Below are 44,148 nucleotides of genomic sequence, written 5' to 3' on the forward strand. Positions count from 1 at the left end.
CGAAGCAAGCCAGGCATCGGCGATAGGGAGTCTATAGGAAATATTTGCCGCCTTGGCAGCATGACTGCGCTACTGCGGTCGACTTGTTTTACTTGACTCAGACGGCCCCGTTACCGAAGTCCTAACCCTAGACTAGCTCTCGTCAGCGCCGCGGTCCACGACTGGTACCGTCAAGGCCTGGATCTTTGAGATTACCAGATCGAAAGTCTTGGGCTCCTCTAGTAATGCCATGTCGATATCGCCATTCTCGAGGGAACTCAGCATACTGGACTTGAATTTTTCGGCCGATTCAGTTCCCTCATGCGCTGCGATATGGTAAATCGCGTAGCCAATGCAAAGGTACAGGGTGTTCAAGATGATCTTGATTTGCCCAAGTTCTTCCCCGGCCACGCCGTCTGTTTGGTATGCCATTTTGAGACCTCTTGCTTTTGAATGATCGCAAATGGGGATGGTTATTTTAACTCCCGAAGTCCCGTAACGGTTCCCGTTGCCCCGCCTGCAATGGCCCGAGTAGCTTAAACTGTCCGCCTTCCGCTTAGTGCTCAGAGAGCAGAAGTCTGGCCCATGCTCGCGACATTTTCTCCGTGCCGGTGCCAGCGATGTGGCAATCGTCATAAATCGATTTCGTCGAGAAGCGCGTTTGTATTCGCTTCCCCCCGAGGACTGCTGGGCTCCATTCGGCAGTCACGCGATAACCGACGTCGTGACGCTGCCTTGCCGACTCGACCAAAAGTCCACTTAAGTCGCCACCATCCGCCGATCGAGCGCTTTCCGAACCGGAAAACGCCAGGGCACGATGACCACGTTGTCGAATTCTCCCGATACGTCTTATCGTCTCGTGACGGTGCGTCGGTCGGGAGAAAGGGCACCGCTTATGCCCGTAACCTTGCCGAGACGGTCCTGCGCTCCATATCGCCCAAGGCATGACCAATTGCAGCAAACGAAAGATTTCCGGACATCTTCCCATCGCGGTGTCGCTCGTCCTTGCCGGCTGCACCGGAAGTCAGTCGACACTCGATCCTGCGGGACAGGAGGCGGCAGAGGTCCATCACCTGTTCGTGGTGATGGTTATCGGAGGAGGGTTCATCTGGCTCGCTGTCATCGGCCTGTTGCTGCATTCCTGTCGTGGCCAACGGCAAACCTGGTCGGAGGAGGGCGCGGGAAGGCTGATTGCCTGGGGCGGTGTCGCCTTTCCTGGCGTCGTACTCTTCGCGCTCCTCGTCTACGCGGTGTGGCTGATGCCATCGGTCCGGCCGTGGCTCGCCCGCACCGTCCCCGAACCCACACAGATCGAAGTGACCGGCGAGCAGTTCTGGTGGCGGATACGCTATCCGGCCGAAGACGGAGTGGCGGGGTTCGAGACGTCAAACGAGTTGCGGCTGCCTGTGGGCGAACGCGTCGCATTCTCACTCCGTGCGGCGGATGTGATCCACTCCTTCTGGATTCCGTCTCTGGGAGGGAAAATGGACATGATCCCCGGCCGGACGAACGTGCTCTCGCTCTTGCCGACAAGGACCGGGGTGTTCAAAGCGCCATGCGCGGAATTCTGTGGGACCTCGCACACCTACATGGCCTTCTCGGTCGTGGTGATGGAACGCGAGGCCTATGACGACTGGCGGCGGAAGCAGGCGTCGGGACATCAGCCTGAAGGCAGCGAGGGCGAGCGACTGTTCATTCATCATGGCTGCGCGGCCTGTCATTCAGTCAGGGGGACCACGCCGGTCGCAGCGCTCGGGCCGGATCTGACCCATTTTGCTGAACGCGAAACCGTCGGCGCAGGAACGCTGGCAAACACGCGCGAAAATGTTGGGCGGTTCATCCGCGATCCGTCCGCGATCAAGCCTGGAGCCCAAATGCCCGCCTTCGACATGGTGCCGCAAGGCGAGATCGCTGCGATATCCGAGTTCCTGGCGGGGCTGCGATGACCGACGTCAGTGTCACGGAGCTGAGCCGGGAAGAGCGCGAGGCGCAGGAGCGGGAGCTGCGCGAAGTCTGGCGGACACCGTCGGGCTGGCGCTACTGGACATCCGTCAACAACACCGAGATCGGTCTCTGGTACGGTGCCGCCGCCTTCATCTTCATGCTATTCGCAGGCGTTCTGGCCCTGCTTGTCCGCGTCCAGCTCGCAGTGCCTGAGAACAGGTTCCTTTCGGCCGACGTCTTCAACCAGGCCTTCACACTGCACGGCACGGTGATGATGTTCCTGTTCGCCGTGCCGATCTTCGAGGCCGTCGCGATCTTTCTCCTGCCATCGATGCTGGGAGCACGCGAGCTGCCGTTCCCGCGCCTGTCCGCCTTCGGCTTCTGGAGCTTCGCGCTCGGCGGCGTCTTCGTGTGCGGCTCGATCTTCTTCGGCGCGGCCCCCAATACGGGCTGGTTCATGTATCCTCCGCTTGCGACCGACAAGGAGTATTCCGGGATCGGTGCCGATATCTGGCTGCTCGGGCTGTCCTTCATCGAAGTCGCCTCCATCGCCGCGGCGGTCGAACTGATCGTCGGCATCATGAAGTGCCGGGCACCCGGCATGCGCATCAACATGATGCCGCTCTTTGCCTGGTATCTCCTGATCGTGGCCGGGATGATCCTCTTCGCCTTCCCGCCGCTGATCGCCGGCGACATCCTGTTCGAGATGGAGCGGATGTTCGACTGGCCGTTCTTCGATGCCGAGCGCGGCGGCGATCCGCTGCTGTGGCAACATCTCTTCTGGATCTTCGGACATCCGGAGGTCTACATCATCTTCCTGCCGGCAATCGCGATCATGGCGATGATCGTGCCCACTTTCGCCCAGCGCCCGATCGTCGGTTACTCCTGGATCGTGCTCGCGGCCGTTGGCACCGGCTTCCTCAGCTTCGGCCTCTGGGTGCACCACATGTTCACCACCGGGTTGCCGCAGATCTCGCTCGCCTTCTTCTCTGCTGCGTCAGAGGCGGTCGCGATCCCCACGGGGGTGCAGATCTTCGTCTTCATCGCGACGCTGCTCGCCGGGCGCGTGATCTTTTCCGTTCCGATGCTGTTTGGGGCCGGCGGCCTTGCCATCTTCGTGATCGGTGGGTTGACGGGCGTCATGGTCGCGCTTGTGCCCTTCGACTGGCAGGCCCACGACACCTATTTCGTCGTCGCCCACCTGCACTACGTCCTGATCGGCGGCATGCTGTTTCCTGTTGTCGCCGGCATCTACTACTATTACCCGCTCATCAACGCCCGGAGGCTCTCGGATCGGCTCGGAAAGATCGCCTTCTGGCTGATGTTCGTAGGCTTCAACGTCGCATTCTTCCCGATGCATCTGTCAGGCCTGCGGGGCATGCCGCGCCGGGTCTTCACCTATCCCGCCGACATCGGATGGGACTGGTTCAACCTTATCTCCACCATCGGAGCCTTCATTTTCGCCGCGGGTGTCGCCGTGGTCGTGATCGACGTCGTCCGGCCGAAGCATCGACAACCCAAGCAGGAGATGAACCCCTGGAACGCCGGTACGCTGGAATGGATCAGCGAACCTGAGGAAAGCTGGGGGGTGCGTTCGATCCCCATCATCAAGAGCCGCTATCCGATCTGGGATCAGCCGGGCCTGCTCGACGACATCAAGGCGGGACGCTACTACCTTCCGGACGCGCAGGACGGGGCCCGCGAGACCCTGGTGACATCGGTGCTGGACGCGCGCCCCCTGCAGTGCCTTCGCGTCGGTGGCACGTCGATTCTGACGATGGTCGCCGCATTCTCGCTCGGTGGTGTCTTCATTGCCCTGACGTTCCACTGGTGGATTCTGACGCTCGTCTGCGCGGTCCTCACGATCGCCGCGATCATCGCCTGGCTCTGGACCGGGACGGCGGAAATCCCCCGTTTGGAAGAACGCGACATCGGTCTTGGCAAGACGTTGCCCCTCTACAGCTCCGGACCGCAATCCGTCGGCTGGTGGGGGATGTTCATCACCATGGCGGGCGACAGCACGGCCTATGCCAGCCTGATGTTCGGCTACTTCTTCTACTGGACGATCCATGACGACTTTACCGCCGGGCATGCCGGCCCGGGTATCGGCTGGCCGATCCTCGCAGCGGCCCTGTTTGTGTTCGCTTGGTTTGCGATGTTGCTGGCGCGCCGCGTCAACGCCGCTGACCGTCCGGGAATGACACGTGCGGCGCTGATATCATCGGCATTGCTGACTGTGGCCGGATGTATTGCCGGGCTGGCCGGGCCGCATTTTTACGCGATGGATCCGACAGCGCATGTCTATCCCGCAATCGTCTGGGTCGTAGCCATCTGGACGGTCGTACATGCTGCCGTGGCGATCGTCATGCAGGCCTACTGTCTTGCCCGCAGCCTTGCCGGGCGAATGAGCGCGCGGCACGACATGGATCTGCAGAATGTCGTGCTCTACTGGCATTTCCTCGTCATCACGGCCATCACGTCGTTCGGCGTGCTCGGCCTGTTTCCGGCGGTGAGGTGACGCGATGCGGCTGTTTCCCAAGGAAGTCGAGAGCCTCTGGACGCTTTTCACAGGACCGAGCATCTGGGCGGCGCATTTCCTGGGGTGCTCTATCGCCGTGGCGGTCTACTGCGAGAAGGCCGGAGAGGCCCCAATCACGTTCGCGCAGATGCGTCTTTTTCTCGTTCTGATCACGCTTCTTGCGCTTGCTGGCATCGTGCTTTCGGCCTGGCTCGCCTGGCGCCAATGGGGCTTCGGCAGCGGCGATCCACCGCACGACGCGCCGACCCGCGAGGATCGGCTGCTGTTCCAGGGCTTTGCGACACTTCTTTTGTCGGGGCTTAGCTTCGTCGCCGTGCTGTTTGTCGCCGTTCCCCTGGTCCTCATCGAGGCGTGCCAGCCATGAGGACCGTTGCGCTCCTCACCGGATGTCTGTTGCTCGCGATCCTGCCGATTGCGCTCTACGCCTCTTTCGGCGGCGGCTCGTTCACCGTGCACATGATCCTGCATATGGGCATCGTCGCCGTGGCAGCACCGCTTCTCGCCTACGGCCTGCTCGGCACGGGGATCGACATCCCGCGGAAAACCGTGTGTATGACACCCGTGCTCGCATCCGTGATCGAACTGATCGTGGTGTGGCTTTGGCACGTTCCGGCACTTCGGGCGATGGCGGATGCCAGCGCTCACGTCTCGATGCTGGAACTCTTCAGTTTCCTCGTCGCCGGCTTGCTGCTCTGGTTTGCCTGCCTTCGGCCGGAGCGGGACGGCGAGGGGCGGCTGGCCGGCACTATGGGGCTTCTCTTTACTTCGATGCACATGACGCTGCTTGGCGTTCTGCTCGCCCTTGCGCCGCGATCCCCTTACGGCGGGGGAGAGGTCAGTTGCTTCGGCATTCCGCTCGATGCGGCGTCCGACCAGCAGATCGGTGGCGTGGTGATGCTCGTCGTGGGAGCCGCGTCCTACCTTATCGGCGGGGTCGCTCTGCTTTCCGGCGTGCTCCGGATCGAAGGCGACGTCGCGCGCGAGGATCCGCGATGGTGATCGGACGAAAGCATCTTGCCGCTCTGGTTCTCGGAGCCGCGCTGGCTGGGTTGGTGCTTGTTTGGTCCGGCGTGATCGGCATCGGCGCGAGCACCGGCCACTGGAAGGTCACCGACTGGTTCCTGCACTGGGCGATGCGGTCCTCCGTCCGGACCGCTGCGATCGGCACCGACGTTCCACCTCTTTACGAGGGCATGCTGCCAATGGCGGCGGGGCACTTTGAGAGCGGCTGCGCCCTTTGCCACGGCTCGCCCGCGACGCCGCCGCCCAGAAGTGTGCGTGGCATGCTGCCGGTGCCGCCCGATCTGAAGGAGAAAATATCGACCTGGACCGACGCCGAGCTCTTCCAGATCGTGCAGCATGGGGTGCGCTTCACGGGCATGCCATCATGGCCCGTCGCGGAGCGCGAGGACGAGGTCTGGGCCATGGTGGCCTTTCTCCGGCGCTATCCGGAACTCGATACCGCATCCTATCGACGCCTTGCGGGCCACGCAGCCCACCAGTCCCGCGATCAGGAGCGGGTGCTGGAGACCTGCAACGGCTGCCATGCGCCGGACCGGCTCGATCGCGACAGCCTCATCCCACGTCTCGACGGCCAATCACAGACCTATCTGAGGGATAGTCTGGCGGCTTATGCGGAGGGAACGCGGCCGAGCGGCGTCATGGCCGTCGCCATCCAGTCGCTGAACGAGCAGGAGCGCGAGGCGCTGGCGGCGCATTTTGCGGAGCGGAGCCCGATCGGCGTGAATAATGGTGCGCCGTCGGTGGAGTTCGACCGGGGCGAGCAGATCGCAAGATCTGGCGATCCGCAACGACGCATCCCCGCTTGCTTGTCCTGCCACGACCGGGAAAACGCCAACCCGGCCTATCCGAGGCTCGCGGGACAGCCCACGGCCTATCTCGCCGCCCAGCTTCGCCTATTTGTCGAGGAAAAACGGGGAGGCGGACTCTATCGCGCGCTGATGACAAAGGTCGCGGCCAATCTGGACGAACGAGACATCGACGCCGTGGCCACATACTTCTGGGCGAGCGATCCGGGCGCAAATGCTGGTAGCGGATCGGTGGACGGCAGTGCAGGCCAGTGACCACGCCACGCGGAATTGGCGCGCTTCGAAACACAATCTCGCTGCAACGCGTAAATCTAGTCGAGATCGATGAGGGCCAGACCGAGGTCGCGCCTGTGCTTGCGGCGCAAGCGGGCGGGCGTCTCCCGGATCACAACCTCCAAAGTGGGGCGAACCTGTCCTTGAACGAAATGCCCACCCCTGGTGCTGCCGTCCGACAGACCCAACACCGCATGCAGATGTAGGCTCGCGCTTCCGTCGTCTGCAATCGCGACGTCTCCCATGAGGCTTAGGGCCTCCGATTGCTCGTCAACATGAATGTTGCGGTATTCCTTTGTCTCGACCTCAAAGAACGCAATCGTGGCGGACTGGAATGCGCCAATTGCCGTGACTGAGGCGGCCGCGATCCCTTGTTCGTTCGCGAACGTACTGATGCTCGAGAAGGCTTCTTCTCCGGTGTCCATGACAAGGATGAAAGCGCGCTCGCCCGCGTCTTCGGCCAAAAGTTTGTGTCTCATGCGATCGGTCCTTCCCAGTTTCTCTGTCCAGAAGGTCCGAACCCCTCCTCGGGTTCCCAACGGCTCCCTCCAATCTGCATGTGGAACTTCGCCTTCACCTGCCTCGTTGCGCTTTAATCAACGATCGGAAGGAGGCGCTGAGATGGGCTATTCCCTGAAAGACCTGGACGAAGAGGAAATCCTCTGGCTGAGGCGTATCGCAGATGGTCGCGTTCACGTCGTCCCAACTGACATGGCCGAACGGTTGCATTCACTCGGCCTCGCGGTGCAGGACTCACCAGACGTGGCGGGCGACCAGGGGCTTGGCACCAGGATCAATGAGGATGGGTTGTCGCTGCTGGCGGAGGAGCAGCCTGAGAGCGCGCAGGATGAACCGTAGCAGGTCGTGATCGCGCTGCGCAACAACGCGCCAGCGCGACGAATCTCTGGAAGATTCTTCCGGGAGGCAACAATTGTCGTGCCAGGCCGTTTTGCGTCTTATCGAATGGGAAGGGAGCAGGTGATGTCATCGACAGCGACAGCCAGAAAGCAGCGTACTATTCAGAAGCAGATCGACAAAGCTGACCGGAAGGGTCCGCGGAAAAAGGAGGAGGCCATGCAAGCCGGCGCGCGGCCTTATCCTGTGCCGCCATTGCCGAAGGTCCACCAGAAAAAGCCCGGATTCGAGAAGGCGCTGCCGCTGCAGCCCCTGTACGACGCTCCGTTTTACCGCGGCTCCGAAAAACTGAAGGACAAGGTGGCCCTCATCACTGGCGGCGATTCGGGGATAGGCAGGTCGGTTGCAATCCTGTTCGCGCGGGAAGGGGCTGACGTTGCCATCATACATCTCGACGAGCGTGAGGACGCGGAGACTACCCGCGCGGCGGTCGAGAAGGAAGGCGCGAGATGCGTCGTGATCAAGGGCGACGTCAAGGACTCCGAGTTTTGCAGGCGGGCGGTTGAGCAGACGGTGCAGCAACTCGGCGGACTGGACGTATTAGTCAATAACGCCGCCTTCCAGCTGCATACCGGAGATATCGAGGACCTGTCGGATGAGCATTTCGACGAGACGCTCAAGACCAACCTGTACGGTTACTTCTACCTGGCAAAGGCCGCGGTACCGCACATGAGCAACGGGGCTGCGATAATCAACACAGGCTCGGTCACGGGCCTTAAGGGGTCTAAGGAACTGCTCGACTACTCTATGACCAAGGGTGGAATACACGCTTTCACCCGCGCCCTCGGCGCGCAGCTTGTCGACAAGGGAATTCGCGTCAACGCAGTGGCACCGGGGCCGGTCTGGACCCCGCTCAATCCCTCGGACAAGTGCGCAGAAGACGTTGCAAGATTTGGCGCCAACACGCCGATGAGACGACCGGCGCAGCCCGAGGAGATCGCGCCGGCCTACGTATTTCTGGCGTCCCCGCAGACGTCGAGCTACATCACGGGCGAGATTCTGCCAATCGTCGGCGGCTACTAATCGTTTGTCTATGGCGAGTGGCGCAGCCCGCGCCACTCGGCACAATGATGGAACCATTCCGACCCCAGACAATTCCATCCTGCATGAAACAGACTACGAGAACTGCCCGCCGGGGAATGACCCGCTTTGTGATCACCATCTTCATCGTTGCGGCAATGGTCGCAGCGATTTACCTGCTTTTCTGGACGCCGGGCGAGGCTTTCCCGGTCCTCCCGGAATGGTAGATGATGTCACCAGTTCCCTGCTTGGCACATCAAGTTCGACGATGACGGGCGCATGGTCGCTTGTGTGCGGCCACGCTCGCGGCTGTCGCTGAACTGTGGCCATTCGCAGCCAGGGCGTGGCCGGCGGGCTCAGCAGGATATGATCGATGCGCAATCCCGCATCGCGCTCGAATGACTTACGCCAGTACTTCCAGAAGGTATAGACGCGCTCTTCGGGATGGAGATACCTGATCGCATCGGTCCAGCCTTGAGCCAGGAGTTCTGCAAATGCCTCTCTGACCTCAGGTCGGAACAACGCGTCGTCCCGCCATCGCTCGGGCGCGTATACATCGAGGTCCGTGGGCATGACGTTGAAGTCGCCTATCAAGAGCGCAGGAATCTCAAGCTCCAAGATTTCTGCCGCGTAGTCGAGCAGGCGACGAACCCACCGGAGCTTGTAGTCGAATTTGGGCCCGGGCGCCGGGTTGCCATTGGGGAGATAGAGGCATCCGAACAGCATGCCTCCCACGGCCGCCTCGATATATCGGCAGGCGGCGTCTTGCTGATCCCCGGGCAGGCCACGGCGTGTCAGATGAGGCTGGACATCCCTCGCCAGGATCGCCACCCCGTTCCAGCTCTTCTCGCCATGCCAGACGGCTCGGTAGCCGGCGCGCTCTATCGCTCTGGAAGGAAACCTGTCGTCTGGGGCCTTCAGTTCCTGCAGGCAAACGACATCAGGACTATCCTCCTCCAGCCATCGCAGAAGCACCGCAAGTCGTCCATTCACGCCGTTGACGTTGTAAGTGGCGATCTTCATCGCTCGTCTGCTGGCGGCAGAGCGCCGCTGGCAATGCTATCTCCGCGGATCTCACGCTCGGCCCGCAGCCAATGTTCCTCATGTCGACCTTCTGGCATGCCATCCTGTTCCCAAATCTCGAACGCACGCAGTCTGATACGTTCGGTCAGATCGGCCACATCATCCGGGCCGCGCGTTTCAGGATCGAATGCAGGGTCCAAGGGCTTGGAAAGCGGGTCTTGCATATTCTTGGTGATGGGCATCGATCTGATCCTCCTTGCTCGTCCTAAGAACTGGCTTGTGGACCGGATGTTCCGTCGGGAGACGCCCGTGGCCCTAGCCGCAAGAACGGCGTTCACCGAGCAACGCTCCTGATCGCCGTCTGCCATTCTCAGAGTGGGAGCGAATTGGCTTAGCATCGGCATCCCGGTCGGTGATGATCTCGAGACCGGCAAGCATTTCCCGTCACAAACCGGCGATTTGGGAACAGATTGTGTAGTCCCCGCTTTGGCATGCCCCGGTTCTCGTTCGCGACCTGCGATTGCGATGTCGCCTTCGGTCCTGACACGGTGTACAGGCCCGCGTTGACGAAGCGCGCGGCAAAGTCTCGCCAGCAAATATTAATGCGGTCCGTGAAGCCGGCTTCAACGAGGGCCAAATCGTTGAGATCGTCGCAGTGGTGGCGGAAAACGTTTTCATCAACCAGATTAATAACGTCGCTGCACCGACGTTGACGTCCCAGAGACTGAGCCGGTGCCATTCCCCGCTTGCCGAGCGGCACATCGTGCCGCGCGGTACCGTTGAGTTCAATGATTCCGGTCTACGAACGTTGGCTAGTCCTCCCCCTTTCCCACATGGTCTGCAACATACGCTCCCCTAGCACCGAGCGGCAGGGGTTTCCCGGTCGTCGAATCGCAGATGGTCTGATGCTCGAGTTCTGCGTTCAATTCCGCGCCGACGAGGACGATAACAACAGAAAGCCACGTCCAAATCAGGAAGCCGATGAGCCCGCCAAGGGCACCGTAGGTGGCATTGTAGTCTGCGACGTTGTTGAGGTACCAGGAGAACCCCAGCGTCATCAGCATCCAAGCGCACGTGGACCCAGCCGCGCCCCAGGTGAGCCACCGTAGTTTGGCTGGCTCCCGGCTCGGGCCGAATCGATAGATTGCTGTCAGTGCCATGAAAACCAGCAATAAGAGCAACGGCCATCGCGCCAGAAGCGCGAGGTCTTCCTTCAGGGGATCAAGCCAGATGTGCGCCATCACGACCGGCATAACGGCAACTGCTGCGATGACGGCAACCGCGGCCAACATTGCGCCAAGTGTGAACGACAGTGCAATGAGGTTAAGCCAGAGCAGACTGCGCTTCTCGACTTCGCCGTAAGCGACATTCATCGCATCGAACATGGCCAGGGTGCCATTGTGCGCGCTCCACAACGCAACAAACAGTCCGATGATGAATGCTGCGCCCAACGTACTCTCGCGGCTTTCAACGAGCGACCGAAGCTGATCGGAGAAGACCGCGAATGCATCCGCAGGCAAGACGCTGGCCATATCCCGGACATGTCCGGTCATCGCTATCGGATCTGCCAGTAAACCATAAAGCGAAACGATTGCCGCGAGCGCAGGAAAGAGCGCGAGCAGGAGGTGGAAGGTCACGCCCGCTGCCACCATTGTAACCCGGTCATTCGACACCGATTCAACCACTCTCCAGAAGACGTCGCGTAGGCCTCGAGGGGGAATATCTGTAGGGGTCTGCGCCAGCCGGCCGCGACCGTCTGCCACCTGAGCATGCTCCTCCTCCCTGTCCATGGTGGACAGCTGCTCCCTTTCCTGTCGGCTCAATACGACTGCGCCAGCCAGAAAGACCAAGCCGAACAATGTGAAAATTGCTTTGCCACTCGGACCACCATGTCTTCGTGCCATTCTTGCCTCCGTTGACCACTGAAAGCTGAACGCATGGGGACAAGAATCGATGCAATGTCGTGGATGGAAGAGGGCCAGGCGGCATATCTCCCTGCCGCTGGCCTCAGCCATCAGCAGGGATTTCGCGGAAGCGGATCTTCGCCTCCCGACAAGCCGCAATAAATTTGTAACGGGCACTCTCAGAGCTTCCAGTTCCGCACATTGCGGCAATGCAAGCGCGCTTGGCCGAGAAGTATTTCTCTCCTCGGGCCTCAGGCATCCACGCATGCGTCATAATCCTTAGGGCATCCTTTGGCGACTTTACGACTGTGAGCAAACGGGCCGGGGTGTCTATGCAGACAGGCACGGACCAATGCGCCCCGAGGTCGACGGATAGTATCTCTCCCATAGCATCCTCCTTGCTTGGGCGGGAAGGTCAACGCGGTTTCTGTGACTTAGTTCCTCTAGTGGTCGTTGCTATAGTTTGGGAGGTTGTTGTTGCGACACGACACCTCTTCCTCCAGGAGGCCCGGATGGACTTGCAGGAGAATGCCGAAACCTCCCATCACAGTCGAATGCTGATGATCGAACGTCTTCGGGCCGGCTGAAGGCTCTCGACCCGGTTGCGCCGGTCATCCGCTACGAGCGGGAAAACTCCGGCGAACTGATCCACATCGACAGCAAGAAGCTCGGTAGGCTGGACGGCGTCGGCCATCGCATCATCGGCGACCGGCGCGGCGAGAGCAATCGCAGGGCTTGCGGCAGGGGCCTCGGCCGGGAAGCCCTCCATGTCGCGATCGATGATGCCTCGCGGCTGGCCTATGCCGAAATCCTGCCCGACGAGAAGAAGGCAGGCGCGATTGCCTTCCTCGAACGTGCAGTGGTCTTCGTCGAGCGACACGGCGTCAGCGCCTTCTGCCTGAAAGACGCGATTGCAATGCTCCTCTGTTCGCTCCATTTTGCACACCGATACAGAATGGGCAGAGGCGTCATGGCCAGTAAAAAATTGCTTGCGAGGAAGGCATCGGACAACCAGGCCGATGTGGCCGATACCCCTTCTCCGATGCCGTTGCGGTTTGGCGACGACCCCTATGTCTGGGCGTGCTGGCTCTACTATGAAGACGGCCGCACGCAGGGCGAGGTCGCCGATATCATGGGAATCTCGCGCGCGACGGTGAACACCTATCTGGCCGACGCACGCAGCCGTGGCATCGTCAATATATCGCTGGAGCCAGCGCGGCTGAGTTCGCTGCATCTGGCGCAGGAATTGAAGCGGCATTTCGGTCTTGGCGACTGCCTCGTGGTTCCGAGCGACGATGGTGCCCGCTCGCTGATCGACCGGCTCGGCGCTGCAGGCGGACAGGCGCTCTCCAGGATTGTGAAGTCCGGCGACACGATTGCCGTTGCATGGGGACGCACCGTACTGGCGATCGCGGAACAGACGGTTTCCAATGTGCAGGATGTGACCGTTGTTCAGGCGACGGGCGGGACGAGGGCAAACTTTGCATATACGCCGGAGCTTTGCGCAGCAGCGATGGCGACCGCGATCAACGGACGTCTCGTCAACATCACCGCGCCGGCTCTGGTCAAGAGCCGGGAAACCCGCAGCATCATAATGCAGGAGCCGCTGATCGCGGATCAGTTTCAGGTTCTGCAGGCGGCGAACAAAATCATCTTTGGCATTTCCTCGCTGCGGCCGAACTCCACGATCCATACAAGTGGATTCTTCGAATCGGTTTCGATCCAGGAATACCTTTCCAAGAGCGCGGTCGGTGTTGTGGCGGGACGCTTTCTCGACGGGCAGGGTATGCCAGTCAACGGGCCGCTCGATGAGCGGACGATCGGGATCGATCTCGATACGCTCAAAACCATCGACGTTCGCATTGCCGTGGCGGGCGGATATGACAAGGTCCCTGCAATACTGGCCGCGTTGCGGGGCGGTTACGTCACCGTATTGATCACCGACGCAGCGACGGGTGCGGCAATCCTGAGTGCGGAAGGTGTGCGGCCGGTCACCGCGAGGCAAGTGCGGACGCGGTCGCAGGATGATACCTCGCAAGCAATGGGAATGCGAAGCCATGTCAAGAAATTCCTGAACGATGCGGACGAGGTTGTCGAGGAAATGCTCGAGGGTCTCGTCGCGGCGCACGCCTCTCACGTCATGCCGATCGGTGGTTCCCAGCGCTCTCTGATCGCCAGAAACGGCCCGCGTCGCGGGAAGGTCGGACTGGTGATCGGCGGCGGCTGCGGTCACGAGCCCTGCTTTTTCGGCTATGTCGGCCAGGGTCTCGCCGACGCCGTCGCCATAGGCAACGTTTTCTCGTCTCCTCCGCCTGGACCTATCCTCGACTGCGCACGCGCCGCCGATGGTGGTGAAGGCGTACTGTTCGTCTACGGCAACTATGCCGGTGACGTGATGAACTTCGAGATGGCCGCCGAGATGGCGCAAGGCGAAGGCATCGAGGTGCGAACGGTTCTGACGACCGACGATATTGCATCGTCCTCGATCGAGGATCGCGAAGGCAGGCGCGGCGTTGCGGGAAACTTTTTCATCTTCAAGGTCGCCGGTGCTGCCTGTGACCGCGGTCTCAGTCTCTCTGAATGCGAGATGGTCACGCGCCACGCTAATGCCCGAACGTTTACGATGGGTGTGGCGCTCGAGCCGTGTTCCATGCCGCAGACACACCGTCACAATTTCGAGATCGGTCCTGACGACATGGAAATCGGCATGGGGATACACGGGGAGCGTGGTGTTACCCGGCAGAGTATGGCGCCAGCGGATGCGATTGTCGACGGGATCATGGATCAGATGTTCGCGGAAATGAATCCTGCGAAGGGCGACAGTGTGGCAGTGCTCGTCAATTCCTTTGGCGGCACGCCCCTTATGGAACTTTACATCCTGTTTCGCCGTGTCAGGCAGCGCCTGTCCGCGCGCGGGGTCAGGATAGAGGCGAACTGGATCGGGCACTATTGCACCTCGCTCGATATGGTTGGCGCCTCGATCTCGGTCATGCATCTGGATGGCCAACTCACCGAACTTCTTCGTCATCCTTGCGACACTGCAGCGTTAAGAATTGTGTAGCTGCGTCTGCGAGGATCGAGAGTTCAGGAACGGATCTGGAGGAAGCGAGATGAACGGGAACGGCACGCAGCAGATCAAGGCCATGTTTCAGCGTATTTCCGCAGCAATCAGCGCGGAAAAGGGCAGGCTGTCGGAACTGGACGGCGCGATCGGTGATGCAGATCACGGTATCACGATGGCGCGCGGGTTCTCCGCCGTAACCCGTCGCCTCTCGGGCACTGATTGCGAAACCCTGCCTCCTTCGGAAATTTTCCAAATCGCCGCATCAACCTTCCTCGATTCCGTCGGAGCATCCACCGGTCCCCTTTATGCGACGGCATTTACAGATGCCGCACAGGTGCTTTCCGGAAAGGCGGCTTTGGGTGCCAGCGAGCAGGCCGGTATTGTCGAGGCGTTCAAGTCGGGTATCAAGCGAAGGGGAAAGGGCGACCGCGGCGACAAGACCATGCTGGATGCGTGGATTCCCGCCGCGGCGGCTGCGCAGGACGCACGAGAGCGCAATGCGGCTCCTGCTGAAATGTGGGAGAAAATCCTTCGGGCGGCCGAGATCGGATGTGAATCCACCAAATCGATGGTGGCCGCCCGAGGGCGAGCCCTCAGGTTGGGCGAACGATCGCTTGGTCATATCGACCCCGGAGCCGCTTCGGCCGTGATTATCATCGCGGCAATGAGGGACACGTTTGGCGAGCCTTGAGCGCCGCGTGTTCATTCGAACGCGCAAGGATCTCTCTAATCTATTGAATCTACAGCATCTGTCCGGCTCTAGTGATTCCGCTTAAACGCGGGATGTAGCGGAGCGCCATGGAGGCGTGCAAGCCGCCGGTAAAGATAGGCGCCCATTCCAGCCGAATGATTCCGACCGCTTGTCATGTGCGGCAACGGGTGCCTCGTGCTGCCGGCAGCGCGCTCTTTTCCAATATCCACGGTCGCGTCTTTTCCGCAATGGTCCGTCAGTTATGCGTTGCTGCATAAATTTCTACAAATTTCGATTGTCTATCGACATATGTCAAAAGCTCTAATACGGTGCCTCTCGTTGATGGACGGAAGGAGCGTCGCGCAGGAAGCGTGGACACGTCCATCAGGGCGGAGAGCAGGCTTACGGACGCGTTCGTTCCAATGGCTTGCGGCTGCGCGGGAGGGAATGCGTTGTTCGTCAGGTGGTCAGATCGCCAGCTCAATTTTCTGGTTTTTGCAAACGCCCTGGTTATTGCGGTTGCGGTGATCTTTGCCGGCGACACGTTTCTCAGCCTCTACAATTTCCAGTCTATGTCGGCACAGGTTCCCGAGCTTGCGCTTCTGGCTCTCGGTGTCATGCTAGCGATGATTGCAGGCAATGGCGGTATCGATCTTTCCGGTATCGCGCTCGCCAACCTCTCCGGAATCGCCTCCTATCTCTTGATGCGGGACTGGGTTTCGGTCGATGACCAGCCGCTGACGTTCGTGTGGATTTTCGCCGGAATCGCCCTGTTGATCGGCCTGGCCGGCGGCATGATAAACGGTGCGCTCGTCGCATTTGTCGGTCTGACCCCGATCATCGCCACGCTTGGGACGCAATTGTTCTTCACCGGCATCGCCGTCGTCATCACCAATGGTTCCGCCGTCAGCCTCGGCTATATCGAGCCGCTCGACAATTTCGGCAATACGCCCGTTTTCGGCGTGCCGATGTGCTTTGCGCTGTTCATTGCAATCGCCGTCCTCCTCGGTATTGTGCTGCGCTATACGCCGTTCGGGCTCAAGCTCTACCTCATGGGGAGCAATGCAAAGGCGGCGCGCTATGCCGGCATTCCGCAGCGTCACATGCTGTTTCTCACCTACACGGTCTGCGGCATCCTCGCCTCGATCGCCGGCATCATCATTGCGGCGCGTACGTCGAGTGTGAAATGGGACTACGGCACGTCCTACGTCCTGATCGCCATCCTGATCGTCGTGATGGCCGGCGTTCGCCCTGAAGGCGGCTATGGGCGTGTCATCTGCGTGGTGCTGTCGGCCACGGCGCTGCAAATGCTGTCGAGCCTCTTCAACTTCCTGGACATTTCCAACTTCTTCCGTGATTGCGCCTGGGGCCTTCTGCTCCTGATCTTCCTTGCGACTTCTCGGTTCGATCTGCGGGCATTGCTTCCCTCGCGGAGGTGAACCCGTGGCATTGCTGGCGGTGCTACGCCCTCGCAGCCAGTACGTTTTCTGGGGCAACAACGATAATGAGGAAACGCTTATGTCTTTTGTTCGGAAAGTAGCAGCCTGCACGGTTGCCATCGGCGCTCTTTTGGCAGCCCAGACCGCAGTCGCGCAGGATGCGCCGTCGATCGTCACCGTCGTCAAGGTGACCGGCGAGAACTGGTTCACACGCATGGAACAGGGTGTCGTTGCCTATGGCGCAGACAATGCCGACGTCGCGACGAGTCAGGTCGGTCCGGCCAAGGCCGATTCCGCCCAGCAACTCCGCCTGATCGAGGATCTCGTAGCCAAGAACGTCAGCGCAATCGCCGTCGTTCCCATGGATCCGTCGGCGCTGGAAGGTGTCTTCAAGCGCGCCATGAACCGTGGCATCAAGATCATCACCCATGAAGGCGACAGCCTGAAGAACACGCAGGTCGACATCGAGGCCTTCGACAACGCCGTATTCGGCGCGCGCTTCAACGAGCGCCTGGCCCAGTGCATGGGGAACAAGGGCAAGTGGACGTCCTTCGTCGGTTCGCTCGGCAGCCTGACGCACGTCCAGTGGGCAGACGGCGGCGCTGAGAACGCCAAGAAGCATCCGGAAATGGAACTGGTTTCGGCAAAGAACGAATCCTTCAACGACGCCAACAAGGCCTATGAGAAAGCGCGCGAAATCCTGCGCAAGTATCCGGACATCAAAGGCTTCCAGGGCGGTTCGGCCATTGATGTCATCGGTATCGGCCGCGCGGTCGAAGAGGCCGGTCTCGTCGGCAAGGTCTGCGTTGTCGGCCTCGGCCTGCCGAAGGACACTGCAAAGTATCTCGAATCCGGCGCTGTCCAGAGCATCTCCTTCTGGGATCCGAAGGATGCGGGTTACGTCATGAACAAGGTTGCCGACCTCGTGCTGCAGGGCAAGGAGATCACTGACGGTATGGACCTCGGCGTTCCCGGCTACAACAAGGTCAGTGTGAAGAAGGGCCCGGGCGATGGCATCATCGTCGTCGGTGAAGCCTGGGTCGACGTCGACAAGTCGAACGTCAGCCAGTACCCCTTCTGATCCCCTCCGGATCGCTTAACGAAAGCAGACGCGCCGGCGGAAAAGACGCCGGCGCGCAGCATCAACGGAACGGGATCAATGGCAGACAGCGTCACACTCGAAAGTCGAGCCGGCACCACCGCGGCGGCAAGCGCGATACCCTTTCTGGAAGTCAGGGACCTGCAGAAGCGTTTCGGCGGTGTGCAGGCGCTGAAAGGGGTCAGCTTTACGATCGAGCGCGGCAAGACCTATCATCTGATGGGCGAGAACGGCTGCGGCAAGAGCACGCTTATCAAGATCATCTCCGGCGCGCAGCCGGCTGATGGCGGTGAACTCGTCATCAATGGCAAGAGCGTCGACGGTCTTGATCCCATCGGCGCCCTCGCTGCCGGCATCGAAACGGTCTACCAGGATCTGTCGCTCCTGCCCAATCTCAGCGTCGAGGAAAACGTGGCACTCACGCGCCAGCTTGTGGCCGCAAACGGCAGTCTGGCGCGCCCGCTCGACCGCAAGGCTTTGCGCCAGACCGCGGCCAAGGCGTTAAGCGCTGTCGGCCTGCCCACCGATCCCTACTTTCTTTCCACGCCGGTCGAGCAATTGCCGATCGCGACGCGCCAGCTGATCGCGATCGCCCGGGCAATTGCGTCGGACGCCGGTCTTGTCATCATGGACGAACCGACGACGGCGCTGACGCGCCGCGAGGTCGACAATCTCATCCGCGTCGTGCGTGGCATGCAGCAAAACGGCGTCTCGGTCCTTTTCGTCACCCACAAGCTCGACGAGTGCAAGGCGATCGGCGGTACCGCCATCATCATGCGTGACGGCCAGAAGATCACCGAATGCGATGTCGCCGAACAATCCAAGACGCAGCTCGGTTTCTGGATGACGGGCAGGGAACTGGACGACAAGCGTTATCGCTCGGCCCCGCACAGTGGCGAACGACTTCTGTCGGTCCAGAGCCTCGGCGCCCGCAGCTTCGACGACGTGTCCTTCGATGTCGCCAGAGGCGAAGTCTTCGGCGTCACCGGCCTGCTCGATTCCGGCCGCAACGAGCTTGCGCTCGCGCTTGCCGGCATCAGCCCCGCACGGCGCGGCAACGTTTCGTTGTCCGGTTCCGTCGCTGACCTGTCCTCTCCGGCAAAAGCGATCGATGCCGGCATCGGTTATGTACCGGAGGATCGTCTTTCCGAAGGTCTCTTTCTTGAAAAGTCGATCCGCGAGAACGTCATCATGGCCGTTCTCGACAGGCTGCGCGGTGCCTTCGGCCTTCTCGACGGCCGTCGCGCCCGCGCGCTTGCGCAAAAGACGATCGACGACCTGCAGGTGGCGACACCCGATATCGACAATCCCGTTACCTCCCTCTCAGGCGGCAATGCGCAACGTGTTCTCATCGGCCGCTGGCTGACGATCGAGCCGAAGCTCCTCATCCTGCACGGACCGACGGTCGGCGTCGATGTCGGCTCCAAGGATACGATCTTCCGCATCATCCAGCGGCTCGCTGGCGAGGGCATGAGCGTCATCATCATCAGCGACGACCTGCCGGAACTCTTGCAGAACTGCGATCGCATCATGGTCATGCGCAAGGGGCGCATTGCCGATACGTTCGATGCCGCTGGCCTCGAGGAAGACGCACTCTACCGGTCCATGACCGCCGAAGACAACAGCGGGGAACGCTGACATGACCGATATTACCTCCGACATCGCCGCAAGCCGTGCCCATGCCGAAAGCGCATTCAACCGCGTGACGCGATGGTTCGTCCGTCATCCGCCGGCCGTCACCGCCATCCTGATCGCGCTTGTCTGCGTCGTTGTAGGGTCGATCAATCCGGACTTCTGGCAGATATCGAACCTTTTCGACATGGCGCGCTCGACCGTTGTTCGTGGCCTCTTCGCTCTCGGCGTTCTCGTCGTCCTCGCCGCTGGCGGCCTCGATGTCTCGTTCACGGCGATCGCTGCCTTCGTCATGTATGTCATTACCATGCTGGTGACGAACTGTTTTCCCGAGATGCCTATCCTCCCGATCCTCCTCGTCGCGGCCATCGGCGGTGCCTTTCTCGGCGCTGCGAACGGGGTGTTGGTCAGCACGCTGAAGGCGCCGTCCTTGATCGTCACCATCGGCACGCAATATGTGATCCGCGGTTTCCTCCTTACGTTCATTGGCACCGCTCTCTTCATGAACATCCCGATGTCGATGGATGCGTTCGGTAAACTGGCGCTGTTCCATCATCAGAGCGCCAATGGTGCGACATCGACCATGCCGGTCTATGTCCTCGTGCTCGTCGTTGCCGTTATCGTAACCTGGCTTCTTCTCAACCGCACGTTGATGGGTCGCGCCATCTACGCCGTCGGCGGAAATGCCGGCATTGCCGAGCGTCTCGGCTACAGCCTGCGCAAGGTTCATATCTTCGTCTTTGCCTATGCGGGTCTTCTGGCGGGCATTGCCGGCATCATGCATGTCGCCAGCAATCGCCTTGCCAACCCGTTCGATCTTGCCGGCTCCGAACTTGAGATCATCGCGGCTGTGGTGCTGGGCGGCGCACGCATTACCGGCGGCTCCGGTTCCGTCCTCGGGACGATGCTCGGTGTCGTGTTGATCACGCTGGTCAACAACGTGCTGATCCTTGTCGGTATTCCCAGCACCTCGCAGCTTGCGATCCTCGGCCTTTTCATCGTCGGCGCCGGTGCGCTGTTTTCCATCAAGCCGCGCGCATGAGCGGTCGGATCGCCTGAACCCGATACGGCGACGCTCCCGTCGCACCATAGCATTCCAGCTTTCCCTGAAGGAGTTATCATGCAGCGTTTTATCAATGACCCGGATCTTGTGGTCGAAGACACGGTCAAGGGTTTTGTAAAGGCGCATTCCGACATCGTGCGTCTCGCCGAAAATCCCCGAGTCGTCGTCTCCAAGGACGCTCCGGTTGCCGGGAAGGTTGGAGTCGTCACCGGTGGCGGCTCTGGTCACGAGCCGGCATTCATCGGCTATACCGGCAGAAACATGCTGGATGCCGTCGCCGTCGGCGAGCTCTTCTCCTCACCGACGGCAAAAAGCTTCTACGATGCAATCAAGGAAGCCCATGGCGGCAAGGGCGTCGTGGTGCTCTATGGCAACTATGCCGGCGATAACATGAACGTGAAGATGGCGACGAAGCTCGCCGCCAAGGAGGGTATCGAGGTCGCGACCGTCGTCGCCAATGACGACGTTTGCTCGGCGCCGCCCGAAGAGCGGGAAAAGCGCCGTGGTGTTGCCGGCGAAATCCTGATGTGGAAGGTCGGTGGTGCCAAAGCAGCGCAAGGTGCAAGCCTGGGCGAGGTGCGGGCGACCGCACAGAAGGCAATCGATAATTGCCGTTCGATCGGTGTCGGCCTCGGTCCCTGCACGCTGCCGGCGGTCGGTCATCCGAACTTCCAGATCGAGCCCGGCAAGATGGAGGTCGGTATCGGCCACCACGGCGAACCCGGCGTTCGCGTCGAGTCGCTGAAGACCGCCGATGCCGTCGCCAAGGACATGGTCAAGATCGTGCTCGACGACCACGACCTGCCCGCAGGCACCGAAGTCGCCGTGCTCGTTTCCGGTCTCGGCGCCACGCCGCTCAACGAGCTCTACATCCTGCACGATACGATCGAGAGCGAGATTGCGTTGCGCGGCCTCAAGATCGCCAAGGTCTGGATCGGCAACTATTTCACCTCGCTGGAAATGGTCGGCGCGACGCTGACCGTGATGGCGCTCGATGACGAACTGAAAACGCTGCTCGATGTCGAGGCGCGTTGCACGATCATTCTTTGAGGGAGAAGACAATGCAGACTTTCGACAACGCCTCTGCCGGCTCGATCGTGCGGTCGATGGCCGAACGGATCGTCGAGAACCGCGCCTACTTGAGTGAGATCGACGGTAAGATCGGCGATGGTGATCACGGCGTCAACATGGCCAAGGGGTTCGGGATGGCGGCTGAGCGCCTGAAAGGCAAGGACGCATCATTGGCGCAGTCACTCGATACGCTCGGCACTGTACTGATGACCGAGATCGGCGGTTCGATGGGTCCGCTCTATGGCGTGATGTTCACCGAGTTTGCCGAGACGATCGAAGGTGCGGACAAGATCGATGCGGCCGCCTACAGCAAGATGCTGCATGCCGGGCTTGCGGGTATCCAGTCGATCGGCTCGGCCAAGGTCGGCGACAAGACGTTGCTCGACACGCTCGTTCCAGCCGTCGAAGCGTTCGACAAGGCGACGGCAGACGGAAGGCCGTTCGACAAGGCACTGGAAGCTCTCGTTGCGGCTGCTGAAACGGGCCGTGACTCGACAATCAACCTGGTGGCAAAGATCGGCCGTGCCAGCCGGCTCGGTGAACGTTCGCTCGGTGTTCTCGATGCCGGCGCAACGTCCTGTGCAATCATCTTGAAGGAATTGGCAGTGGGTGCCCAGACGCGCCTTGTCGACGCCGTTGGTTGATACTGACATGGAAGAGGGGCAAGCAACGGCATGGAGCAACTGGCGAAAAATTCGCTTCGCCCCCAAGTTTACCGGTGAAGAATCCTCAGCCGAGCAAACATGGTGCCCGAAATGGCGCTGGTTCATCGATCGGTGAAAGATCGGATTTCCATCTTTGATGCTATGGCTGTACGGTGACGGTCTTGCAGCGGACGGATCTCGGGCGTACGCAGGCCGGCATTCGATTGAGGACGGCGCAGCCGAGGGCAACGTCTTTCTGCTGTGCCGCAACGTACGCGCCCGCAGCCGCCGTCCGATGATCGATTTGTAACGCCCGATAGCCATCTCCGCGAGTGATCGCTTTCCGTAGCCAGTCGCGGACTTTCCACTTGATCCGACCATCGGCGTTGATCGTCGCGATATGTTGGTTTCGTTGATTTGTGGGATCGTCGAGCTGACGTTCCACCGCATTGGCACGCGGCGGGACAACCACTTGGTGACGACGTCGTAGGTCGGGTTGCCGTCACAGGCTCCATCGGCTGTGAATTGCCCGATTGGCATGTCGATCCGGTCGAGTTGCGGCTCCACCTGCGAGGCGTCGCCGGCATCCTGGTCCGTCATGAGGCCCGTTCTGATTCAGCTATCCGATGACTTCGGTGCGCGCGGCCCGACAGTCTCTGCCGAGAGTTTGACGGTAGCGCCATTGCGTGTGAACTCATAGAGCGTGCCGGGGTGTCCGGGCAGCCCAAAACGCACACGGTCACCGTCGGCAAGCCGCATGACCGTGCGACGCGGCTGGTTTGCCTCGGCATCGCCCACATAGGTCACGACAACCTCCAGCGCCCCAGCGTCCGCAGGAAGGTAGTAAACAGACAATGCCACGTCGTTCGCATGGCTCGTCGCACCTAAGAAAGGTGCGGCAAGCGTGACATCTTGCGCGTGGACGTCGGTTGTCGCGACCATCCCTGCGACAAGGAACGCGGACAGGGAAGCGAGCAAAGCCTTCATAGTGGTCTCCTAATAATGTTGACGCTGACAACTTTTGTGCGTTGACATAGGCGCAGAAGTAGGCAATGTCAACATATGTTTTCACTGGAAACTTCCGCTGCCCATGACTCATGTGAAAGACAAGCGCCCGTACCACCACGGAGACCTGCGTCAGGCGGTCATCGAAACTGCCATGACGATGCTTCGCGAAGGCTCGGGTTCGGGATTTAAACTGCGCGAGGTCGCCCGGCGCGCCGGCGTCAGTCATGCCGCCCCTTACAAGCACTTCGCCGATAAGGCCGCGCTGCTAGCAGAAATAGCCCTGATTGGCTTCGATAGCCTGCGCGAAAGGATCATCGCGGCGCAAGAACGCTTCTCGAACGACATTCCGAGCGCCCTGCTTGCAACGTCGAAGGCCTATATTGCATTCGGCCAGGAGAACCCGGACCTTTATCGGCTGATGTTCGGGGCGAAGATCGGCGCGGCAGAGGATGTGCACTTGGACCAGCGGGCGCTAGGTGTATTCGAGATTGTAATTGATCTGTTGGAGCGCGGACAAGCCGCCGGGTCCATCCGGACGCGTCCAGCTCGCGGCCAAGCAGCCGCGTGCTGGGCTCAGTTGCACGGAATTACCATGCTGATGCTTGACGGTTTGCTCATCCCGGAGAAGGTCGGCGACGACGCGATTGAAGCAGCTCTCGAAACTCTGCAAGAAGGACTGAGCGCCTAAGCCCGCTGCAAGTGGGCGCGCCCTTTTTATGCGTGGTTGCGGCACCCCCTCACACATGAGGGCTCCGACCGATCGTCGCATCGACGAATGCCATCTTGTTCATAGAGGGCGACGAGGGCGAAGCCGTTCGGGTTATCGACGAGATCTTCACACCTGCTCCGCAGCTCCCGGATGAATGAAAGGCCGCGCCGCGGATTGTGCTCGGCAAAGTAGCCGGCGATCTGCTCTAGATCGTTTTCAGCCTCGCTGGAAACTCAAGGATCATGCCGATTTTCGGCCTTGTAGCCATCACACGGTATTTGGCGTCGAGACGGTCGAAGACATCGCTCGCCGGCTTAGTCCGGCCAGCGTCTGCATCGGCAATGCCGCGCATGATGGAGGCATCCAGCGCGGCGAGCCGGGTCTCGCGGTCCAGGACCAGTCGCGCGCACCTTCACGAAGGACTTCGCTTTTCGAGCCGTAGCGACCTTTTCCCAAGCATGCGGTGAAGAACGACCCTCCTTGGCGTTTTTCTATTATTCCTGGCGTTTTGATGGTGATTTGTCGATCGCGCTGGCAGGGCCGGACGGGGATGATGCACCGACGGCATCCTGCGCCAGTGCTGCCATGTAGCCGGCCTCAAACGCCTCCCTTGTGCGGGCCATGTCTCGATTACAACGAGCGACATGGCCCAACTCATCCCACCATTGTTTCCATGCTCTATCCGAGTGTAACGCATCGATTTTCATCATTGTTTTCAGATCATTCATTTTTAAATTACAGGGAGCCGGCCTGATTCTTAAGTGTATATAGAAATAGCAGAAAAGCGCCCTGGCGGAAAGCTGCGAAGCCGAGCCGAGGTGGGAGCGGTTCTTCCGAATCATATCTTAAAAATCGACCTAAGAATGCTAGTGCGTATGCAGTCTCTCCTGTCTGCAGGCGAGGGAGAACGTTATTTCCCTCGCTGGGTGCTGTGAACGGCAGCCAAAATTATTCTCCTGCATTTTCTGTGGTTCTATGTGGTGTGATTGAAACGAAAGCGGGGGGCGCCTCTCCTTTCCTGTCTGCACCGAAATAGATCGTCTGGTGCGGGAAAGGAATCTCGATGCCGCGGGCGTCGAAGACGCGCTTGACGGCGCCGTTGAGGGCGCGGCCGACGCCCCATTGCTTGCCGGGCAGCGTCTTGATCCGGACACGGACGATCACGGCGCTGTCGGCCAGTTCCTGGACGCCGAACCATTCCATGTCGCCGACAATGACGGCGGCGTGTTCCGGATCGGCGCGCAGTTCCTTGAAGGCCACGAACAGCGCGTCTTTCGCGTCCTCCACATCCTCGCGATAGGCGATGCCGATATCGCCGACATGGTAGGAGAAGTCGCGCATCTGGTTCGTCACCACGTCGACAGAGGAAAAGGAGATGATGTGGTATGCGCCCGTCACGTCTCGCAGGCTGACGGAGCGGATCGTCAAGCGCTCAACGACGCCGCTCGTGCCGCCCACCGTGATGACGTCGCCGACATTGATGGCGTTCTCCAGCTGGATGAAGACGCCGTTGATGACGTCCTGCACCAGCTTCTGCGCGCCGAAGCCGATGGCAAGGCCCAGCACGCCGGCCGAGGCGAGCAATGGCGCGATGTCCAGCCCCATCTGCGACAGGGAGAACATCAGGGCTATCACCACGATGGCGATGGTGGCGGCATTGCGCAAAAGGGAGAGAAGGGTGGTCTCGCGCGAGGTGGCGATGGTGCCGAATGCGGGATTGAGCCGGTAGTCCACCCAGGAGCTCAGCGCCAGCCAGGCAACATAGGCGACCAGCAGGATGACGCAGACCGACGCCATTGCGCCGGTGAAGGCGAGGCCCATGCGCGAGCCAAGCAGAGCCGCCATGTCGAAGACACCGATGGCCGAGACTACGAAGGCGATAACGGTGGCGAGGATGACGAAGCGCAACAGCGTCAGGAAACGGGGGACGAGGCCGTTGACGCGTTGCTCCAGCAACGGGAGCCGCTGGTTGACGTTCTCCGGCAGGCTGACGCCCCGCGTCACCGTTCGCGCCAGCCAGTCGGCCACGACGAATCCGACGATGATGGCGGCGGAAACCCGGGCGCTCGCGCCCAGCACGGAGAACAGCCGGTCGTCCGGCCCGATCAGCACGACGAGGAACAAGAAGGTGAGATAGACCAGCACCGGCCAGTGCCACCGTGCCGCGACGAAGCGGACGCGGCGGCTTCGGGGGCTGTGGTCGAGGGTCGCCAGAAGCCACTCGGTCACGGCGCGCCGGTTAATCAGCGTCGCCGTCACGGCGATGACGAGCGCGACAAGCGCGATAAGCGCGGAAACCGCCCGCCCGGAGGCGACGGAGACGGCCTGCGCGAGGATAGGCTGGAGAAGAAGCTGGCCGTAGCCGAGAATGCTGATGATCCAGGCGAGAATGCGGCTTATGCGCCGAGCGGCCTCGTCAGAGACCCGCACGAGCCGAAGCTCGCTTGCAAAGGGCGACAGCATAGTCCTGACCGTCACTTTTGCCAGCTGCACCACAGTGAAGGCGTTGAGATAGAGGGTTTGCTGGATATCCATGTGCCCGAGTTCGCCGAAGACTGTCAGCGCGGCCAGATATCCCGCTCCCCAGGCGACGATGACGATGGCGACGTCGAGCACCATCGAGGCCGCGACCAGAAAGATTTTTTCGAAGAACCCCGCCGCCCCGGCGCGCCGGCCGAAAGAACGATCGATGCGGCGCGTGACCAGCCGTAGCACGACAAAGACGCCGTAGGTGACGACGATCACCAGCGCAAGGTCGCGCGCCGCGCGAAACAGAACCTCGCCTTCTGCGCCGTTGAGATTGGAGAAGGTTGCGGGTGCGGCGGCGAGCTGGCGGGAGAACACGATTGCCGAGGAGACCGCCCGCTCGGCGAACTGCCGGGTCACATCCGCGATCTGCTTGCCGAGGGACTCGGCCGGCCGCGCTTGGGGCTCCGCGCCCGTGGGAGTGCCATTGGCGACCTTCTGCAACTCGTCCAGAAAGGTTTGCCGCGTCTTGTCGTCGCGCAGGACGTCGATGAGGTCCTGGAGTTTCGTGGCGTCGGCCGACTGTTCCTGAGCCGTGCCCGGGAGCAATGGCTGTTGTGCGGCCACGGGCGCGAGACCCGCCATCAGTAAGAGAACGAGGAGGCAGGCGGTGCGGAGGGGAAAAAGGAGCATGAGCTATACCATTGCGCGGGTGCCGGGGAACAACAGATCGACGAAGCGGGCGGCCGTCGGTTGCGGTTCGTGGTTGGCAAGGCCGGGTCGTTCGTTCGCCTCGATGAAGACGTAGTCCGGCTCCGAGGGGTCTCTGATCATGAAGTCAATGCCGACGACAGGTATATCGATCGCCCGCGCAGCGCGGCAGGCGGCCGCGGCGAGGTCGGGATGCACGGTGTCAGTGACGTCGTGGATCGTGCCGCCGGTATGGAGGTTGGCGGCCTTGCGCACGGTGATCTCACGCCCCTCTGCTAGGACTGTGTCGAGATCGAACTCCTGTTCGGCGAGGCAGCGATCCGTTTCCGCGTCGAGAGGGATTCGGCTCTCGCCGCCTGTCGCCGCCTCGCGGCGGCGTGATTGCATCTCGATGAGCGCGGCGATGGTGCTGCGTCCGTCACCGATAACGCGGGGCGGACGACGTATGGCTGCAGCGACCAGCTTGAAATCGATGATAACGAGACGGAGGTCCTCACCCTCGAAATAGGCTTCGAGCAGCACCCGGTCGCAGACCGTGCGCGCCTCGGCAATCGCCGCATCGAGCGCGTCGAGCGTGGCGATGCCGACGGAGATGCCCCGGCCCTGTTCGCCGCGCGCCGGCTTGACCACAAGCTTGCCGTGCTTTTCGAGGAACGCCGCGATCCGCGCGCGGTTCTCGCCCGCTTCGATCTGCTCTGGCACGGAAAGGCCGGCCGTGGCGACGACACGGCGAGCGACGGCCTTGTCGTCGGCGATCGACATGGCCACGCCTGAGGTCAGGTCGCAAAGGCTCTCGCGGCAACGGATCGAGCGGCCGCCATGGGAGAGCCGGAAGAAGCCGCCCTCGGCATCGGTGATCTCCACATGGACGCCGCGCCGTGTCGCCTCGTCGACGATCAGCCGGGCATAGGGATTGAGAGCGTCGTAGGACTGGTGCGGCATGGCGAAGAACTTCTCGTTGATCGCGTTCTTGCGCTTGATGGCGAAGAGCGACATGCGGCGGAAGTTCAGCTTCTCGTAGAGTTTGATCGCCAATTCGTTGTCATGCATCACCGACAGATCGAGATGGGAAAGGCCGCGCGCCTGGAAACGCTCGGCCAGCTTGCCGACGAGCCGTTCGCCGATGCCCGGCTGGCGCGCATGCGGATGCACGGCTAGGCACCAGAGCGAAGCGCCCCGGTCGGGATCGTTGAACAGCCGTTGGTGATCGATGCCGGTGACCGTGCCGACGATCTCGCCAGTCGTGTCGTCCTGCGCGACGAAATAGGTCAGCGAGCGGTTGTCCCTGTCGGACGAGAAGAAGTCCTTGCGGATCTGCACCATGCCGCAGGCGGCATAGACCCGGTTGATGCCGTCCGCATCGGCCTCGGTGGAAAGCCGGCGGATCGTGACGGCGCGCATGCGGCGTATCTTCGCCCGGTAGGTGGACAGGTTGAGCCGGAACGTGTGCGAGGGATCGAGGAAGACCTCCTGCGGCGCGCGCGACAGCAGCACATGAGGATCACGCACGTAAAAGGCGATGTCCCGGCTCGACGGTGCCTCCTCGCGCAGTTTCGACAGAAGCATCTCGTCGTCCGTGAACGTCTGGGCGAAAAGCAGCCGGCCCCAGCCGCAATCCAGCACCACGTCCTCTTTCTGCTTTTCCGACGCGTCCGGCCGGCCGATATGGCGGCCTGGTTGTGCGCGCGTGCGCAACTGCTTCAGGCGATGGCCCACCGCCTTGGTTCCCTTGGCCCGCTGGCGCGGCGCGGTCTTTTCCCCTGCCTTCTTCACCTCACACCCCCTGCGCCTGAAGCCACATCTCCAGTAGGCCGACCTGCCAGAGTTCCGAGCCGCGCAGCGGCGTGATGTGCTCCGATGGCCTGTCGAGCAAGCGGTCGAGATAGACGTCGCGGAAGAAGCCGCGTTCGCGGGCCTTCTGCGAATGAAGCGTGTCGCGGATCATGTCGAGATAGGGACCGGCGATGTATTTGAGCTGCGGAACCGGGAAATAGCCCTTCTTGCGGTCGATGACCTCGCCCGGCACAACCTTGCGGGCGACGTCCTTTAGAATGCCCTTGCCGCCGTCGCGCAGCTTTTCCTCCGGCGGGATACGCGCGGCAAGCTCCACCAGTTCGTGGTCGAGGAAGGGAACCCGCCCTTCCAAGCCCCAGGCCATGGTCATGTTATCGACGCGCTTGACCGGATCGTCCACCAGCATGACGTTGCTGTCGAGGCGCAGCGCCTGGTCGACGGGCGTATCGGCGCCCGCGCGCAGGAGTTGCGCTTCAAGGAACGCCCCGCTGACGTCGTGGCCGGCGATCCACTCGTCCGCAAGCTGCGTTCGCAGCATCTCGTGCGAGCGGTCGCGGAACACCCTGCCGTAATCAGACACGACATCGTTGGAATCGACGAGCGGCGGATACCAGTGATAGCCGCCGAACACCTCGTCCGCGCCCTGGCCGGACTGCACCACCTTGACGTGGCGGGAGACTTCCCTGGAGAGTAGGTAGAAGCCGACATTGTCGTAGGAGACCATCGGCTCGGACATGGCGGCGATGGTGCCTGGCAGCGCCTCCATCAGGTTTGCCGAGGGCACGAAAATCTTGCGGTGATCCGTGCCGAATTCGCGGGCGATGAGGTCGGAATAGACGAATTCGTCGCCCTTCTCGCCATTGGCCTCCTCGAAGCCGATGGAAAAGCTCATCAGGCCGCGCTGGCCCGCTTCGGCGAGCAGGCCCACGATGAGGCTCGAATCGACGCCGCCGGACAGCAGCACGCCGACCGGCACGTCGGCGATCATGCGGCGCTTGACGGCTGTGCGCAGCGCATCGAGAAGATGCTCCCGCCAGTCCTGCCGCGTCATCGCTCCGTCGCCAGCGTGGCGGCTGTAGGGCGGATCCCAGTAGCGCCGGTCTTCGAAACTGCCGTCCCGCTGGTAGACGCGGACGGTGGCCGGCGGCAGCTTGCGTACGCCGGAAAGGATGGTGCGCGGCGGCGGCACGACGGCGTGGAAGGTCATGTAGCTGTGCAGCGCCTCGACATCGATGGACGTATCGACGCCACCTGCCTTGACGATGGCCGGCAGGCTGGAGGCGAAGCGCAGCGCACCGCCGGCCTTGGCGAGATAGAGCGGCTTGATGCCGAAGCGGTCGCGCGCCATGACGAGGCGGCCGCTGTCGCGCTCGTGCAGCACGAAGGCGAACATACCGTGGAAGCGCGAGACGCAGTCCTCTCCCCAGGCATGCCAGGCCTTCACGATGACCTCGGTGTCGCCGTCGGAGAAGAACCGGTAGCCTTTTTCCTCAAGCTCGGTCCGCAATTCGCGGAAATTGTAGATGCAGCCGTTGAAGACCAGCGACAGGCCGAGATCGGCGTCGACCATCGGCTGCTGCGATTTGTCGGAGAGATCGAGGATCCGCAATCTCCGGTGTCCGAACCCCACATTGCCCCGCACCACGACGCCTGACGCATCCGGCCCCCGGGGGGCGAGAACGTCTGCCATCCTCGCGATTGCCGACACCGACGGGGACCCGCCGTCGAACCTGACTTCTCCGCAAATTCCACACATGAACCGGGCTGCAACCTCCTTTGTGAGTACAAAACGAAACGTCAGGGCCGTGAAGATGTCCACGGCCCTGACGTCATGCGAAAACAATGCGCGACGTGGCCGGATGTTCCACCGGCAGCCTCAATCGTCCGGCTCGGCGCGGGCCAGCATGTAGGCTTCGGCGAACGCCATGTGCTCGGCGGCGATGCGTCGCGCGTCCTCGGCGCGCCCGTCCTTCAGGGCGGCCATCAGGCGGTACTGGAACGAAAGCCCTTCTTCGCGGGAACTGGGCGCTGGATCGGCGTAGATCTTCCTGGCCAGCGGAAGCTCGCGCAGCAGGTTGTGCATCAGGCCGCACAGGAAGCCGAGCAGCGGGTTGGGGCAGAGCTGCGCCAATTGTGAATGAAAATCGAGTTCAGCCACGCGCTGGCGATACTGTTCCTCCGCATCGCCCGGCGGATGGTCGTAGATGCGGATCGTGCCTTCGAGCTGGGCGAGCTGGCCGTCGGTGACGCGCCCGGCGAGCAGCGCGGCCACTTCCGGTTCCAGCGCCTTGCGGATGGCGTAGATGTCGGAAAGGCTCGGCTGGTCGAAGAAGAAGTGGGTCGAGAGCAGTTCCATGGCGTGCCGGGCGGAGGGCTGGGCGACGAACGCACCGCCGCCCGGCCCGCTGCGGGTGAAGATGAGCCCCTGCGTCTCCAGCGCCCTCATCGCCTCGCGCACCGTGCCCTTGGCCGCCTTGAACCGGTCGATCAGTTCGCGTTCCTGCGGCAGGCGCGCGCCGGGGGCGAGGCCCTCCGCGCGGATATAGTCCTTCATCAGGTCGGCGATGGCCTCCGGCCGGCGCTTCGTCTTGCCGGCCGGGGTGAAGAGCCGCTTGCCGTCCTCGCCCGTGAGGGGGTGCTTTTCGTCCATTCCGGTCACTTTCCACCGATGCGGGGCGCGCTGGCGACGAGCCGCCGTGTATAGGCGTGTCTGGGATCGGCGAACAGGCGCGCCGGCGGCGCCGTCTCGACGATCTCGCCGAAATACATCACGGCGACACGATCCGAGATCGCCTCGACCACGGCAAGGTCATGGCTGATGAAGAGATAGGAGAGGCCGAAGTGCGCCTTCAGGTCGCGCAGGAGGAGAAGCACCTGCGCCTGCACCGAGACATCGAGCGCGCTCACCGGCTCGTCGAGCACGAGAATCCGCGCCTCGGCGGCCAGCGCCCGGGCGATGGCGATGCGCTGAGCCTGGCCGCCGGAAAACTCGTGCGGATAGCGCGAAAGCGCGTCGGCCGGCATCCGCACGGCGTCAAGCAGTTCCTGCATGCGGGCGCGCCGCCGGGAGGGGGCGTGGCCGGCGAGGAGGGCGAGCGGGGTTTCGAGGATGTCGCGCACCGTCTTGCGCGGGTTGAGCGAGGCAACTGGGTCCTGGAAGACATACTGGATCATCCTGCCGAAGGCCTTCGGTCCCTCGCGGCGCAGGCTGCCGGCATCCCTGCCGCCGATGGCGAGGCTGCCGGACGTCGGCGTCTCGAGGCCGACCAGCATGCGGGCCAGCGTGCTCTTGCCCGAGCCGCTTTCCCCGACGAGGGCCAGCGTTTCGCCGTGCCGGAGGGTCAGCGAGACGGATTTCACGGCGTCTACGGCGTGGCGCGCCCTGCCGAACAGGCTTTTCCCGCCGCCGAACGTCTTGGAAAGGTCCCGGATTTCGATGGCATCGGCCGTCATGACACCTGCGCCTCCCGGCGGAAGAGGCCGGCCACGCGCTCCAGGAAACGATCCCCCGTGCCCAGTTCTGGCACGCAGGCGATCAGCCGTTTCGTATAGGCATGCTGCGGATCGGCCAGCACCTGCCGCGTCTCGCCCGTCTCGACGATCTCGCCATCCTTCATGACGGCCACGCGGTCGCAGATTTCCGAGACCACGCCGAAATCGTGCGTGATGAAGAGGAGCGCCATGCCGCGTTCGCGTTGCAGGTCGCGTAGAAGTTCGAGGATGCGCGCCTGCACCGTCACGTCGAGGGCGGTGGTCGGTTCGTCGGCGACGATGACCTCCGGATCGTTGGCGAGCGCCATGGCGATGCCGACGCGCTGGCGCTGGCCGCCTGAAAGCTGGTGCGGATAGTGCCTCGCCCGCTCGCGGGCGTCTGGAATACCCACCTTGTCGAGCAGCGTGACCGCCTTTTCGCGCCGTTCCGCCGCACCGAGCAGCTGATGCGCGGCAATCGCCTCCTCCACCTGCTGTCCGACCGGCATCATCGGGTGCAGCGTCGTCAGCGGGTCCTGGAAGACATAGGCGACGCGGCTGCCCCGACTGGCGATGAGCCGCGTCTCGGGCATGGTGAGCACGTCCTCGTCCTTCAGGTAGATCGCGCCGTTGCGGATGAGGCCCGGTGGCGAGGCGACGAGCCCCATGACGGACAGCGCCGTCACGCTCTTGCCAGAGCCGCTTTCGCCGATGAGGCCGAGGCACTCGCCCGGCCGGACGTTGAGCGAGACGCCGCGCACCGCCGGCAGGACGTCGCGGCCGCGCCGGAAGCCGGTTTCCAGTCCTTCGATGGAAAGGGCGGCGTCCTTCGCCGTGTTTCGCGGCGCGGCGCGGCCGGGCGCGACATGGGTGACGGGGCCGGGCCTTGCGAGTGCGCCGGAGCGCAGGCGCGGATCGAGCACGTCGCGGATGCCATCCCCCAGGAGGTTGAGGCTGATGACGATGAGGAAGATCATGATGCCGGGGACGATGGAGACATGCGGCGCGGTGAAGAGCTGGGCGCGTCCCTCGCCGAGCATCGAGCCGAGATCGGCCTGCGGCGGCTGCGCGCCGAGGCCGAGGAAGCTCAGCCCCGCCGTTTCCAGGATCATCCAGCCGGCCGTCGTAGACATGGTGATGACGATAACGGGCAGGACGTTGGGCAGGACCTCCGTGACGACGATGGAGAGTGGCCGCTTGCCGGAAAGCCGCGCCGCGTCGACGAATTCGCGATGCGCGTAGCCGAGCGTCACGCCGCGCACGTTGCGCGCGAAGAAGGGGATGTTGACCACGGCGATGGCGTAGAGCGCGTTCATCAGGCCGGGCCCGAGGGCGGCGACGATGGCCAGCGCCAGCAGGATATAGGGAAATGCCATCAGCATGTCGATGCCGCGCATCATGAGGTTGTCCGCGCGCCCGCCGGCATAGCCGGCCACGATGCCGACCGCCGAGCCGAGGACCGCGGCGATGAGCGTGGCGGTGAGGCCGACCGCCAGCGAAATGCGCGCCCCCCAGAGCAGGCGGCTGAGGATATCGCGGCCGAGCTGGTCGGTGCCGAGCAGGTGGCCTTCCGTCAGCACCGGCTTCAGGCGCTCGGCCGGGGCGGTCGCGTCGGGATCGGGCAGCGGCAGGAGCGGGACGAGCAGGGCGAGAAGCGCGATGAGGAGGATGAGGCAGAGCCCCGCCGCCGCCAGCCGGTTGTTGGCCAGCAGGCGCCAGGCGGTCAGGCGCGGGGATGCGGGGGGCGCCGTGGCGGCGCGCGCGCTCATGCGCGGATCCTCGGGTCGAGCATGGACTGGAACAGGTCGGCAGCGAGGTTGAACAGCACGTAGCTCGCCGCCACCACGAGCACGCCGCCCTGCACGAGCAGGATGTCCCGCGTCGAGATGGCCTTGACCAGCATCGCGCCGATGCCGGGCCACTGGAAGACCGTCTCGATATAGACCGCGCCTCCCAGGACGAAACCGGCCTGGATGCCGATGACGGGAATGATGCCGACCAGCGCGGCGCGGAAGGCGTGGCGGTAGATCACGCGCCGCTCCGGCAGGCCCTTGGCGCGGGCCGTGCGCACATAGTCCTGCCGCAACACCTCTAGCATGGCGCCTCGCGTCAGCCGGGCGATGACGCCGGCCGCGACGACCGAAAGGGTCGCGGCCGGCAGGATGAGATGAAGGATGAGATCCTTAAGATCGCCGCCGCCATAGACGGCATACATGCCAGAAGCCGGCAGGACGCGCCAGTGCACGGCGAAGAGGTAGATGAGAAGCAGGCCGAGCCAGAAGGAGGGCATCGAAATGCCGGCAAGCACGACGAAGGTGATCGCCCGGTCCGCCCAGCCGAACTGGCGCACCGCCGAGACGACGCCCGCCAGAAGCCCGATCGTCGAGCACAGCACGAGCGAGACGCCCGCCAGCACGAGCGTTGCCTGGAATCGCTCCAGCACCTCGTCGAGAACCGGCCGGTTGAGCGCGAAGGAGCGGCCGAAATCGCCGTGCAGCACGTTGCCTATCCAGATGAGGTATTGCTGCGCCAGCGGCTTGTCGAGGCCGAGGTCCCGGTTGATGCGCGCGACGTTTTCCGGCGTGGCATAGGCGCCGAGGATGGCCGTCGCCGTATCGCCCGGGATCAGCGCCATCACAAGGAAGACGATGACCGACAGGCCGAACAGCACGGGAACGACGGCGAGCAGCCGCTTCGCGATATAGGCCGGCATGGGACCTCCCGATCTAAGCGGCGGTCGCCGCTATTGCTTCGCCACGCCGCGCAGGTCGAGAAGGAAGGAGGGTTGCAGTTTGAAGCCCTGGACGGCAGCCGTGGTCACGGCGTTCTGCTTCCAGTTGGCGACGAAAAGCCAGGGCGCATCCTCATGCACCGCCGCCTGCACCTTCGCGTAGATCTTGCCGCGTTCGGCCTGGTCCGTCGATGCGCGCGCCTGTTCGAGCAGCGAATCGACCTCGGGATTGGAATAGTAGCCGGAGTTAAAGCCACCCTTGTCGGGCATGGCGTCGGTGCGCAGCGTCAGATAGGGCACGGTATCCGGGTCGTTGGTCATCCACGCCATCTCGGCCATGTCCGCCTTGCCTTCAAGGCCCGGATTGACGCGGCCGAGGAAGGTGTTCCACTCGTAGGTTTCGATCTTCACCGTGAAGCCCGCCGCCTGGAGGTCCGCCTGGATGGCCGCGCCCATAGTAACCGGATCGAGCATGCCGGAGCCGCCCTCCGTGACGTAGAAGGTCAGTTGCGGGTTTTCCACGCCCGCCTCGGCGAGGAGGGCCTTGGCCTTCTCCGGGTCGTAAGGATACGGCTCGACCGTGCTGTCCACCCAGTTGAAGGCCGGCGGAATCGGCCCGGCGGCGACCGTCGCGGTGTCTTGCAGGACGTCCTTGACGAGCGTTTCCTTGTTGACCGCGTAGTTCGCCGCCTGGCGCACGCGCTTGTCGGCGAAGGGGCCTTCCTTCGTGTTGAGGATCGCGAACCAGACATGGGGGCCGGCCTGTTCGGCGACGGCGAAATTGGCGTCCTGCCTGAAGGTCGCGAGATTGTCCGGCGGCACCTCCACCATCACGTCGAGGCCGCCCGCCATCATTTCCGCCACGCGCGTGTTGGCATCGGTGACCGGCCGGAACACGACGGCCGCAAGCTTCGCGGCGCCGCCCCAGTAGTCCGGGTTGCGCTCGATCACCACGCGCTGGTTCGACTGCCATTCGGCGAATTTGAACGGTCCGGTGCCGGAGGGGCTGCGGCCGTAGTCCTTGCCGTGCTGTTCTACCGCGGCCGGCGAGACGATCAGGCCGGTCGGATAGGCGAGGTTGGACAGGAAGGGCGCGAAGGCCTCTTTCAGCCTGAACTCGACAGTATGCGGGTCGATGACCTCGACCGAGGCGATCGAGGAGAAGTTGAAGGAAAGCGGGAAGGGGCCGGTGTTGTAGAACGGATGGTCCTTGTTCAGCATGCGCTCGAAGTTGAACTTGACCGCCTCGGCGTCGAAATCCGAACCGTCGTGGAATTTCACGCCCTCGCGCAGCTTGAACCGGTAGGTCTTGCCGTCGTCTGAAACCTCCCAGCTCTGCGCGAGCGCCGGCTCCACTTCCAGCGTGCCGTCCTTGAAGCGCACGAGGCCGTCATAGAGGTTGACGAGGATGCGGAAGTCGTTGGTCGCCGTCACAGTGTGCGGGTCGAGGGATTGGGGCTCGGCGATCTGGCCGACGACGAGCACATCGGGCGGGGTCTGCGCTGCGGCCGGCAGGGCGGCCAGCCCCGGGACAAGCGCGGCGCATGCCAGGGCCGCCGCCGCAAAGGCGCTCCGAAACAGCCTCTTCATGGGGAAGATCCTTTCGATTTGGCGTCGTTCGTGCGGCCTATCTATAATGATAAATTTCTTCCATGCAATAATTTATCATGATTGAATGGCCGTTGACCCCTTCAGGGCGCGTCCGGCTCGTCCGCGCTCAGGTCCTGTTCGGCTTGCTTGACCTTCTGGTGCGTGAAGCCGCGCAGGCCGGAGATCTCCTCGGCGTCGCGTTCGATCTGCACCTCGCTGGCCGCATGGAACACCGCCAGCCGCGCCACGGAGATCAGCGCGTGGATATGGATGCGCTCGTAGCCGTGGGAAGCATCGACGCCGAAGGTTAGAAGGGCCGTGCGCACGTCGTGCCCCGCCTCGACGGCCGAGGCCGCGTCCGAGCGATAGTAGCGGAAGACGTCCTTCTGGACGCGGATGCCGTGCTCGCCGCAAAGCTCGAAGAGCTTCTTCGACAGGTGGTAGTCGAAAGGACCGGTCTGGTCCGCCATGGCGAGCGTCACGCCGAACTCGTCGGAATTCTGGCCGGGTGCGGTCGTGCCGTTGTCGATGGCGACCAGCGAGGCGATGTCGGGCACCAGCGCGGCCGAGGCGCCGACCCCCACTTCCTCGCCGATGGTGAAGAGCCAGTAGGTATCGACGGGCGTCTCGACCGCTTCGCGCTGCATGGCCTCCAGCGCGGCGAGCATGATCGCGACCCCGGCCTTGTCGTCGAGATGGCGCGAGACGATGAAGCCGTTGTCGAGGAATTCCGGCTGCGGATCGATGGCGACGATATCGCCGACATCGATGCCGAGCTGCGCGATGTCCTTGCGGTCGCGCGCCAGCGCGTCGATGCGCAATTCGACATGCCGCCAGCCCGTCGGTTGGGTGTCGACCTCTTCGTTGAACGTGTGGCCGGAGGCCTTCAGCGGCAGGATCGTGCCGCGATAGGTTCCCTTGCCGGAAAAGATCGAGGCCCGCGCGCCCTCGGCGAAACGCGCCGACCAGTGGCCGATGGAGACGAGTTCGAGCCGCCCGTTGTCCTTCAGCGCCTTGACTTGCGCGCCGAGCGTATCGAGGTGGGAGACGATGCCGCGCGCCGGGCGTCCGGCCGTGCCGGGGCGGCGGGCGCGGATCGCGCCGCGGCGGGTCAGCTTGACCTCCAGCCCGAGGTTTTCGAGCTCGCGCGCGGTATAGCGCACGGCTTCGTCCGTAAAGCCGGTAGGGCTCGGTATGTCGAGAAGCGCTCTCAGCCGGGTCGTCAGGTAATCCGGGTCGATTGTAATCGGTGTCTGCATGGGCGCTTTGTCGCAGCCGGGGGACGCCCCCGTCAACAATTGCGGCTGGAAAATTGGCGTCTCCATGCGGTTACTCGCGACGTTTGTCTTTTATTTCAGTATGTTGGTGCAACGAGCGCCTTTTGTTGCTTCCTTCGCCCGGTGCAGGTCGCTCTCCAGCCCGAGCGCCAGCGCCGCACGGTCGAGGGCTTCTTTCGAGTGTCGCAAGGCGGCTGCTCTCAATAGCGGCTGGCTGACGTTCGCCAGAGTGCGAACGCCTTTTGCAGTGATTTCCGCCACGAGAATTTTAAGACGGTAGCCTTTGCTACAACAGGGTCGTTGGTTCAGGTCCTTTTTCCTGCCAGGGTCGAGTCCACCGCTGTGCTCCCGCCGACATCCTCGGCCAACCAGGCGAGAAATCCGTCCAGGAACCTGGTTGTGGCCGGCATGAAGTGGTGCCCGTGATGGAAGAACGGATCGAGACTGGAGAGTATCATCCGGCCAGGCGTCGTCACCTCGTCGACATAGACCACTGCCCTGCCTTCGCGATCCGCGACGAGCACTTCGGCGCCCGATGGCGGTGCGAAATGGCCGTGCAGGTGCCAGGCAAGATCCCGTCTCTTCAGGCGACGGAACAGCGGATGGGCCGGCGACGTGATGGTCACGCCGAGATCACTTCCTGGCTCCAGCCACCACCAAAAATTTGTTTCGACAGGAGTGAAGTGAATGCCCGGGAGCCATCTCTCGCTGTGGCACTCGCCCATTGCCACGATGGTGCCGCCGGCATTGAGATAAGAGAGGAGCCTGCCAACATGCGGTGTCAGGCGATGAGCTGCCGTGCGGCAGGGCACGAGCATCGCGCCATAAGCGTCGAGTGCGACATCGCCAAGCTCTTCAGGTCGGATCAGACGGTCGAAGAAGTGGCGATAGCGAGGGCCTTCCAGGCTCTCAATGTGGAATGCCGCGCCGGCATTGACGGCCAATATGCTCATGCCACCGCCCTTTCAGTTCGACCGGCCAGTGACCACGCGACCAAGCGATCCGCGACGGTCGTATTGACGTCGGCATCGTCGGAAACAGACCACAGGTCGTTGCCGGAATGGACAAAGAGCCCGCCGCCGCCTGGAAGCAGCCACTCCCAATCAACAGGCAGTCTGTCGGGACCAATCCCAGATAGGAGTGTCGCACCGACCAAGGGTGGATTGTGGCCGCGGCCATAGAAGCCGGCCACGCCCCTTTGCGTTGCATGAACCTGCGCCGAAATGCCCGCGAAGATGGAATGAGCGGCGAGGCGCTCGATCGCGAGGTCGTTCCTGCGCTGCGTGGCGAGCGGCACGAAGGGATGCATGCCTTTGATGAACGGACGGACAATGTGCCCATTGAAGACGATGCGTCCGCCCGTCTCGATGAATTCTGCAATGGTGGTCGCACGGGCCTCGAAATCGATCTGGTCGAGATAGGCGGTTGCGAGCAGGCCGCAGGCTGTATCGAAGTCGGATGGCCTGAGGTCGACCTGGCGCACCACCCGTAGGGTGCCTGCCGCGATATGGGATGCAAGCTGGGCAGGCGGCGGACCATCGTCTGACTCGACATATAGAGAATGGCGCTTCATGCCAGCCGCACCAGCTGACCCACAACGATGACGCCTGATTTTCCAATGAAGCGCATTCCGCTCTCTTCCTCGAGTTTGCTGGTCAGTCTGACTTGGCCGAAATCACTACTAATGGACTCATGTTTAAGCAAGGGCCGCGGTATCAGGCGCATGGTGCCCTCAAGTCAGCGGAATGATGCTTCTGAGAGAAGTACCGCCCACAACCAAGGCTGGTCGATTGCCATTCGGAAAATGCGCCTATCACGATGCTTTTCACCGGATCGACACCCAAATGGCCCGATCTAACACTGGACAGGATCCAATAACATGAATACACCACTCATGATTTTCAGCCCCGCCGGACCCAACTGTCAAGTGGCCGGCGTGCCAGCCAAGGGAGTGATCCATGTCCCGCCAACTGAAGGCATTCTCTGCCTTGGCCCTGTCCGCGTCGCTTTTCCTGCCGGCCACGCTCCATGCAGAAAATTCGGTTGTCGATCACCGGGGGAAGACCATCACCTTCCAGAAACCGCCAGAGCGCGTCGTCACGATCGTTCGCTCCGCGCCAATCATCTATCGCGCCGTTGACGAGAAGGCGGACAATCTCGCGGGCATGAACAAGGATTCCCTGGTGCGCTATTTCACCAAGGGCATCTATGCCGAAATGCTGCCGGAGATGGCGAAGATCAATGCCAGCGCCGCGCAGGACGGCTTCGTGCCGAATGTCGAGGCGATCCTGGCGCAGAAGCCGGATGCCGTGATCCAGTGGAACCATACGGACGATCTCATCGAGCCGCTTGAGCGGGTCGGCCTCACCGTCGTCGCCTGGCGGTGCTGCACAGAGCAGGATCGCCTGGACTATATCTCAATGACCGGGGCCATGACTGGCCGCACCGAACGCGCCCAGGCTATCCTGAAGGCACAGTCCGATACGTTGAAGACTCTCGCCGACAAGGTCTCCAGACTCGACAAGTCGGCCCTTCCCACCGTTCTCCACATCGACAAGGTGGCGGATCAGATCCAGGTGATCGCCAACGGTTCGCAGGATCTCTCGCTCAGTGGCGTGACCAATCCGGCGGCTGACAATACCGGCGAATGGTGGCGCACTATCGATTTCGAACAGCTGCTGGTCTGGAATCCCGACATCATCGTCATTCCGGCCTATGCCGCCGATCTCAATCCCAAGGACTTCTTCGACAATCCCCTGTTTGCCAGCCTCAAGGCGGTCAGGGAAAAGCGTGTCTACAAGCAGCCGGTCTTTGCCCGCACGCCCGATGCACCCGAGATCTTCCTTACCTCGGAATGGCTCGCGGCCGTCGCACATGGTGCCGATTATGCGCCCGACTTCAAGAAGCAGATTCTCGATGTCTACCAGCTGATCTACGGCGCCAAGCTCACCGACGCACAGCTCAAGAGCATTCTTGAATCCGAAAGCAACGCACCGGCGGACAAATATGTCGCGCTCTTCGGCTGAGACTGGCGCAAGCGGCGCTGTCTCAGGTTGGGCCGGGCGGAAACTGGCATCGGTTTCCGTCCTTCCTGTGCTGGTCGGCCTTTTGGTCGCCGTCGTCCTCTATTCCGTAGCGATCGGCCGCTACGACCTGTCGGTTCGGGATGTCGCCTATATCCTGATCGACAATGTCCATCCGCTGGTTACGCCCTATTGGGATCCGGTTCAGGAAGTCGTTGTCGAGCAGGTGCGCCTGCCGCGCATCATGGCGGCCGTCATCGTCGGCTTCGGCCTGTCCATTTCGGGGGCGGCACTGCAGGGGTTGTTCCGCAACCCCTTGGTGGATCCCGGCATCATCGGCGTCACATCGGGCGCCGGCTTCGGCGGAACGCTGGCAATCCTCATCGGATTGCAGAGCTATCTTCTGCTGGGCATGGCCTTCCTATTCGGCATTGCCAGCATTTTTCTCGTCAAGCTTCTGTCGACGGTGCGGGGGCGCACCAGCATGCTGACGCTGGTTCTGGCAGGCGTGGTGATATCTGCCTTCTTTTCCGCGGCCATTTCCGTCGCCAAGCTGCTGGCCGACCCTTTCCAGAAGCTGCCTGCCATCACCTATTGGCTGATGGGCAGCATCGCTTCCAGCAGCTACTGGGACGTTCTGCTGATCGCGGTGGCGGTGGTGCCTTCCGCCATCGCAATCCATCTCCTCAGGTACCAGATCAACATCATGTCGCTCGGCGAGGAGAAGGCGAGGGCGCTCGGCACGAAGGTCGTGCTGGTGCAATGGATCATCCTGCTGGCCTCGGCGCTGATTTCCGCGGGCGTGGTTGCGACGTCAGGCATCATCGGCTGGGTCGGCCTCGTCATCCCGCACGTCGCTCGCGCGCTTGTGGGCGCCGACCATCAACGGCTTCTGCCGGTCTCCGGCGTCATCGGCGCGATCTATCTGCTGATGGTCGACAATCTCGCGCGAACGGTGAGCACGGCCGAGATTCCACTCGGTATCATCACCGCATTGATCGGTGTTCCCGTCTTTGCGGTGATCCTGCGGCGCCTGCACGCTCATGGAGGCTGGTCCGGTGATTGAGGTTAGCGGTCTCACGGTCGAGCGTGGTGGCAAGACCATCCTCCGCGACTACAGCGTCAGCCTCGAACGGGGGCGGATACTGGCCGTGCTCGGTGCCAATGGCGTCGGCAAAACCACCCTCATCAATACGCTTGTCGGCGTCATCAAACCCAAGTCGGGACGGCTTTCCATCGGCGGGCGGGTCGGTTTCGTGCCCCAACTCTTCGAGGTCCCGTTTTCCTATTCCGCGCTCGACATCGTCCTGATGGGAAGGGCGCGCCACCTCGGTCTCTTCAGCGCACCGGGCAAGAGGGACTTTGAGATCGCGCGGCGCTATTTCCATATGCTGGCGATCGAGCACCTCCAGCAGCAGGCCTTCAATTCCTTGAGCGGCGGTCAACGCCAACTGGTGATGATCGCTCAGGCCCTTGCCTCCGAATGCGAACTTCTGGTTCTCGATGAGCCCTGCGCAGCTCTCGACTACAAGAACCAGGACAAGGTTCTGTGCCTGCTCGAGCACCTCAGAAACGAGCATGGAATGACGATCGCCTTTTCCACGCACATGCCGCAGCATGCGGTGGAGATTGCCAGCGATGTCCTCTTGATGACCAGCGGCAGCAGCTATGTCTGCGGGCCAACCGACGAGGCGCTCAGCCCCGAAAACCTGAGCGATCTCTACGACCTGCCGATCGCGCGCGCCGACTTCGACGGCCTTGCCAAGCACACTTACGCACCCGTCTTTCGGCATGACGGAGCGCGGTTCAATGGCTGAAGCGAACCGGCAGGGAAAAGGCATCGCTTATATCCATTGGGGCAACAGTTGGCAGTTGCGCAGCTTCCGGGATTTCCGCCACCATATCGACGATCTGATCTACGTCAGCGATCTGCCAAAGGTTGATCTGTCGTCTTACGCGGCCGTGATCATGCCCGATGCGATGGATGCGGCTGCACCCCGGCCGCATGCCGAGCAATTGAACGCTTACCTCAAGGGCGGGGGCTTTCTCGTCGTCTGCCTTCAGGGTCATGCGGACTGGATCGACATTCCGGGGCTCGAATGGACACCGGGAAATTGTCGTGACTGGCTCTGGTGGACGAAGGGCGAAACGCTCGAGGTCAGGCTTGCCGAGCCGCACCATCCAATCACCGAAACTGTGCCGCTCTCGCATATGAGCTGGCACTGGGGTGGCTCCTACAATGTGCCGGAAGGAGCGCGCTCGATCCTTGAGATCGATGACGGGCGAGGCAGTCTGTTCCTGGACTTTCCTGCACTGCCGGGCGGCGGGCGCTTGCTGCTCGCGACGCTGGACCCGCATTCGCACAATGGCCAGCGCTTCATGCCGGCGACCACGCTCTTCCTGCGCTCCTTCTATACGTGGCTCAACCGTGAACTCGGGATCGAACGGCCCGCCAGAAACCGGTTCACCTACCTGCAATGCTCGCATGTCCCATCCGAGTGGCGTCCTGACGGGCTGGAGAAAAGCCTCGCACGAAAGGGCTTCGAAACCTCCTTCGCCCCACTTTATGAGCTTGACCCCGACACGCTCGGCCGAACGGATACGCTCTACATTCCCAGCAGCCATGACGAGTTCTTCCTCAGGAGCCGAACCGGGGATCTGCTTTACTTTCTCGAGCGCGGCGGGAACCTGATCATCTGCGCCGAACCATGTCAGCCCTGGCTCCCCTTCATGGCGCCGTTCCGGGCCGTGCCGCCGCGCCCGTTCACCAATATCCGGGTCCGTGTGCGCGACGATCGCTTCGGCATCTTCTCCGATCTCGGCGAAGGCTTTGATGGATGGAAGGGGATTTTTGGTCAATATGCCCGCGGATGGACCGACCCGCCACCCGGCGCCATCTGGCTGACCGATGTCGGCGCGGTGGGCGACCCGAAGCCCGCCGACTGGATCTGGCAATATCCGACCGAGAACGAGCGGGGCGGCTATGTCTTCATGCACAATGGCGACAACATGACCCGCTACCCCGATCGCGGGCCTCGTCAGGAGGCCCTGGTCGCCAATATCGCCGTGGCGCTGAGAAGGCTCTCGATCGGCGAATTGTTGTTCTGAGCAACAGTATGTGTTTCGGCATGGAATAAGGACCCCGCACATGGGGTGATCGGCGTCCAAACGGGACCCCCATCTGCGATGGGGTTACAACAGCCTCCGGTTTCATCGGAGGCTTTTTATTTGGATGCTTG

The 44,148-nt window shown here is 62.3% G+C and carries 40 protein-coding genes and 3 pseudogenes; 21 read left to right on the plus strand and 22 right to left on the minus strand.

All coding sequences use genetic code 11. From position 1 onward, the window contains the following. Nucleotides 1–132: 132 nt before the first annotated feature. Nucleotides 133–411: a hypothetical protein gene (locus LQK81_RS25410; protein ID WP_230809210.1), complete on the minus strand. Its 279-nt coding sequence runs from the start codon at nucleotides 409–411 to the stop codon at nucleotides 133–135. A 512-nt stretch (nucleotides 412–923) separates the two neighbouring features. Between LQK81_RS25410 and coxB the strand changes: the two genes are divergently transcribed. Genes coxB through LQK81_RS25435 form a run of 5 tightly spaced genes read left to right on the plus strand, consistent with a single transcriptional unit; the run spans nucleotide 924 to nucleotide 6,546 of the window. After that, nucleotides 924–1,925, plus strand: a complete 1,002-nt coding sequence (gene coxB, locus LQK81_RS25415; RefSeq protein WP_230809211.1) for a cytochrome c oxidase subunit II — start codon at nucleotides 924–926, stop codon at nucleotides 1,923–1,925. After that, nucleotides 1,922–4,441 carry a cytochrome c oxidase subunit I gene (gene ctaD / locus LQK81_RS25420; protein WP_230809212.1) on the plus strand — a complete coding sequence of 840 codons (2,520 nt, stop codon included), beginning with the start codon at nucleotides 1,922–1,924 and terminating at the stop codon, nucleotides 4,439–4,441. The genes coxB and ctaD overlap by 4 nt, the downstream gene beginning before the upstream one ends. Before the next feature lie 4 nt (nucleotides 4,442–4,445). Beyond that, entirely contained in the window at nucleotides 4,446–4,826 is a 381-nt protein-coding gene (locus tag LQK81_RS25425; protein WP_230809213.1) for a hypothetical protein, read from the plus strand. Continuing rightward, nucleotides 4,823–5,461 (plus strand): cytochrome c oxidase assembly protein, encoded by a 639-nt coding sequence (locus LQK81_RS25430; RefSeq protein WP_230809214.1) that lies wholly within the window; start codon nucleotides 4,823–4,825, stop codon nucleotides 5,459–5,461. The genes LQK81_RS25425 and LQK81_RS25430 overlap by 4 nt, the downstream gene beginning before the upstream one ends. Continuing rightward, complete coding sequence (locus tag LQK81_RS25435; protein ID WP_230809215.1) at nucleotides 5,455–6,546, plus strand: c-type cytochrome; 1,092 nt, start codon at nucleotides 5,455–5,457, stop codon at nucleotides 6,544–6,546. The genes LQK81_RS25430 and LQK81_RS25435 overlap by 7 nt, the downstream gene beginning before the upstream one ends. Nucleotides 6,547–6,602: 56 nt before the next feature. Here the strand turns inward: LQK81_RS25435 and LQK81_RS25440 are convergent, their stop codons facing one another. Then, nucleotides 6,603–7,043: a PPC domain-containing DNA-binding protein gene (locus LQK81_RS25440; protein ID WP_230809216.1), complete on the minus strand. Its 441-nt coding sequence runs from the start codon at nucleotides 7,041–7,043 to the stop codon at nucleotides 6,603–6,605. Nucleotides 7,044–7,185: 142 nt separating this feature from the next. On the opposite strand from LQK81_RS25440, the gene LQK81_RS25445 reads away from it, so the two are divergent. Together LQK81_RS25445 and LQK81_RS25450 are read left to right on the plus strand one after the other, a co-directional pair. Continuing rightward, the gene (locus LQK81_RS25445; protein WP_230809217.1) at nucleotides 7,186–7,422 is read left to right on the plus strand and encodes a hypothetical protein; all 237 of its coding nucleotides are present in this window, start codon (nucleotides 7,186–7,188) and stop codon (nucleotides 7,420–7,422) included. Between the two features lie 123 nt (nucleotides 7,423–7,545). Continuing rightward, nucleotides 7,546–8,502 carry an SDR family oxidoreductase gene (locus tag LQK81_RS25450; RefSeq protein WP_230809218.1) on the plus strand — a complete coding sequence of 319 codons (957 nt, stop codon included), beginning with the start codon at nucleotides 7,546–7,548 and terminating at the stop codon, nucleotides 8,500–8,502. Nucleotides 8,503–8,643: 141 nt separating this feature from the next. On the opposite strand, the gene xth is transcribed toward LQK81_RS25450, so the two are convergent. From xth to LQK81_RS26460, 4 genes are all read right to left on the minus strand, one after another. Beyond that, on the minus strand, nucleotides 8,644–9,522 hold the full coding sequence (gene xth, locus LQK81_RS25455) for an exodeoxyribonuclease III (RefSeq protein ID WP_230809219.1): 879 nt from the start codon (nucleotides 9,520–9,522) through the stop codon (nucleotides 8,644–8,646). Further along, complete coding sequence (locus tag LQK81_RS25460; RefSeq protein WP_230809220.1) at nucleotides 9,519–9,764, minus strand: DUF2934 domain-containing protein; 246 nt, start codon at nucleotides 9,762–9,764, stop codon at nucleotides 9,519–9,521. Before LQK81_RS25460 ends, xth begins: the two co-directional genes overlap by 4 nt. A gap of 570 nt (nucleotides 9,765–10,334) precedes the next feature. After that, complete coding sequence (locus tag LQK81_RS25465) at nucleotides 10,335–11,426, minus strand: YihY/virulence factor BrkB family protein (RefSeq protein WP_230809221.1); 1,092 nt, start codon at nucleotides 11,424–11,426, stop codon at nucleotides 10,335–10,337. Between the two features lie 103 nt (nucleotides 11,427–11,529). Further along, nucleotides 11,530–11,814, minus strand: a complete 285-nt coding sequence (locus LQK81_RS26460) for a DUF982 domain-containing protein (RefSeq protein ID WP_442967189.1) — start codon at nucleotides 11,812–11,814, stop codon at nucleotides 11,530–11,532. A gap of 177 nt (nucleotides 11,815–11,991) precedes the next feature. On the opposite strand from LQK81_RS26460, the pseudogene LQK81_RS25470 reads away from it, so the two are divergent. From LQK81_RS25470 to dhaL (LQK81_RS25510), 9 genes and pseudogenes are all read left to right on the plus strand, one after another. Beyond that, nucleotides 11,992–12,327, plus strand: a pseudogene (locus tag LQK81_RS25470) (IS481 family transposase); the annotation flags it as partial. Between the two features lie 141 nt (nucleotides 12,328–12,468). Continuing rightward, the gene (locus tag LQK81_RS25475; RefSeq protein WP_230809245.1) at nucleotides 12,469–14,487 is read left to right on the plus strand and encodes a bifunctional sugar-binding transcriptional regulator/dihydroxyacetone kinase subunit DhaK; all 2,019 of its coding nucleotides are present in this window, start codon (nucleotides 12,469–12,471) and stop codon (nucleotides 14,485–14,487) included. A gap of 49 nt (nucleotides 14,488–14,536) precedes the next feature. Further along, nucleotides 14,537–15,181, plus strand: coding sequence for a dihydroxyacetone kinase subunit DhaL (gene dhaL, locus LQK81_RS25480; protein ID WP_230809222.1), 645 nt, complete (start codon nucleotides 14,537–14,539; stop codon nucleotides 15,179–15,181). A gap of 422 nt (nucleotides 15,182–15,603) precedes the next feature. Continuing rightward, on the plus strand, nucleotides 15,604–16,620 hold the full coding sequence (locus LQK81_RS25485; RefSeq protein WP_442967190.1) for an ABC transporter permease: 1,017 nt from the start codon (nucleotides 15,604–15,606) through the stop codon (nucleotides 16,618–16,620). 79 nt (nucleotides 16,621–16,699) lie between these two features. After that, a complete protein-coding gene (locus LQK81_RS25490) occupies nucleotides 16,700–17,701 on the plus strand; it encodes a substrate-binding domain-containing protein (RefSeq protein WP_230809223.1) in 1,002 nt (333 codons plus the stop codon). A 78-nt stretch (nucleotides 17,702–17,779) separates the two neighbouring features. Continuing rightward, on the plus strand, nucleotides 17,780–19,357 hold the full coding sequence (locus LQK81_RS25495; protein WP_230809224.1) for a sugar ABC transporter ATP-binding protein: 1,578 nt from the start codon (nucleotides 17,780–17,782) through the stop codon (nucleotides 19,355–19,357). Nucleotide 19,358: 1 nt separating this feature from the next. Further along, on the plus strand, nucleotides 19,359–20,393 hold the full coding sequence (locus LQK81_RS25500; RefSeq protein WP_230809225.1) for an ABC transporter permease: 1,035 nt from the start codon (nucleotides 19,359–19,361) through the stop codon (nucleotides 20,391–20,393). Between the two features lie 78 nt (nucleotides 20,394–20,471). Next, nucleotides 20,472–21,464, plus strand: coding sequence for a dihydroxyacetone kinase subunit DhaK (locus LQK81_RS25505; protein ID WP_230809226.1), 993 nt, complete (start codon nucleotides 20,472–20,474; stop codon nucleotides 21,462–21,464). 11 nt (nucleotides 21,465–21,475) lie between these two features. Beyond that, nucleotides 21,476–22,129, plus strand: coding sequence for a dihydroxyacetone kinase subunit DhaL (dhaL, locus tag LQK81_RS25510; protein ID WP_230809227.1), 654 nt, complete (start codon nucleotides 21,476–21,478; stop codon nucleotides 22,127–22,129). Between the two features lie 160 nt (nucleotides 22,130–22,289). Here the strand turns inward: dhaL (LQK81_RS25510) and LQK81_RS25515 are convergent. Next, nucleotides 22,290–22,729: pseudogene (locus LQK81_RS25515) on the minus strand (IS5/IS1182 family transposase); the annotation flags it as partial. Between the two features lie 15 nt (nucleotides 22,730–22,744). Next, nucleotides 22,745–23,116, minus strand: a complete 372-nt coding sequence (locus LQK81_RS25520; RefSeq protein WP_230809228.1) for a hypothetical protein — start codon at nucleotides 23,114–23,116, stop codon at nucleotides 22,745–22,747. A 103-nt stretch (nucleotides 23,117–23,219) separates the two neighbouring features. Between LQK81_RS25520 and LQK81_RS25525 the strand changes: the two genes are divergently transcribed. Next, nucleotides 23,220–23,825, plus strand: coding sequence for a TetR/AcrR family transcriptional regulator (locus LQK81_RS25525; protein ID WP_230809229.1), 606 nt, complete (start codon nucleotides 23,220–23,222; stop codon nucleotides 23,823–23,825). Between the two features lie 26 nt (nucleotides 23,826–23,851). Here the strand turns inward: LQK81_RS25525 and LQK81_RS25530 are convergent, their stop codons facing one another. From LQK81_RS25530 to LQK81_RS25595, 14 genes and pseudogenes are all read right to left on the minus strand, one after another. Beyond that, nucleotides 23,852–24,046, minus strand: a complete 195-nt coding sequence (locus LQK81_RS25530; RefSeq protein WP_230809247.1) for a hypothetical protein — start codon at nucleotides 24,044–24,046, stop codon at nucleotides 23,852–23,854. 5 nt (nucleotides 24,047–24,051) lie between these two features. Then, a pseudogene (locus LQK81_RS25535) lies at nucleotides 24,052–24,344 on the minus strand (type II toxin-antitoxin system ParD family antitoxin). Next, the gene (locus LQK81_RS25540) at nucleotides 24,341–24,574 is read right to left on the minus strand and encodes a hypothetical protein (RefSeq protein ID WP_230809248.1); all 234 of its coding nucleotides are present in this window, start codon (nucleotides 24,572–24,574) and stop codon (nucleotides 24,341–24,343) included. The pseudogene LQK81_RS25535 and the gene LQK81_RS25540 overlap by 4 nt, the downstream one beginning before the upstream one ends. A gap of 220 nt (nucleotides 24,575–24,794) precedes the next feature. After that, nucleotides 24,795–27,005: a mechanosensitive ion channel domain-containing protein gene (locus tag LQK81_RS25545; protein ID WP_230809230.1), complete on the minus strand. Its 2,211-nt coding sequence runs from the start codon at nucleotides 27,003–27,005 to the stop codon at nucleotides 24,795–24,797. Between the two features lie 3 nt (nucleotides 27,006–27,008). After that, on the minus strand, nucleotides 27,009–28,796 hold the full coding sequence (gene ngg / locus LQK81_RS25550) for an N-acetylglutaminylglutamine synthetase (protein ID WP_230809231.1): 1,788 nt from the start codon (nucleotides 28,794–28,796) through the stop codon (nucleotides 27,009–27,011). A 1-nt stretch (nucleotide 28,797) separates the two neighbouring features. Further along, a complete protein-coding gene (locus tag LQK81_RS25555; protein WP_230809232.1) occupies nucleotides 28,798–30,573 on the minus strand; it encodes an N-acetylglutaminylglutamine amidotransferase in 1,776 nt (591 codons plus the stop codon). A gap of 120 nt (nucleotides 30,574–30,693) precedes the next feature. Next, nucleotides 30,694–31,467: a FadR/GntR family transcriptional regulator gene (locus tag LQK81_RS25560; RefSeq protein ID WP_230809233.1), complete on the minus strand. Its 774-nt coding sequence runs from the start codon at nucleotides 31,465–31,467 to the stop codon at nucleotides 30,694–30,696. Nucleotides 31,468–31,472: 5 nt separating this feature from the next. After that, nucleotides 31,473–32,270 (minus strand): ATP-binding cassette domain-containing protein, encoded by a 798-nt coding sequence (locus LQK81_RS25565; RefSeq protein ID WP_230809234.1) that lies wholly within the window; start codon nucleotides 32,268–32,270, stop codon nucleotides 31,473–31,475. After that, entirely contained in the window at nucleotides 32,267–34,057 is a 1,791-nt protein-coding gene (locus tag LQK81_RS25570; protein WP_230809235.1) for a dipeptide/oligopeptide/nickel ABC transporter permease/ATP-binding protein, read from the minus strand. The genes LQK81_RS25565 and LQK81_RS25570 overlap by 4 nt, the downstream gene beginning before the upstream one ends. Further along, on the minus strand, nucleotides 34,054–35,001 hold the full coding sequence (locus tag LQK81_RS25575) for an ABC transporter permease (protein WP_230809236.1): 948 nt from the start codon (nucleotides 34,999–35,001) through the stop codon (nucleotides 34,054–34,056). The genes LQK81_RS25570 and LQK81_RS25575 overlap by 4 nt, the downstream gene beginning before the upstream one ends. Before the next feature lie 30 nt (nucleotides 35,002–35,031). Beyond that, nucleotides 35,032–36,609, minus strand: a complete 1,578-nt coding sequence (locus LQK81_RS25580; protein WP_230809237.1) for an ABC transporter substrate-binding protein — start codon at nucleotides 36,607–36,609, stop codon at nucleotides 35,032–35,034. A 101-nt stretch (nucleotides 36,610–36,710) separates the two neighbouring features. Beyond that, on the minus strand, nucleotides 36,711–37,868 hold the full coding sequence (locus LQK81_RS25585; protein WP_230809238.1) for an osmoprotectant NAGGN system M42 family peptidase: 1,158 nt from the start codon (nucleotides 37,866–37,868) through the stop codon (nucleotides 36,711–36,713). A 323-nt stretch (nucleotides 37,869–38,191) separates the two neighbouring features. After that, nucleotides 38,192–38,839 (minus strand): hypothetical protein, encoded by a 648-nt coding sequence (locus LQK81_RS25590; RefSeq protein WP_230809239.1) that lies wholly within the window; start codon nucleotides 38,837–38,839, stop codon nucleotides 38,192–38,194. Further along, nucleotides 38,836–39,459, minus strand: a complete 624-nt coding sequence (locus tag LQK81_RS25595) for a hypothetical protein (RefSeq protein WP_230809240.1) — start codon at nucleotides 39,457–39,459, stop codon at nucleotides 38,836–38,838. The genes LQK81_RS25590 and LQK81_RS25595 overlap by 4 nt, the downstream gene beginning before the upstream one ends. A gap of 385 nt (nucleotides 39,460–39,844) precedes the next feature. On the opposite strand from LQK81_RS25595, the gene LQK81_RS25600 reads away from it, so the two are divergent. The 4 genes from LQK81_RS25600 to LQK81_RS25615 all read left to right on the plus strand — a co-directional run bounded on the left by LQK81_RS25600 (nucleotide 39,845) and on the right by LQK81_RS25615 (nucleotide 44,017). Further along, the gene (locus tag LQK81_RS25600) at nucleotides 39,845–40,912 is read left to right on the plus strand and encodes an ABC transporter substrate-binding protein (RefSeq protein ID WP_230809241.1); all 1,068 of its coding nucleotides are present in this window, start codon (nucleotides 39,845–39,847) and stop codon (nucleotides 40,910–40,912) included. Between the two features lie 82 nt (nucleotides 40,913–40,994). Beyond that, nucleotides 40,995–41,975: a FecCD family ABC transporter permease gene (locus tag LQK81_RS25605; protein ID WP_230809242.1), complete on the plus strand. Its 981-nt coding sequence runs from the start codon at nucleotides 40,995–40,997 to the stop codon at nucleotides 41,973–41,975. Next, nucleotides 41,953–42,726, plus strand: coding sequence for an ABC transporter ATP-binding protein (locus LQK81_RS25610; protein WP_230809243.1), 774 nt, complete (start codon nucleotides 41,953–41,955; stop codon nucleotides 42,724–42,726). Before LQK81_RS25605 ends, LQK81_RS25610 begins: the two co-directional genes overlap by 23 nt. Continuing rightward, the gene (locus LQK81_RS25615) at nucleotides 42,719–44,017 is read left to right on the plus strand and encodes a hypothetical protein (RefSeq protein ID WP_230809244.1); all 1,299 of its coding nucleotides are present in this window, start codon (nucleotides 42,719–42,721) and stop codon (nucleotides 44,015–44,017) included. The genes LQK81_RS25610 and LQK81_RS25615 overlap by 8 nt, the downstream gene beginning before the upstream one ends. Nucleotides 44,018–44,148 lie beyond the last annotated feature (131 nt).

It is taken from the genome of Rhizobium sp. GN54 (assembly GCF_021026345.1).
Classification (GTDB): Bacteria; Pseudomonadota; Alphaproteobacteria; order Rhizobiales; family Rhizobiaceae; genus Mycoplana.

What these genes read in the sequence shown, in the direction of transcription:
- LQK81_RS25615 (WP_230809244.1), top strand. Translation starts at nt 42,719, where the DNA reads ATGGCTGAAGCGAACCGGCAGGGAAAAGGCATCGCTTATATCCATTGG.
- LQK81_RS25490 (WP_230809223.1), top strand. Translation starts at nt 16,700, where the DNA reads ATGTCTTTTGTTCGGAAAGTAGCAGCCTGCACGGTTGCCATCGGCGCT.
- LQK81_RS25460 (WP_230809220.1), bottom strand. Translation starts at nt 9,764, where the DNA reads ATGCCCATCACCAAGAATATGCAAGACCCGCTTTCCAAGCCCTTGGAC.
- xth (WP_230809219.1), bottom strand. Translation starts at nt 9,522, where the DNA reads ATGAAGATCGCCACTTACAACGTCAACGGCGTGAATGGACGACTTGCG.
- LQK81_RS25590 (WP_230809239.1), bottom strand. Translation starts at nt 38,839, where the DNA reads ATGAGCATATTGGCCGTCAATGCCGGCGCGGCATTCCACATTGAGAGC.
- LQK81_RS25450 (WP_230809218.1), top strand. Translation starts at nt 7,546, where the DNA reads ATGTCATCGACAGCGACAGCCAGAAAGCAGCGTACTATTCAGAAGCAG.
- LQK81_RS25570 (WP_230809235.1), bottom strand. Translation starts at nt 34,057, where the DNA reads ATGAGCGCGCGCGCCGCCACGGCGCCCCCCGCATCCCCGCGCCTGACC.
- LQK81_RS25565 (WP_230809234.1), bottom strand. Translation starts at nt 32,270, where the DNA reads ATGACGGCCGATGCCATCGAAATCCGGGACCTTTCCAAGACGTTCGGC.
- LQK81_RS25435 (WP_230809215.1), top strand. Translation starts at nt 5,455, where the DNA reads ATGGTGATCGGACGAAAGCATCTTGCCGCTCTGGTTCTCGGAGCCGCG.
- LQK81_RS25410 (WP_230809210.1), bottom strand. Translation starts at nt 411, where the DNA reads ATGGCATACCAAACAGACGGCGTGGCCGGGGAAGAACTTGGGCAAATC.
- LQK81_RS25445 (WP_230809217.1), top strand. Translation starts at nt 7,186, where the DNA reads ATGGGCTATTCCCTGAAAGACCTGGACGAAGAGGAAATCCTCTGGCTG.
- LQK81_RS25595 (WP_230809240.1), bottom strand. Translation starts at nt 39,459, where the DNA reads ATGAAGCGCCATTCTCTATATGTCGAGTCAGACGATGGTCCGCCGCCT.
- LQK81_RS25525 (WP_230809229.1), top strand. Translation starts at nt 23,220, where the DNA reads ATGACTCATGTGAAAGACAAGCGCCCGTACCACCACGGAGACCTGCGT.
- LQK81_RS25495 (WP_230809224.1), top strand. Translation starts at nt 17,780, where the DNA reads ATGGCAGACAGCGTCACACTCGAAAGTCGAGCCGGCACCACCGCGGCG.
- ctaD (WP_230809212.1), top strand. Translation starts at nt 1,922, where the DNA reads ATGACCGACGTCAGTGTCACGGAGCTGAGCCGGGAAGAGCGCGAGGCG.
- LQK81_RS25520 (WP_230809228.1), bottom strand. Translation starts at nt 23,116, where the DNA reads ATGAAGGCTTTGCTCGCTTCCCTGTCCGCGTTCCTTGTCGCAGGGATG.
- dhaL (WP_230809222.1), top strand. Translation starts at nt 14,537, where the DNA reads ATGAACGGGAACGGCACGCAGCAGATCAAGGCCATGTTTCAGCGTATT.
- LQK81_RS25580 (WP_230809237.1), bottom strand. Translation starts at nt 36,609, where the DNA reads ATGAAGAGGCTGTTTCGGAGCGCCTTTGCGGCGGCGGCCCTGGCATGC.
- LQK81_RS25425 (WP_230809213.1), top strand. Translation starts at nt 4,446, where the DNA reads ATGCGGCTGTTTCCCAAGGAAGTCGAGAGCCTCTGGACGCTTTTCACA.
- LQK81_RS25560 (WP_230809233.1), bottom strand. Translation starts at nt 31,467, where the DNA reads ATGGACGAAAAGCACCCCCTCACGGGCGAGGACGGCAAGCGGCTCTTC.
- LQK81_RS25555 (WP_230809232.1), bottom strand. Translation starts at nt 30,573, where the DNA reads ATGTGTGGAATTTGCGGAGAAGTCAGGTTCGACGGCGGGTCCCCGTCG.
- LQK81_RS25440 (WP_230809216.1), bottom strand. Translation starts at nt 7,043, where the DNA reads ATGAGACACAAACTTTTGGCCGAAGACGCGGGCGAGCGCGCTTTCATC.
- LQK81_RS25475 (WP_230809245.1), top strand. Translation starts at nt 12,469, where the DNA reads ATGCCGTTGCGGTTTGGCGACGACCCCTATGTCTGGGCGTGCTGGCTC.
- LQK81_RS25505 (WP_230809226.1), top strand. Translation starts at nt 20,472, where the DNA reads ATGCAGCGTTTTATCAATGACCCGGATCTTGTGGTCGAAGACACGGTC.
- coxB (WP_230809211.1), top strand. Translation starts at nt 924, where the DNA reads ATGACCAATTGCAGCAAACGAAAGATTTCCGGACATCTTCCCATCGCG.
- LQK81_RS26460 (WP_442967189.1), bottom strand. Translation starts at nt 11,814, where the DNA reads ATGGGAGAGATACTATCCGTCGACCTCGGGGCGCATTGGTCCGTGCCT.
- dhaL (WP_230809227.1), top strand. Translation starts at nt 21,476, where the DNA reads ATGCAGACTTTCGACAACGCCTCTGCCGGCTCGATCGTGCGGTCGATG.
- LQK81_RS25500 (WP_230809225.1), top strand. Translation starts at nt 19,359, where the DNA reads ATGACCGATATTACCTCCGACATCGCCGCAAGCCGTGCCCATGCCGAA.
- LQK81_RS25610 (WP_230809243.1), top strand. Translation starts at nt 41,953, where the DNA reads ATGGAGGCTGGTCCGGTGATTGAGGTTAGCGGTCTCACGGTCGAGCGT.
- LQK81_RS25430 (WP_230809214.1), top strand. Translation starts at nt 4,823, where the DNA reads ATGAGGACCGTTGCGCTCCTCACCGGATGTCTGTTGCTCGCGATCCTG.
- LQK81_RS25585 (WP_230809238.1), bottom strand. Translation starts at nt 37,868, where the DNA reads ATGCAGACACCGATTACAATCGACCCGGATTACCTGACGACCCGGCTG.
- LQK81_RS25600 (WP_230809241.1), top strand. Translation starts at nt 39,845, where the DNA reads ATGTCCCGCCAACTGAAGGCATTCTCTGCCTTGGCCCTGTCCGCGTCG.
- LQK81_RS25575 (WP_230809236.1), bottom strand. Translation starts at nt 35,001, where the DNA reads ATGCCGGCCTATATCGCGAAGCGGCTGCTCGCCGTCGTTCCCGTGCTG.
- LQK81_RS25545 (WP_230809230.1), bottom strand. Translation starts at nt 27,005, where the DNA reads ATGCTCCTTTTTCCCCTCCGCACCGCCTGCCTCCTCGTTCTCTTACTG.
- LQK81_RS25485 (WP_442967190.1), top strand. Translation starts at nt 15,604, where the DNA reads ATGGCTTGCGGCTGCGCGGGAGGGAATGCGTTGTTCGTCAGGTGGTCA.
- LQK81_RS25540 (WP_230809248.1), bottom strand. Translation starts at nt 24,574, where the DNA reads ATGAATGATCTGAAAACAATGATGAAAATCGATGCGTTACACTCGGAT.
- LQK81_RS25465 (WP_230809221.1), bottom strand. Translation starts at nt 11,426, where the DNA reads ATGGCACGAAGACATGGTGGTCCGAGTGGCAAAGCAATTTTCACATTG.